At 48.2% G+C, this 57671-nt stretch carries 55 protein-coding genes, 2 tRNA genes and 1 pseudogene (1 of these 58 cut by a window edge); 17 read left to right on the top strand and 41 right to left on the bottom strand.

Translation table 11 applies throughout. The annotated features are described in order from the left end of the window. Nucleotides 1-109: 109 nt before the first annotated feature. Nucleotides 110-568, bottom strand: a complete 459-nt coding sequence (tnpA, locus tag OGY08_RS22230; protein ID WP_057069660.1) for an IS200/IS605 family transposase — start codon at nt 566-568, stop codon at nt 110-112. A 315-nt stretch (nt 569-883) separates the two neighbouring features. Here tnpA and OGY08_RS22235 point away from each other — a divergent pair, with 315 nt between their 5' ends. The 3 genes and pseudogenes from OGY08_RS22235 to OGY08_RS22245 form a co-directional block, all read left to right on the top strand. Beyond that, entirely contained in the window at nt 884-1255 is a 372-nt protein-coding gene (locus OGY08_RS22235; RefSeq protein WP_286566635.1) for an AraC family ligand binding domain-containing protein, read from the top strand. 150 nt (nt 1256-1405) lie between these two features. Next, on the top strand, nt 1406-3616 hold the full coding sequence (locus tag OGY08_RS22240; protein ID WP_125363745.1) for a sulfatase-like hydrolase/transferase: 2211 nt from the start codon (nt 1406-1408) through the stop codon (nt 3614-3616). A gap of 890 nt (nt 3617-4506) precedes the next feature. Then, a pseudogene (locus OGY08_RS22245) lies at nt 4507-4653 on the top strand (transposase); the annotation flags it as partial. A 71-nt stretch (nt 4654-4724) separates the two neighbouring features. On the opposite strand, the gene OGY08_RS22250 reads toward OGY08_RS22245, so the two are convergent. After that, entirely contained in the window at nt 4725-5003 is a 279-nt protein-coding gene (locus OGY08_RS22250; protein WP_125363744.1) for a hypothetical protein, read from the bottom strand. Between the two features lie 242 nt (nt 5004-5245). Here OGY08_RS22250 and OGY08_RS22255 point away from each other — a divergent pair, with 242 nt between their 5' ends. Further along, the gene (locus OGY08_RS22255) at nt 5246-5494 is read left to right on the top strand and encodes a hypothetical protein (RefSeq protein ID WP_125363743.1); all 249 of its coding nucleotides are present in this window, start codon (nt 5246-5248) and stop codon (nt 5492-5494) included. Nucleotides 5495-5520: 26 nt separating this feature from the next. On the opposite strand, the gene OGY08_RS22260 is transcribed toward OGY08_RS22255, so the two are convergent. The 9 genes from OGY08_RS22260 to OGY08_RS22300 form a co-directional block, all read right to left on the bottom strand. Continuing rightward, a complete protein-coding gene (locus OGY08_RS22260) occupies nt 5521-5733 on the bottom strand; it encodes a hypothetical protein (protein ID WP_125363742.1) in 213 nt (70 codons plus the stop codon). A gap of 132 nt (nt 5734-5865) precedes the next feature. Next, nucleotides 5866-6900 (bottom strand): major capsid protein, encoded by a 1035-nt coding sequence (locus OGY08_RS22265; RefSeq protein WP_125363741.1) that lies wholly within the window; start codon nt 6898-6900, stop codon nt 5866-5868. A gap of 15 nt (nt 6901-6915) precedes the next feature. Beyond that, nucleotides 6916-7257 (bottom strand): hypothetical protein, encoded by a 342-nt coding sequence (locus tag OGY08_RS22270; RefSeq protein ID WP_075145111.1) that lies wholly within the window; start codon nt 7255-7257, stop codon nt 6916-6918. A gap of 568 nt (nt 7258-7825) precedes the next feature. Further along, a complete protein-coding gene (locus OGY08_RS22275; RefSeq protein WP_125363740.1) occupies nt 7826-9991 on the bottom strand; it encodes a chemotaxis protein in 2166 nt (721 codons plus the stop codon). Next, nucleotides 9988-10386 carry a phospholipase D-like domain-containing protein gene (locus OGY08_RS22280; protein WP_125363739.1) on the bottom strand — a complete coding sequence of 133 codons (399 nt, stop codon included), beginning with the start codon at nt 10384-10386 and terminating at the stop codon, nt 9988-9990. Before OGY08_RS22280 ends, OGY08_RS22275 begins: the two co-directional genes overlap by 4 nt. Before the next feature lie 259 nt (nt 10387-10645). Next, nucleotides 10646-11122, bottom strand: a complete 477-nt coding sequence (locus OGY08_RS22285) for a hypothetical protein (RefSeq protein ID WP_075145114.1) — start codon at nt 11120-11122, stop codon at nt 10646-10648. 15 nt (nt 11123-11137) lie between these two features. Then, complete coding sequence (locus OGY08_RS22290; protein WP_185757638.1) at nt 11138-11908, bottom strand: hypothetical protein; 771 nt, start codon at nt 11906-11908, stop codon at nt 11138-11140. After that, on the bottom strand, nt 11883-12059 hold the full coding sequence (locus OGY08_RS22295; RefSeq protein WP_185757637.1) for a hypothetical protein: 177 nt from the start codon (nt 12057-12059) through the stop codon (nt 11883-11885). The genes OGY08_RS22290 and OGY08_RS22295 overlap by 26 nt, the downstream gene beginning before the upstream one ends. 132 nt (nt 12060-12191) lie before the next feature. After that, nucleotides 12192-12620 carry a hypothetical protein gene (locus OGY08_RS22300; protein ID WP_075145116.1) on the bottom strand — a complete coding sequence of 143 codons (429 nt, stop codon included), beginning with the start codon at nt 12618-12620 and terminating at the stop codon, nt 12192-12194. A gap of 1811 nt (nt 12621-14431) precedes the next feature. On the opposite strand from OGY08_RS22300, the gene OGY08_RS22305 reads away from it, so the two are divergent. Further along, nucleotides 14432-15058 carry a uracil-DNA glycosylase gene (locus OGY08_RS22305; RefSeq protein WP_125363738.1) on the top strand — a complete coding sequence of 209 codons (627 nt, stop codon included), beginning with the start codon at nt 14432-14434 and terminating at the stop codon, nt 15056-15058. Continuing rightward, a complete protein-coding gene (locus OGY08_RS22310; protein ID WP_339328822.1) occupies nt 15058-15258 on the top strand; it encodes a hypothetical protein in 201 nt (66 codons plus the stop codon). The genes OGY08_RS22305 and OGY08_RS22310 overlap by 1 nt, the downstream gene beginning before the upstream one ends. A 68-nt stretch (nt 15259-15326) precedes the next feature. Here the strand turns inward: OGY08_RS22310 and OGY08_RS22315 are convergent, their stop codons facing one another. The 12 genes from OGY08_RS22315 to proB all read right to left on the bottom strand — a co-directional run bounded on the left by OGY08_RS22315 (nt 15327) and on the right by proB (nt 29820). Beyond that, nucleotides 15327-16199 carry a DUF4393 domain-containing protein gene (locus tag OGY08_RS22315; protein WP_241177068.1) on the bottom strand — a complete coding sequence of 291 codons (873 nt, stop codon included), beginning with the start codon at nt 16197-16199 and terminating at the stop codon, nt 15327-15329. Nucleotides 16200-16748: 549 nt separating this feature from the next. Continuing rightward, a tRNA-Thr gene (locus OGY08_RS22320) sits at nt 16749-16824 on the bottom strand. 165 nt (nt 16825-16989) lie between these two features. Next, nucleotides 16990-17454 (bottom strand): methyltransferase family protein, encoded by a 465-nt coding sequence (locus OGY08_RS22325; protein ID WP_125363554.1) that lies wholly within the window; start codon nt 17452-17454, stop codon nt 16990-16992. 254 nt (nt 17455-17708) lie between these two features. Next, nucleotides 17709-19157, bottom strand: coding sequence for an EAL domain-containing protein (locus OGY08_RS22330; protein WP_057068506.1), 1449 nt, complete (start codon nt 19155-19157; stop codon nt 17709-17711). Between the two features lie 517 nt (nt 19158-19674). Next, nucleotides 19675-20370 (bottom strand): fimbrial biogenesis chaperone, encoded by a 696-nt coding sequence (locus OGY08_RS22335; RefSeq protein WP_057068504.1) that lies wholly within the window; start codon nt 20368-20370, stop codon nt 19675-19677. Further along, nucleotides 20367-21974 (bottom strand): fimbrial adhesin EcpD family protein, encoded by a 1608-nt coding sequence (locus tag OGY08_RS22340; RefSeq protein WP_125363552.1) that lies wholly within the window; start codon nt 21972-21974, stop codon nt 20367-20369. Before OGY08_RS22340 ends, OGY08_RS22335 begins: the two co-directional genes overlap by 4 nt. A 10-nt stretch (nt 21975-21984) precedes the next feature. Next, nucleotides 21985-24477, bottom strand: a complete 2493-nt coding sequence (locus OGY08_RS22345) for a CS1-pili formation C-terminal domain-containing protein (RefSeq protein ID WP_125363551.1) — start codon at nt 24475-24477, stop codon at nt 21985-21987. A gap of 58 nt (nt 24478-24535) precedes the next feature. After that, a complete protein-coding gene (locus tag OGY08_RS22350) occupies nt 24536-25213 on the bottom strand; it encodes an EcpB family pilus assembly chaperone (protein ID WP_048214867.1) in 678 nt (225 codons plus the stop codon). A 52-nt stretch (nt 25214-25265) separates the two neighbouring features. Then, a complete protein-coding gene (gene ecpA / locus OGY08_RS22355) occupies nt 25266-25853 on the bottom strand; it encodes a common pilus major fimbrillin subunit EcpA (protein ID WP_003830835.1) in 588 nt (195 codons plus the stop codon). Between the two features lie 598 nt (nt 25854-26451). Next, the gene (locus OGY08_RS22360; protein WP_125363550.1) at nt 26452-27171 is read right to left on the bottom strand and encodes a Crp/Fnr family transcriptional regulator; all 720 of its coding nucleotides are present in this window, start codon (nt 27169-27171) and stop codon (nt 26452-26454) included. Nucleotides 27172-27454: 283 nt separating this feature from the next. Next, nucleotides 27455-28705 carry a glutamate-5-semialdehyde dehydrogenase gene (proA, locus tag OGY08_RS22365; protein WP_125363549.1) on the bottom strand — a complete coding sequence of 417 codons (1251 nt, stop codon included), beginning with the start codon at nt 28703-28705 and terminating at the stop codon, nt 27455-27457. An 11-nt stretch (nt 28706-28716) separates the two neighbouring features. Continuing rightward, nucleotides 28717-29820, bottom strand: a complete 1104-nt coding sequence (gene proB / locus OGY08_RS22370) for a glutamate 5-kinase (protein ID WP_003031373.1) — start codon at nt 29818-29820, stop codon at nt 28717-28719. 289 nt (nt 29821-30109) lie between these two features. Here proB and phoE point away from each other — a divergent pair, with 289 nt between their 5' ends. Beyond that, nucleotides 30110-31165: a phosphoporin PhoE gene (gene phoE, locus OGY08_RS22375; RefSeq protein ID WP_003830831.1), complete on the top strand. Its 1056-nt coding sequence runs from the start codon at nt 30110-30112 to the stop codon at nt 31163-31165. Nucleotides 31166-31221: 56 nt separating this feature from the next. Here phoE and crl read toward each other — a convergent pair whose 3' ends face one another. The 3 genes from crl to gpt all read right to left on the bottom strand — a co-directional run bounded on the left by crl (nt 31222) and on the right by gpt (nt 33484). Next, nucleotides 31222-31623, bottom strand: coding sequence for a sigma factor-binding protein Crl (crl, locus tag OGY08_RS22380; RefSeq protein ID WP_008783790.1), 402 nt, complete (start codon nt 31621-31623; stop codon nt 31222-31224). A 57-nt stretch (nt 31624-31680) separates the two neighbouring features. Beyond that, nucleotides 31681-32925 carry an esterase FrsA gene (frsA, locus tag OGY08_RS22385; RefSeq protein WP_048214870.1) on the bottom strand — a complete coding sequence of 415 codons (1245 nt, stop codon included), beginning with the start codon at nt 32923-32925 and terminating at the stop codon, nt 31681-31683. 100 nt (nt 32926-33025) lie between these two features. Beyond that, nucleotides 33026-33484 (bottom strand): xanthine phosphoribosyltransferase, encoded by a 459-nt coding sequence (gene gpt, locus OGY08_RS22390; RefSeq protein WP_003031380.1) that lies wholly within the window; start codon nt 33482-33484, stop codon nt 33026-33028. A gap of 261 nt (nt 33485-33745) precedes the next feature. Between gpt and pepD the strand changes: the two genes are divergently transcribed. Further along, the gene (gene pepD / locus OGY08_RS22395) at nt 33746-35203 is read left to right on the top strand and encodes a cytosol nonspecific dipeptidase (protein WP_008783788.1); all 1458 of its coding nucleotides are present in this window, start codon (nt 33746-33748) and stop codon (nt 35201-35203) included. Nucleotides 35204-35354: 151 nt separating this feature from the next. On the opposite strand, the gene dinB is transcribed toward pepD, so the two are convergent. Continuing rightward, nucleotides 35355-36410, bottom strand: coding sequence for a DNA polymerase IV (gene dinB / locus OGY08_RS22400; protein ID WP_003830824.1), 1056 nt, complete (start codon nt 36408-36410; stop codon nt 35355-35357). 331 nt (nt 36411-36741) lie between these two features. Here dinB and dpaA point away from each other — a divergent pair, with 331 nt between their 5' ends. Continuing rightward, complete coding sequence (dpaA, locus tag OGY08_RS22405; RefSeq protein WP_008783787.1) at nt 36742-37482, top strand: peptidoglycan meso-diaminopimelic acid protein amidase; 741 nt, start codon at nt 36742-36744, stop codon at nt 37480-37482. Here the strand turns inward: dpaA and OGY08_RS22410 are convergent. Both OGY08_RS22410 and lpcA read right to left on the bottom strand, forming a co-directional pair. After that, nucleotides 37453-38220 (bottom strand): class II glutamine amidotransferase, encoded by a 768-nt coding sequence (locus OGY08_RS22410; protein WP_125363548.1) that lies wholly within the window; start codon nt 38218-38220, stop codon nt 37453-37455. The two genes, dpaA and OGY08_RS22410, sit on opposite strands and share 30 nt — an antisense overlap. Nucleotides 38221-38331: 111 nt before the next feature. Next, the gene (gene lpcA / locus OGY08_RS22415) at nt 38332-38913 is read right to left on the bottom strand and encodes a D-sedoheptulose 7-phosphate isomerase (protein ID WP_125363547.1); all 582 of its coding nucleotides are present in this window, start codon (nt 38911-38913) and stop codon (nt 38332-38334) included. A gap of 239 nt (nt 38914-39152) precedes the next feature. Here lpcA and fadE point away from each other — a divergent pair, with 239 nt between their 5' ends. From fadE to OGY08_RS22430, 3 genes are all read left to right on the top strand, one after another. After that, nucleotides 39153-41597, top strand: a complete 2445-nt coding sequence (fadE, locus tag OGY08_RS22420) for an acyl-CoA dehydrogenase FadE (protein WP_286566620.1) — start codon at nt 39153-39155, stop codon at nt 41595-41597. 110 nt (nt 41598-41707) lie between these two features. Then, nucleotides 41708-42475: an amidohydrolase gene (locus tag OGY08_RS22425; protein WP_032942424.1), complete on the top strand. Its 768-nt coding sequence runs from the start codon at nt 41708-41710 to the stop codon at nt 42473-42475. Between the two features lie 179 nt (nt 42476-42654). Continuing rightward, nucleotides 42655-43065, top strand: a complete 411-nt coding sequence (locus OGY08_RS22430) for a Spy/CpxP family protein refolding chaperone (RefSeq protein WP_003830819.1) — start codon at nt 42655-42657, stop codon at nt 43063-43065. A gap of 15 nt (nt 43066-43080) precedes the next feature. Here the strand turns inward: OGY08_RS22430 and OGY08_RS22435 are convergent, their stop codons facing one another. The 9 genes from OGY08_RS22435 to OGY08_RS22475 form a co-directional block, all read right to left on the bottom strand. After that, nucleotides 43081-43800: an EAL domain-containing protein gene (locus OGY08_RS22435; protein WP_167820214.1), complete on the bottom strand. Its 720-nt coding sequence runs from the start codon at nt 43798-43800 to the stop codon at nt 43081-43083. Between the two features lies 1 nt (nt 43801). Further along, on the bottom strand, nt 43802-45469 hold the full coding sequence (locus tag OGY08_RS22440; protein ID WP_125363545.1) for an O-antigen ligase family protein: 1668 nt from the start codon (nt 45467-45469) through the stop codon (nt 43802-43804). 1 nt (nt 45470) lies between these two features. Continuing rightward, nucleotides 45471-46013, bottom strand: a complete 543-nt coding sequence (locus OGY08_RS22445) for a fimbrial protein (protein ID WP_003830815.1) — start codon at nt 46011-46013, stop codon at nt 45471-45473. A gap of 9 nt (nt 46014-46022) precedes the next feature. Further along, on the bottom strand, nt 46023-47087 hold the full coding sequence (locus tag OGY08_RS22450) for a fimbrial protein (RefSeq protein WP_125363544.1): 1065 nt from the start codon (nt 47085-47087) through the stop codon (nt 46023-46025). Then, complete coding sequence (locus tag OGY08_RS22455; RefSeq protein WP_048214874.1) at nt 47084-47689, bottom strand: fimbrial protein; 606 nt, start codon at nt 47687-47689, stop codon at nt 47084-47086. Before OGY08_RS22455 ends, OGY08_RS22450 begins: the two co-directional genes overlap by 4 nt. 12 nt (nt 47690-47701) lie before the next feature. Further along, nucleotides 47702-48478 (bottom strand): fimbrial biogenesis chaperone, encoded by a 777-nt coding sequence (locus OGY08_RS22460; RefSeq protein WP_103015302.1) that lies wholly within the window; start codon nt 48476-48478, stop codon nt 47702-47704. Nucleotides 48479-48504: 26 nt separating this feature from the next. Then, nucleotides 48505-50976 carry a fimbria/pilus outer membrane usher protein gene (locus OGY08_RS22465; protein ID WP_048214876.1) on the bottom strand — a complete coding sequence of 824 codons (2472 nt, stop codon included), beginning with the start codon at nt 50974-50976 and terminating at the stop codon, nt 48505-48507. Nucleotides 50977-51017: 41 nt separating this feature from the next. Further along, nucleotides 51018-51566: a fimbrial protein gene (locus OGY08_RS22470; RefSeq protein ID WP_125363543.1), complete on the bottom strand. Its 549-nt coding sequence runs from the start codon at nt 51564-51566 to the stop codon at nt 51018-51020. Nucleotides 51567-51635: 69 nt separating this feature from the next. Next, entirely contained in the window at nt 51636-52184 is a 549-nt protein-coding gene (locus OGY08_RS22475; RefSeq protein WP_003830808.1) for a fimbrial protein, read from the bottom strand. Nucleotides 52185-52934: 750 nt separating this feature from the next. On the opposite strand from OGY08_RS22475, the gene OGY08_RS22480 reads away from it, so the two are divergent. Further along, complete coding sequence (locus OGY08_RS22480; RefSeq protein WP_008783775.1) at nt 52935-53618, top strand: winged helix-turn-helix domain-containing protein; 684 nt, start codon at nt 52935-52937, stop codon at nt 53616-53618. A gap of 1 nt (nt 53619) precedes the next feature. Continuing rightward, the gene (locus tag OGY08_RS22485; RefSeq protein WP_003830806.1) at nt 53620-54138 is read left to right on the top strand and encodes a FidL-like protein; all 519 of its coding nucleotides are present in this window, start codon (nt 53620-53622) and stop codon (nt 54136-54138) included. 156 nt (nt 54139-54294) lie between these two features. On the opposite strand, the gene OGY08_RS22490 is transcribed toward OGY08_RS22485, so the two are convergent. Further along, nucleotides 54295-54371, bottom strand: a tRNA-Asp gene (locus OGY08_RS22490). Nucleotides 54372-54504: 133 nt separating this feature from the next. Continuing rightward, nucleotides 54505-55233: a DNA polymerase III subunit epsilon gene (gene dnaQ, locus OGY08_RS22495; protein ID WP_095533177.1), complete on the bottom strand. Its 729-nt coding sequence runs from the start codon at nt 55231-55233 to the stop codon at nt 54505-54507. Between the two features lie 64 nt (nt 55234-55297). On the opposite strand from dnaQ, the gene rnhA reads away from it, so the two are divergent. After that, nucleotides 55298-55765, top strand: a complete 468-nt coding sequence (gene rnhA, locus OGY08_RS22500; protein ID WP_003838896.1) for a ribonuclease HI — start codon at nt 55298-55300, stop codon at nt 55763-55765. Here the strand turns inward: rnhA and OGY08_RS22505 are convergent. Then, on the bottom strand, nt 55762-56484 hold the full coding sequence (locus tag OGY08_RS22505; protein ID WP_079935334.1) for a class I SAM-dependent methyltransferase: 723 nt from the start codon (nt 56482-56484) through the stop codon (nt 55762-55764). The genes rnhA and OGY08_RS22505 overlap by 4 nt on opposite strands. Before the next feature lie 33 nt (nt 56485-56517). Here OGY08_RS22505 and gloB point away from each other — a divergent pair, with 33 nt between their 5' ends. Both gloB and mltD read left to right on the top strand, forming a co-directional pair. Beyond that, nucleotides 56518-57273: a hydroxyacylglutathione hydrolase gene (gloB, locus tag OGY08_RS22510; RefSeq protein ID WP_286566626.1), complete on the top strand. Its 756-nt coding sequence runs from the start codon at nt 56518-56520 to the stop codon at nt 57271-57273. Between the two features lie 71 nt (nt 57274-57344). Beyond that, nucleotides 57345-57671, top strand: partial view of a murein transglycosylase D gene (gene mltD / locus OGY08_RS22515; protein ID WP_032942416.1) — the 5' end (the start) only. 1032 nt of this gene lie beyond the right edge of the window; only the first 327 of its 1359 coding nucleotides appear in the window; its start codon is at nt 57345-57347; the stop codon falls past the right edge of the window.

A 57671-nucleotide genomic window follows, 5' to 3' on the forward strand; every position in this document is an offset into this window, starting at 1 on the left:
AATAAATATCCTCCGGCATAGCCGGAGGTTTTTCTGATGCGCCTATAAGGCTCTGTTACCAGCCGCGCCCTAACAGGCGCATACGATCTGACATTTGCATCAGACTTCGTTACTTACGGCCCGTAAACGGGCTACCCGGATAAGGGATCGATAACTGCTCGCCCATTTTATCCTCTGCAAGCTGGTGCTTTATGTATTCCTGTATCCTTGCTGTGTTCTTACCCACCGTATCTACGTAATACCCACGACACCAGAACTCCCTGTTCCTGTATTTAAACTTCATATCACCAAACTGCTCATACAACATCAGACTGCTTTTACCTTTCAGATAACCCATAAAACCGGATACGCTCATTTTGGGCGGGATTTCCACAAGCATATGGATATGATCTGCACAGCATTCCGCTTCCAGGATCCGCACGTTTTTCCACTCACACAGCTTTCTTAAGATGCTGCCTATCGCCCTACGTTTCTCCCCGTAGAATGCTTGTCTTCGGTATTTGGGCGCAAAAACTATGTGATATTTACAGTTCCATCGGGTGTGCGCTAAGCTCTTTTCGTCCCCCATTGGGACCCCCTTTTGATTTCTTGTTTAACCCTTGCAGTTGCCAGACCGCAAGGTGTTTTAACAAATCAAAAGGGGTTTTAATAACTGGCCCAAAGCTGAAAGCTTTCCGGAACCCCCAGCCTAGCTGGGGGTTTTCTGTGCACAATAAGCCTCTGAGTAGATATACTCAGAGGATGTATCGATAACCCATCACCCCGACCTTTAGTCGATGCAGAAAGAACGTTTCGCCACCTTCGATGTGGGATGACAGGTGTCCATGCAGTATCTGCCGATACATCCTTCCGGTTTGGGCGTCATACTCATGATTAGTTCGGCATTGGCTTAATCGATCGTGGTGCTCAGGTGTCTATGAGTGGGTGCGGTAGGGTTGAAGGGGATGTGGGGAATGCCATTACCGTTAATCCTGGTGAAGTCCATAATGGTTCCCCTTTGGGAACAGAAAGCAGGCCGGGGCGAATGCTTTATTTCGACCCCACCGTTTTGTCTGGAGCGATGTATGTTTTGACAGAAAGTCGCTCAGGCTGCGTTGAACTATCCAGTCCCGTATTTCGCAATCATGAGCCTGCGACCCATTTATCGACACTCTTTCGAATTCTGATGGATTCCCGCGGCGGAGACAGTGATAGCTGCTCGTTATCAGCAAGCGCTATGCGCTGCATAGTGGGAGGATATTGCTGGAATCTTTAGGCTCTTTCTAATTAGAATAACTCCCAATAGGTTGTAAACATCACAAACCACATCCTTTTTCGAGCAAGTTACGCTTTTTGTGATGAGTTGCTTTACGCAATACTGTATAATCATAAGATACATTTTCTATAATTTTACAACAGAGTATATATGTTTATTTTTAGTTTAATGTGCGCAATATCATCCATATTATTTTCCATCTTCCTGACAAGAGATGTTAAAGCAACGATATTTTCATTTATTGCCTCGACTCTCCTTTTATTTTGGTTTATATGCAATGCTATATCTGGTGATGGTTTTGGCTTCTCTGCCATTTATTTTTTCAAGACCAGTATGAGCGGTGTAAGTCTAGGGCAATTCTCCTCTTATTTTTCCTACATAGTAGTATATCTGGCTACATGGGGAGTTGCATTTTACATTCAACGTAAAATAAAAAGAAATATAAACTCAGCCACAACATATATTCTGTGCTTTCTATGTATTGTCTCCAACCCATTAATGAGTGACTTAAAAAACACATATAAGATATTACATACAAAAAGTGAAAATAACTACCAACATGCTAATAAAGAAATCAACAATAAAAAGAACGTTGTCCTTCTTTACATCGAAAGCTTTGAAAGAGCATATTCCAATGATTCCGCATTTCCAGGTATGACTCCCAATATCAATAAACTTAGAGAACATTCTGTAGACTTTTCTAATATAAAGACTATTACCGGAGGGAATTGGACGGTGGCAGGAATGGTGAGTTCACAATGTGGAACACCACTCATTGTAAACTATTCATTTAACGATAATGGTTTAAAAAGTGATCATGGAAAAGATTTTGCAGGATTGAACTTTATTCCAGGTGCTTATTGCCTTGGTGATTTATTGAAGGACAATGGGTACCAGGTAGTATATATGGGTGGCGCTGATTCAAAATTTGGAGGAAAAAGTGATTTTCTTCTAAGTCATGGCTATGCTGATATATATGACTATTCTTATTTTAATGATAAGTTTACATCTAATGATATGTCAGGCTGGGGAGTGAAAGACGATATATTATTAGACGAATTTTTTAAAAAATATATCAGTCTTTCAGAATCAGGTAAGCATTTTATGCTTTCAGGTTTAACTCTTGATACCCATGGTCCAGATGGTTCTTTATCCAACTCATGTTCTAATTTAGACTTCCCTCTGATGGCGTTAAAACATCCTTATCTTAAATCAGTATATTGTGATGATCATCTCATATCAAAACTGGCAAAAAAGATAATGGAAAGCAAGTACTATAAAGATACGATCTTGGTTATTATGTCTGATCACACAGCATTTATATCCAATGATATCAGTTCTTACTTAGAAAAAGTAAGCAGAGAAAATAATGTTATGTTTTTTAGCCCTGATTTAAACCCAGAGCAAATTGATACCTTAGGTTCAACTGTAGATATTGGTGCCACATTACTTCATTTGCTTGGCGGAGATGACACATTAGGATATGGTGTAAGTCTATTCAATAACAGTGAAAACAGATTAGTTAACTTCAGCAAAGATGAGATGTCCAGCGTCTTATCATCAGTTCAAGACCTCTGGTTTGAAAAAGATAATGATGTTATTTATTTCGATAAGGACTACTACAGCATATATGGGAATAGAATATCTATAAATAGCAACAAGAAAACACTTCTATCTAAAGAAGGAAATGTCAAATATATAGGAGATTTCTCTGCTGACTTTAGTTCAAGCACTACTGAAGGTGACAACATAATCTACATTAGCAAATGTAATTATTTTAGGGATTATCAAAATGATAATAACAACATGTTATGCTTATGGGTTGGTGATAATTCAAACGTTGGACATATTTATAAATTTAAAAGTGGAGAGAGCATTAAACTTAAAGACTTACAAATCAGTCACGGTGTGAAATCGAATCTTGATGAAGATATTGTGGTTAACTTGCTGCCATTAAACTCAATGCAAATGAAGGGCGCAACATTAAAAGCAGGTATGATAAAAATTAAAAAAAGCGAACCCACGATAATATATGGTCCATACATCAACCTTCCTAAAGGGGAATATTGTATTAGTGCCAATGGTTCAATAAGCAGCAATTTTCACTTAGAAGTAACTTCAAACAATGGAACTAACAGATTCATTTCTAATGATATAAAAAATGCAGGTGATGGTGTCATTTTCCATGACCAGTGCTTTAACTCAAACACCCCGATTAATAACTTTGAAGTTGTATTTAACATTACACCTGGAGTAGATGGTTTCATATCTAATATATCGATAAAAGAAACCACGCCTGTGAATGATGATGAACATCAATCTAGTGGAAACGAAAAAATAGCGAATAAGAATATTTTTTAATAGAGAAATGGAAAGTGGACATAAAGGATAAACCGTTTCCACTTCTATGAACCAATGAGGCGTAACATATTAGTTACGCCTCATAAACATTTAGTTGAAAACAAACTAAAGATAATACGCTCAGACGTCTATGTACTCAAAGCCCTGTTCTTTTCGAAATCCGTTAAAGCTATAATAGAAAATCTATATAAGTTATATGTTTATACAACCTTAATAAGATTAAAAAACTGTTAATGTTTCTACTCACAAAATATATAAAGCATTGGGAAGCAGATGGCCATTCAGTAGTAACATCTTCTGTAGCAACGTTTTCTCCTTCATATCAATATTCTACCTGGCCAACATACTACAACCCCTAATGGAGTCTTTTCATTCGAGGAGATAAGATACAAGTTACAAACCGCAGTGTACGGGCTTTGAGTTGATTTCGGTAAACTTGGAAAAATTTGAGATGGTGCGTTAATAGGAGTTAAACATAATTAATTTATACATCGAAAATATACATATTTATTATTTCCATCTAGATAAATGCCCCTTTTGTGCCCCCAGATGATTTTAGCTGCACATACTTTCGTGACGGCAATACATCATACCGGACATGAATACCTGCTTCTAACCAGGTCAGCGCTTTTAGTTTGCCATAAACAGTTTGTAATCCGGGTGAACTTTAAGATGTCCATGTTCAGGTTGCTGTGCATGACAGGCAATACAAAGCACGGCAAGATTTGAGCTTCTGTTGTCATTCTTCAGACCATTGCGATGGTGGACTTGCAAAAATCGGATATCATCCTGGCTGAAAGACTCCTCGCATTGTAAGTATCCCGCATAATCGTGCCATTCACATTTAGAGATCCGCCGGCATAATCACTCTGCCAACAAAGGAGATCGCTATGCGTAAAGCCCGTTTTACTGAGCATCAGATCATTGCCGTAATTAAATCGGTTGAAGCCGGACGAACCGTTAAAGATGTCTGCCGGGAGGCCGGTATCTCTGAAGCCACCTACTACAACTGGAAGTCCAGATACGGCGGCATGGAGGAGTTAGCGAGGTATGTTGAATTAGTTACTTATGACATTTAGTGTATTGGGGGAGTTCCTCCCCCATTATCTCACTTACGCCATTGATCTTTAATAAAATTAGCGACCTCTGGTGACAAGTTGTACCAATTTGCGACATTATTGCTTGCATCCACCACTATTAATTTATCGTCCGCATCCATGGCTTTTCGCACAATATCTATAGCTTGTGAGGAGGTATAGGTTGAATTCACATACCAATTTGATTCAGTAACTTTTGCCCATCCACCTAATGATTGGATGGCTTTATGCACTGCCGGATAATCTTTTGTCTTGATCAGGTCGTAAGTGATAAAGAGGTTATTTGCCATTTCGCTTCTCCGTGAACACCATAACAGCGAGTTTGTAACTACCTTAGCGTTATAACGGCTTCCAGTGACTTACGTAAATGGTCGTTAATCAAACAATTGACACTGGTCATAAAACCAGTAAAAACATTTTTCTGACCTTGCTTATCTTGCCGCTTCGCCTCTATCATACACACTACATATTGTGTTTATTGATGCATAAAATACAATATATGCAATCATCCATACTGTGAATAGGTGTTTAAATGGCAGCTAATAGTAAACAGTCGTCTAAAGATGTATCTCATCTGGCAGCAGAGATCCTTAACAATCCAAACGCCTCGGCGATTCAGAAAAGTTTAGCGGGTTCTGTACTGTCCCAAGCAGGGACAAAAAACCAGACTGGTGCAGATATGGAAGCCAAAGCATCAGCGGCATTGAAAAATCCGCGCTCAAGTGAGACCACCAAAACGCTAGCTGGTTCAGTTGTTTCTCAATCGAACAAAAAGCGTTAATGAAAAAAGCCGGGAAATCCCGGCTTTTATACTTGTAGCGTCTTATTTCTTTTTAGGTTCAGATAATGCTTCACTGCACTGTCAAAACCATGTGTGCTGATTCGGTCAAGAAAGCTGGAGCGGCTACAACCAAGCCGACGCGCCAGCGCTGACATGTTGATGATTGCGTCATCATTCGTACCGTCTAAAATCCACTGCATCAGCGGTAGATTGCCAGTACCGATCAAAGCTAATTTCATATATATCTCCTTTGGAGATTTGCCACAGGCAAACCCGGTAACGGGTATCCGTGTATCTCCTCTTCTTTGCCTCGCCCCTGTTGGGCTATTTTTCACGGTGGGGCAGAATGGTCAGCCCCAAAATCCGCTGTCTTACACTGCGTCGTTCGTCAGTTTGGTCACAAAGTCTGGACGGTACACCACAGGCAAAATTGAACTTTCCGCGAATAGCTCAACGTTCTTAAACTTGTCCTGCACACTCCAGATACGGAAATCAACCGGATCAGCAAAGGCCAGATCAAGATTTCGGCTGGTTGCTGTTGCTACATAACCGAAAGGTAATGCGATTTCAGAGGACAGTGGGCGGCTGAAACGTGGAACCAGGAAGGACTCATCCGGGCCAATTCCATAAAGTGCCTGATCAGTGACTTCCACTACGCGAACATTCTCGATGATGAATGTTGAGAATGCCGGAAGCACTTCTTTGTTAAATAGTACATCGCGATCAAGCACACCAAATTGAACATTCTGACGGATATCAGGGTGATATTTGATGCCACGATAAACATTGCTACCAGCAAACAGGATAAAACCATCAAGCTGACCAGCCAGACCACCCATCCGCACTTTAGCAGCGGTCACAGCGTCATCCAGGCTGCGAAGCGGGTCACCAGAGCTAACGTTGGTTTTGATAGTTCCGGTCGCCTGTTGGTAACCAAATTCATCTTCCCACGAAATAATCGGTTGCTGGGTGTAAGTTGCTTCAACAGTATTTCGGAAAAGTGCGTCAGCGAAAATCTTTTCCCTGGTACGCATGTACTTATCATGCATTGCGAGAGCAGAGGCTGTCACAGCGTCCATCACAGACATTTGCAGGTTTGAACCTGGTTTTCGGTAAGGTTGCACGTCAGCAGCAGTAATACGGTCCTGATAAGCATAAAGCGGCGCTTCAATCAGGTGATTGCTGGCACTACGCTTGGGAATAGCTGACCACTCGGAACCATAACGATTGACAGAGCTTGCCACCTTCTGGGCAACTTCATCAATGATATCAAGGCTCACCTTTGGACTCATGGAAGTCTGGCGGTCACTGAAAACGTTAAGCGTTGAGAGCAGTGTATTCTTTGCTTCCACGTTTACAAAAGTGTTGGTGTAATCAGCAAAGCTGAAATTGGTTGATAATCCCATTTGTTTTTCTCCTTATTATTCTGTGTCCGGTGCGCTGGTACGGATTGCGCCTGTTTTAGTTAGTGCTGCAACAGCATTAGCGCCAGCGGTCGCACCCATAACAGCAATGATGGTGTCCTGTTTGATGTACACACCGCGATCAGCAACGATGACATGAGCATCATCTGCCGCCCTGTGGTGGCTAAGAACCAGCAGGCAATCATCCCCAGAGACATATGCAGCCCCAGCACTGGTAATGCAGCTACCCGGCTGAACTTCTACTGCCAAATCGACAGTAATTGTCTTGCGGTCAAAGTTTGGATCGACTGCATACGCGATCACCGAATTGTAAGAACGTTCTGTTGTTCCCATTTTCATATAATTAACTCCCGTTAAATTTCACATAGCTATGTAAACAAAAGGCCAGCGCCTGCTTGAGCCGTAAACGGCGACAGGGCCAGCCTTTCGAATAAGGTTTTAGCACCCGCTAATTGCGGGCAGGAATGAGGAGGTGGCAACGCTCCAAAGATGGGCAAGGAGACCCAAAAACGTTGCCACCTGATGTTGTTTAGTGTCCAACGTGACAGCCCGACGAGGAGGACGGGACTTTGGCAAACCCCGATCCGGGATCGGAGAAATCTGGATGCTGATACTTCTTGCTTTTCTGCAATACAACCAGCGGCTGGCTAAAACCTTCCCGTGAGAGTCGATCATCCGGCGGTGAATCATGGATTCATCACATAGTGACCAGAGGTTGCGGATTATTGGCTGTATTTAGAAAAGGGCCGCGTGGTGAACGCAGCCGCTTTGATATAACAAGGAGAGGGAAAACAATTGGCAGTAGTAATTCCTCATGTAACTATTTTACCATCAATAATCACCTTTAGCAACAAAGACTTGGCGATATTGACGGAAAATCAGATGGTTGCCGTTAAATCTGACAACGTTATTTGGGAACCCCGAGAATGAGGTTTGTGTTATAAACATTATTCTCTCGGATTTTTGCATCAATAAGACCTTTCACAGCCCCATCATTGATATTGATGTCAACATCCTGGTGCAGGCTGAGGTCTGCTGTCCCCGTAACACTAACCGGAATCGGGCCGCGTGTTGCAGTATCCGCAATTGTGGGGATTGAGAATGTCGGTTTTAGTAATGGTTGCGATTGCTGGCCCTGATAGTTCAGGCCTGGAACATTCAACGCTAACCCGTCCCAGGCAGTGCCTGTGCCAATATTGTTAGGCGAAGAGCTGTCAAGCCACGGGTAAATCTGCTTAAGGGTCTGGCCTATGGTGCGAGGGTCGAAACCCAGATTATCTTTTACCCACTCGGCGGCTGCATTGCCTCCCTCGTCTACTGTGGTGTTGTAAACGGCATCCGGTAACGTTGACCCCTTCCTTAGCTCTTCACCAATGCTGCTGGCCCAGGCTAAGATGTTGGTGGTCAACTCACCTAACGACTGTCCAAGATTGTCAGCGATAGGGATAAGGCCCGTCATGCTCTGTCGTAGAGTGTCCGTATTGGTAGCATATTGTCCCAGCCCCTCAACGAATGAGGCGCTGAAGTGGTCAGCGAGGCTGGTTTGCACTCGGTTGTACTCAGCACCTAATTCTGCCAGTTTGTCGAGATTGGACTGCTGTGCATCAGACAAGGTCCAACCCTCAGAGGCCAGTTGACGCATGCGGTCAATAACCCCATGCCCTTCATCATTGAATACTTCGAGGAAGACCGAACCATCATTAACTGCCTCAGAGAGGTGACGAACTGCGTTATCAGTCCATTTGAATGTTTTCTGCAACTGTTTCAGGTACAGTATGAATTCAGGAAAGTTCATGGTCTGAATCTCGCCAATCACTTTCTGGGCTACCTTCTGGTTCCCGTTAGTGGATTTCAACACGTTATTAATGATATCGGCAAACTCACCACCGCCAGAGAAAGTTACTTCACCTGTCTTCTTGTTGCGTTTGAAAGAACCGGTATTCAGCAATTCTCCGGCTTTTTCTGTCGTATCCTTGTTCAGATCAGCCAGTTTATCAGCGCGTAGCGAATAACCCGCCCTGCTCATAGCTAAATCCTGGATAGCTGCGAACTCTAATTGCCCCAGACCATATTGCTCTAGTTTTTTAATATCACGAGAGCGCTCAAGGCTTCCCTGAAGCGTCTGACCAACACGGGCAACCCCCATGCTGCCGATCAGTGTTGCTCCACCTATTGCACCTCCGGCAACAATCCCACCACCAATACCACGCCCTGTCAGCCCCTCAGTACGAACACGACCAGCACGAATGCCAGCGGCTTTCTGTTCTTTGGTGATACGCTGTTGCAGTCGAGCCTGCTTGCGTAATTCTGAGGTTATACGGGCCATTTCGAAGCGGGTCTCTTCTACCGTGTAGCGCTCTTCTTTCTGGGCTTTTAGAGCTTCTTTTGCAGCACTGATCGCCTTATACCGTGTTGCTATATCAGCCCCGTTTACATTAGCCAGGGTTAAGGCCGATTTGCGAAGAGCATTGTAATAAACGACCTCCCGCTTTAATGCCGCTTCGCGTTTCTCTTCAACAGCAATAAGGCGTTTCGCGGCTACAATATCATCGGAGATCCGTTTATGGCCCCGGTTCATGGCTGCTGTCTGTGCTGTTGCTAATCCCGGCTCTGGTGCTGCGCCTCCTATATTGGGGTTGTACATTACCGCACGACTGGCTGCCGCTGCCCGAATCCTCTCACTGATACGGCTCAGACGGAGGTCCTGACGTGCACGGGCCTCATCCTGAGTCAGCGTCTGGTGGGCTGCATTCTTCGCAGACAATGCCGCCATTTTTTTATTGTGGGCCAGTTCCTGATTGGCAATTTTTGCCTGCACTTGTGCCTGTTTTTGTTGCTCTGCAACCAGACGCTGTTGCTGCTTTATTCTTGTTGTATGGGCTTTAGCCGCTCCTAAAGCAGCCTTGCCTTCACTCTGGGCAGTACGTTTCTTCGCTGCCTCCAGCGCTTTAGCAGGCTTTTCATAAGCAGCCTTAAGAGAAATTATCTTCTTTTTGGCCTTTTGATATGATGCCTCGTCTGTAACCCATGAGATTTCATTAACGGTGCTGGTAACAATCTTATTCGCAGTCATTCCACCCCCAGTGGTTTAATAATATGCCCGTAACGTTCCGGATCATCAGCGACCAGTCTTCGACAAGCGACCTTTGCTCTTTCGAGCGCATCAGGATCGATATCATGAGGTTTGAAAACTCCAGCATCAGCCCCCAACATCTTGATAATTTTTGTTTTGTTGCTTTTTTTATCAGTCGCTTTATTAACTGGTGAGTTTGTAGGAGCTTTAAGTTGTTCCAACCCGTTATCGGGTTTGCCTTCGGCAAATCTCCCTCGGAGATATTCAGGATTTTTCCTCAGAAATTCAGAGGTGACGCTTGCGAGGTTTTCCCGCGCCTTCTGTAGGGTATACTCTTCCGGTGTCATACCGTGAATCGCTGCAAACAGAGCATTTTTAATACTGTCCAGTGTCATTGGTGGTGTCTCCAAAGCAAATTATGAAACAAGCCAATCCCGGACAACAGACAATGGGCGATGGCGATGGGCGACCATTGCCAACACGGGGATCAGCTGTAGGTATTCGAGATAGGGTATTGCGTGTTAATAATCCGATCACTTAGTGATGAATCCATGATTCACCGCTAAGTGTCATGGTGCGAAGCACTCTCGCAAATGCGAGACACCTTCGGTGCTATAGCGGCCTAATTCATCGCAGGGCGATTAACGGCAACCGTTAACCCGCTTTCTGCTTGCGATGTGCGTGACGGCTGAGAGTTTTTCTGTACTCAATAACCAACGGATCAGTTTCCTCCGGGAAACGAGCCATAATCTCAGCGCGTGGGATACTTTCATTAGACAGGTAACGCACAACTGTAAACAGCGGCAATTGCAGATCAACACAGATGTTTTCGAGCATCGCGCCGGATTCGAAATACTGACGTACAGTGACCCCGGTTGCGTGCTGGCTGGTATGTTTCACTCTTCGGAAACGTGGATTCCAGGTCTTAGCTAATTCACCAACAAATTCAGGATCGAGTCTGAGGATTAGGGCAACTCTACCGGGAGCATATCCGTGCACAAGAAGAGTCTTTGCGGTTTTAACAACTGATTCATCGCGTCGACGGTTTTTGAAAAGACGTTTTAGGTTATCGTTTTGTTCGGTCTGAAAACAGTTAGCGGTCTGGCTGTCACCAGTTACTTGCTCACACAATTCAATCCTCCAGAATCAGAATGGTATAGGTTCCTCTGAGAAATCATCTTGCACAAGTCCAGATTTCGGCATAGGCATCTGATAACGTTGGATGAACAGCTTCATATTGTCAGTATTGTCCTCTATACCATATGACAAACAGAATGCCCGTGCCTCGTCATCAAGTTCCCAGTTGCGCCATTTTCTCAGCTTGGTCCGTAGTTGTTCATCGGTGTACTGAGTAGAAGCGTTCACCGCATCATCATTGGCAGGTACATCAGCATCGACAGGAATATCCACAACAGGTACGCCGTTTGATTTTCCAGCAGCAGGCGCGGCAGGTTCCTCCACGAAAGGTTTTTGTTCATTCTTACCGCTCTCCCCGGTAGTTGAATATTTAGATGCATTTGGATGGGGTGGGGTAATACCACGCGCAACTACTTCAGAGGGTTTCAGCACAACATAATTGTTTGACTTAAACCCGCTGCCAACCTGAACTTGATCTTTTATCAACACCCCGGCTCGCATTAGATCATCTACCGCTTTCTGCGCAGTAGGTTTCGTAATGCCGTTTTCCCATGCGATTATTTCCATATTGGGATGGATTGGCTCAGGGTAGTTTCTGCGCTCTTTGTTCGTCTGGAAGGTGTAGAGGTATGCATAGACTACTTTCATGTTCGCGCTGAACGGGATTTTAGTTCCATCGTCGGCAATCAATACTTTCAGGCGCTTAACCTCGGTGTAATTGCGATCAAAAGTGCCGTCCTGTTCGTCTGGCTGATTAGTTACTACTGTCTCGGTTGTCATTGTATCCTCGCTGGTTATCTGTTTTATTCTTTTCAATGATTTTTGCCGCTGTTTGCAGCAGTTCACTACATAATTTTGCCATTGGCATGTCGCGGTGGTTCGCCTCTTTCAGCAATGTGCGGTAGGTGTCATCCGGGAATGAAATGTTCATGCATCTTTTCTCCTGTACGTCAGATATGCGGGTACGCCCCTGCGATCATGATGGCGATCAGGGGGTAAGGAGCCGTGTTTACGGCGATTTCGTTTGGTGGCGTTGCTGCCAACGGAGTAAAGCAGAGAATGGTTATTCGGTTGTGGTCAGTTCGGGAATGGCTTTTCCGATAATGCCTTCGAGTTCACCGCCAGATTCAATCATCTTAAGCAGAAGGATCTGCTCATTCATTAGACCGATGCCATGAGAGGCGTAATAGACACGCCAGGCAGAAAGCACTGGTTCAATGATTTCCATAACATCACGGCCTTTTGCCAACTCTGCTGAGTATGGTTTAAGAATATCCCGGATGATTTTTGCATTCTTAGCCTGCTGGCGCAGACTTTTGATGATATTCATAGCTTCACGAGTTGCCGGGTATAGTTTATCTGCTTTCTTGGAGCCGCCAACGCGGGTTCTGAAACTGCGAAGATTTACTAACGAAGTGATTTTGTTGTCGATTGCAGAGACAATCTCTGAGGCGGTAGCGTTCGAAAAGTCGAACAGGACTGGTTTTGTCATCTAATCTCCTATGTTGTTTTAATGTTTCCTTTTCTCAAGGTATGAATATATTATGTCATAAATCACACTTTTTGTCAAGTTTTTTGTTGCATCACATATAAAAATGTGCTAGCAACATTTTGGCTGGGCCGCATAATTCCATAAAGCAACATACAATATCATTAGCAATTCGTGCTGAATTTAATTATATATATTGCATTCTTATTTTAGGTGGGAAATAATTGATGGTTACACAAATCGCCCATGACGCGTTCTAAGCGATTCCAAGCCGTAGGCAGTACCTATGGGTTATCTCTACCGTTTAAATACCGTGTAGCGTGTCTGATGCGCTCTGTGAGCCTCCTGTGAAGTCTGAGGGGGAGCACTGCCCCTCCAAGGGGGGAGTTACGTCGCGTTTAAAGCTCCTCTGCGCCGTGCTCGATCCACATTGACTGACGCGCCTCGCGGCTTGTCTCCCACACATGTGTAAACAGGCGAAGCCTGTCTACATACATCAACACCACCAACAAAATAGACGCATGTCTATTCCAGACTTTGACCTTAATGTCTTTACTGATATAGGTAGTGATCTAGAGATGATCTAGTAAGTGATATAGTACGGTTAAGAGTCTTTGCTAATGGTTGGCTAAGAACCTTTACTAATGGCTAGCTAAGAGTCTTTACTAACGTTAGTTAAAAACCTTTACTAATGGCCTCTCCTCTGACAGAAGACACCTCGCAACGGTTTCCCGCTGGTGACCACGGGCGCGGAGTGCTCAATCGCAAAGAGCCGTCACTTACCGCAGGAGAAATCCTTACCTTCCCCGCCCATTCTCCTTACAGGCCGAAGATTGGCAACCTCATACTGGTTTGCTGTCAAAATTTGGTGGATGATCTCCAATCTTGACTATCAAGCAAACAAATTAAATCAAATACACCTTAAATACCCATTAATAGTAGTTAATTGCTCTGTTTTGGTCTCTATGCGTAGAAATCAAGGGTCTGCATCTATGGTGCGCTACAGCGTTGAATACTCAACAAAGCCAGTAATGGCACGGCCTCGTCAAATCTGTCACTCAGGGTGTGGCTAAACACAATCACCGATCCACCCTTCCATACCGAAAAAATAAAGTTTCTTCGTAAAAACAACTGAAAACCCTCCATTTATAGGCCTGTGATAGCCTCTCAGTGGGGCGCTGTTCTATCGGTGAGCCAAGTCACGATTGTGTGGAGATAACGCCGCTACAGGCTTCTGTTAAAGCATACGGGGCTATTGGTGAGCCTGTTTCCGATTGTATGGGGAAAGTACTTCATGATGGCGACGGCACCAGGAGGATATCGCCTGTTGGTGGTGGGTTGTCTGGTGGTGAAACCGGGTGAATACATCCATTATTGTGGCTCAGGCTGCACTTCACAAGCATGAAATAATGCTGAGCCTATCCAACCCCTTTCTTGTGGGAAAACATCAAAAAACAGACGTCAGAGGCAGTAAAAATCCTATGCAAAAACAGGCCTCTTTTATGCAGTGTTTATGCACTCGGTTTTATCGCCTTTTCACAAGAAAACTTCACTAAATAAGGCTTACAGCCTAATTAGGTCATGAGTGCTGATCACCTGGTGTATATAACGTACATTATGTTAAATAGGCCCGTTTTTTAACAAATTATCGATCTGAACAAATGCGGCAGGGATGTCTGATATTTCAGCAAGAAGACAAGGAATTATTGACGGGTGAGATTGTCGGTCTAGCAGATCAAATAGAGCGACAGCGATATTTTAAGCAGGAGGATATAAACTGGAACGACTAGAGACGGATACCTGCGGGGGCGCTTGTGCTTAATGAATTAATTTTTCCGACAGAACCTAAATCGCTAGGATATGCGCCAAATGTACTCGCCAGGAAAAGCTTACTGACGGCTCCTCATATGCTGCCGCTGACCGCGTATGCTGAAAGCCTACGTGAAAGGCTGGGTAATGGTGTATTCGTCCCTGACTTCGATCCTCTGGATGGAGGTATCAACGCCGAATTCATTTTTCTCTTAGAGAAACCAGGCCCTAAAACTGACTATAGAAATGGTGGTTCCGGTTTTATCTCACGTGATAATAACGATGACACAGCCAAAGCAATCTTCTGCGTTATGCAGAGTATAGGTCTGGATAGAAAGCGAACGCTGTTATGGAATACTATTCCTGCATGGGATAACAAGAGAGCATTTAAGGGCTTCCATGTCCTCGACGGCATCGAACTGTTGGATGGACTACTTCCATTGTTACCCAATCTAAAAACCATAGTATTAGTAGGCAAACAGGCCCAGAAAGCAAAAAAAGGTTTAAAGGCTCGTGGTTTTGATGTTGCACAATCAGATCATCCCTCTCCACTTGTTAAAGCAAAGTATCGTCAGCGATGGGAGCAAATCCCGGCTGCGTGGAAAAATGCGACTTCAGCCAACAAGAGATAATGATGAAGAGAACCTTACTTAGTGTGCTGACTCTGCTGCCGCTGGCGGCTCATGCAGGAAAAATCACCATGCAATTGACTGAACAGACTGAGACCACCACCGGGATGCTGTGCCGCTATTCCAATTCCATCTACGATTTTGTTTACAGAACGAGCAGCAAGCATTGCCCCAGTGTGAGGACGTTTGATAACGAAAAGTAAAGAGGCCTATCAATAAGGCCCCATAGTTTTAAACGAGAGTGTGTCGTCTGGACATTAATTATTATTTTTCAAGATGTGGCAGCCTGCATACTGACAACTATTGGAGGACAACACGCTAATGCAAATTGATGCCCAAAATCGGTAACATGTAACGCCAATTCTCTACATTCTGTCTCTCGCCCCGCTCTCTTGCACGCATCACGTAAAGCAATAATTTGGGGGTGTTCGATAAGAGGTGAGTACAATTCTTTATCTGTAAATGACCAGCCACTCGGTATCTCACATAATCCCATTCTGATTAAATTATCTAAATAAGCCGGTACAAGCTGCAAATGTTCACAACCAGCCCTTTCTCCAATTTGGGAAAAATGCCTAAATATAGTTGTATGCCCATTAGCCATTGGAGTGCCTGGCTGGCTGGCTAAAATAGAAAGAATTGGATTTGGTGTCCCCCTAGCAGCAAACCCACGAACAATTTTTGCTTCATCGGGAGTCAATTGTTTGATGATATCGACAAATGCAGGGTGAGCTTTTTCTATTGTATCCTTATTCATTGCAGTGGCTAGCAACGAAGCATACATTTCACTCAATGATTCCTCATGTCCTGTATATCGCAATGCCTCAATCGCAGGTCCCGCAACATTTGGGGAAGGTGTGACAATTTTTTCAGGGGGAACACCCTTGAGTTTTTCAGCTACCTTAGTCGCAGTAAACTCACGAATTTGATCGTATCCCCAAACCAAAGCACTGACCGGGGCTAAGGCAACATTTACGAGTTTAGCAACAGTCCCAAGCGCTTTTCCAACCTCCTGAGCTGCTGGCTGAAGGGCATCTTGATAAACTGGCACTTCTTTAGCTACTGCTGCCACAGCGTTAGCAATATCAGCGACGTTGCTACTTTTAGATCCATCATCAGACATTTCAATCACCAGTGAACTCATTAATTTCCAAAGGATTATACATTTGTCGTTGAATCATTGGTAATTTGAAAGTTTCTAAATTTGATCAATAGCAACCATTTAGCGCCGTGTTGAGCATACCAACATTAAGCGCCGAAGGCGTATCATCAGTTTGTCAGTTAACCGCTCTCTTATCGAGTACCGATCATTTATGGCTCGGTGAACACCACGGCAGAGCCAGCCCCTTTCCCGGACTGGTTAGGCTTCCCAACATTCGCTCATTTATCCGTGGCGTGTCATCACGACAGGCTGTAACGGGACACCGCGCTAAGTGTGGAACGGTTAAAAGTGTTGGGATTGATTAGAGACGTTGGCAGCGTCATTAGCTTCGAGTTGATAGCGGTTCATAGGGACTGTTCACGCTTTGTACCTGTTCGAGCTTTACAACTACAGGCCGCTACGTGCTAACATCCCTGAATAGCCACTGTTAACCATAGCGGCAACTGTTGGTCATTGAATCCCTTAAAAAAAGATCGTAGCTTGAGAGCAGCATTCTCTGCAAGTAATTGTTTTTAATGGGATTTGTTGTGTTGGTGCCGATAATAGGAGTCGAACCTACGACCTTCGCATTACGAATGCGCTGCTCTACCAACTGAGCTATATCGGCCCTGATAAGGACATGCCCACGAATGTGAACACGGGGTAGAAGGTTAAAACTAACCGGGCGATGCGTCAATGGCCTTGCGAATCAAACGCCTAATTTTGCATCATCCGGTTTCAATAACGCACGAATCGTGTCGTCACAGGTGTCCTGGTACGCGGCAAGGGAATTCTATAACCAGCGGCGAACACGCTGCTCATAACGTATCCATTCCGGCCCGAAATGTTTTCGCAGTTGTTCCTCTTCAAAATCAATATGTAATCTGGCAACCACCAGTATAAACAGCGGTGCAGCCAATATTCCAATCAGGCTACCAACGTAGAGAGAAAAAGCTAACTGGAGTCCACTCATTCCAAGATAGATTGGATTGCGGCTCCAGGCATAACATCCGCCAGTAACAAGCGTGGTCGATTTCTCTGCATGCAGTGGGTTTAGCGTCGTACGTTTCTTCCGCATCTGCCACGCGGTATGCAGTATCATCGCCAGACTGACGCTAGCCAACAATGCACTTATTACGATAGTCACCGCGCCAAATGTGAAACGCGGGATCGCCGTAAACGCATCCGCGATGAGGAATAATACCAGGATGAGTGGTGGTGGAAGCCAGACTCTTAATTTTGTCAGGAAATGACGCATGGCTACGGGCACCTGTTTGATTAACGCTGATATCACTATAAATACCCCGTTTAAGATACATAAACAAACGGTGCACACCTCACTATAGGACTTTTTACTTAACCAGGCAGACAGGCAGCGATGCAAAGACGCCCATACCAGAGGCGTCTGCCCCTGGTGTTCAGGAAAAAATCATGCTACAGGCCATGTCAGCTCAGAGCACATACTCGTTTAAAGGTTTACCCTTCAAATGTAAAAACCGTGTCAAAAATGAATTACGTAGATAAAGGTGAATCCGACGCTGATTCAAACAAATCTACAGACTGCTGGTAATACCGGATAAAATCATTAAATGTCACTGGCGGTAGAAACTGATACCCCTGCAGATAGTCAACATTATTTTTTCCCAGCCATTGTTGCTGATAGTCATTTTCAACGCCCTCGGCCACCGTACGTAACCCCAGAAGTCCTGAAAGGTGAGTAATTGACTCGAGCATAGGGATATATTGATCAACCTCTTTAATTTCCTTAATGAAGCTTTTATCAATTTTGATTACATCCAGGTCTAACTCATTGAGATAGCAGAGATTAGCGTATCCAGTACCAAAATCATCCAAAGCGAACAAAACACCTTTATTTCGTAACGAACGAATAAGTTCTTTGATTGCAGGAGTGATCGTGAACGTCTGGTTCTCTGTTATCTCTATCATCAATTTTATCGGCAGACCTTGCGTTATCTCCATAAAATTAAGACATTCCCAATAGAATACGGGATTATTTAAACCTGACGGACTGACATTAAAAGAAACGAACAGTGTTTTATTAATGCTCGCGCCTCCAGAGACAAGATTGCTCGCAACAGCGGTCATTAAATAGCTAGTTAACTCATTGATTAAGCCACTTTTTTCAGCCAATGGAATAAACTCTCGCTGAGAAATAGCATAGTTATGTCCCTGTGGCCAACGAGCCAAGACCTCAACGCCACAAACATCGCCCCTGATATTCACGATGGGTTGAAAATAAGGAATGATCTCCTCATTCCTTATTGCCATACTCAGTCTACTAGTATCCGAAACATCATATGCGTCAGTGTAAACTGTATCCCCACTCACATTATTATTGATTATAGAACCTTCATTTAATAAATTATTTCGGGTTAAAAAGATAACAGTTTCATTAAAATTGGAAAAGCCGAGGCGAGCAGTAATTTTATCTCGATATCGATACACTGACTTAATTGTTAGTGAATTAGCAATACAGAAATCATGCAGTTTTTCTTTTGTGAATGATGAATACAGCATTTCTTCTTCAAATTCAGTCAAGTTAAAAGTAAACATCGGTGAGTCTTTATTGACTTCCACAACTTTGTTAGGTGCCAATAAACTCTCTTTTAATTGAGCGATCAACTGCTCCGACAATTCCCCCCCATTGATAAAGGAATATTCTTCATATCCCCGATTAACAGACAGGGTTTCGCACATCCGCAGAACAATACAGTGTATGTTGATGAACTGTGTACTGTTTCTCTGAAGCCATTTTTTGACCAATAATAATGGCAACCGGTTATCGATCACCAGCAAGCAGGACGGATATTGCGACATAACTGACTGCGTGCCAGAAATAAATGTCCGTGCATCGATCAATACCAGATTTGGTAACCATGCTTTTATTCCTGAAAAAAGGAATGTATCATAACTGAGCAGAAAAATTTTTTTCGTATTCATAGTTATCACCAACTTAAATTTATGGCATAGCAGGTCCCTCGCTCTATTCACGAGAGAATATACAACACCTTCGACCTCCAATAATCATAAGGCGATTCGTGATATAACTTTATCCATAAGCCATATCACGTAAATTCAGAATTTATAATCACAGTTATCCATATGAGTATTCTCATCACACCGTAAGTTCCATTTAAAAATTGAAAAAGAAAAAGCTCCATTTCTTAATCAGTACAAATCCCTTTACTCACTTTCACTTCATTACAAAACAAAAAACTATAAATACAAAATTTACAAAACATATAACTACAGTGACCAACAGAATAACATATTACCGTAGTTTATGCTGACCGACAAACTCAGAGAGGATGTCGTAGATCTTGTATTCATAAACATTTCCGGCAATATGCACGACATATTGTTTCATCGACTCTAAATTTATTGCTACATTTTCTATAGCGAGTGACAGTATAGGTTCAATATATAATCAGGGCATATTGGTTCAGACCCAACACCTCTAATGATTAATTTTTGAGCAACCCTGACCCACGGGTAGGTATTTCTGCAACGCTACGATAAATTTCCGGTTTTTTGTTTTCAACTCACTACTATGCCAGGTTTCCCCCGGTAACACATAACGCATGGTGGCTTCATCATCAGTTGAGTGACACCCCTGGTGTACGATAATTTTGAAAAAAGTATTCCCTGTGTTTTTCAACGTCCCGTTTATCTCATCAATGGTGTAGGCCAGGTTCATTTTCCTCGGACGAACGACCAATATGGTATCCATAGCGATCACCGGGAGAGCCTGTCCGCCTTTCCCTTGATTACGCTCGGTAAACAGCGTTATCGGCATTTCACGAAACAGTATTCGGTAATAGCGTTCTTTATCATCCTGCGGGCCACGATAGAAAATCTTAAAAAACTCACTTGCCTGCGGTGCCAGTGAAAAACGGAGCGGAGTAAACAAAAGTTCGCCTTCGGCAATAGCACTTCTGTTTTCACCTCCCGGTCCCGGTTTATCTATTTTAACTGCGCTAATACTGTACACGTTCTGTTTCTGGCTATCGTTATAGATTCGTTTACTGATAAATGATTTATCCGATGGCATCTCATAAATAGTCGACTCCAGATAGACTGCCTGTGCGGAGAACACCGCCAGCCCGGAAAGCAAGGCCAATATCCATCTTAGCGCCAAACGGCAGTGGCTCATGGCGTCACTCCCACCCAGTTCGCCGTCACTTTGATCTCTCCGCTGGCACTGACAACACCTTCCCAATCCGCCCCAGAAACGGTCAACATCGAACGCGAATCATTCATTGGGAAAAGCAATTTCAAATCAGTCGCAAAGTAGCTTCCATCATCTGTATTATTTGCGTCCCAGGGCGTCTGTTGCCATTGCGCATCTCTCATGCTGATTGCCGCTTCACTGCAGCTATTTCGTTTTTGCACCACGCCCCCCGACTCACTGTTGTATTGCAGAAAGGCGGGAATTGGGACGGATAACCCGCCTTGCGCAGACGTAAACAGGCAGTAAGGCACATTGTTTATCGTCGTACTTTCCCCAATAACTTGTGCGGTAATGCTATCAGCCTGACGAGGCCCCGAGACCGTCACGGTGTAATCCATTTCAATCGGAGCGGTCTCGCCAATTGTGCCGCTGCCGCTTGCCGAGGTGCTGTTATCCGATGAGATAATACTGATCCCATATTCCTTTGGCACAATATTGAGCTGTAGCGAAGGAGTAAACTGGTAATACCCCGACTCTGGCGTCACGCTATTTGTAAAAGCAAATGTAAATGGTTGGCTGTTGGTGATACTGACGCCACTGTCCACCATATTTTTCAGGAATGTTTTCGACAAAAAAACATAGACATACTCGCCACCATTACTAAAAACATTATAATAAATCGACGTCGAGCTAAAATTAGTCCAGGATTGACCATCACCAGAATATTTAATTGTGGCAGCTGCCGGTGTAAAACCAAGCAAACCGCTATCCGCATACATGCGAATACGTAGTGAAGCCGTCAAGTTGCTGGTTTGATTTAAATTGTATGAAATCATCTTACAGATAACGCCATCTTCACGACTGACCACACCCAGCTCACAATAACCACTGTCTTTAGTGATGCTCGGCGTACCATCACTGGCAACCCATAACTCCTGAAATGCATTGGTAGAAACCAAAGATAAATGACCTATTTTATTTAATGTATAAGGTCTGATATACCAATTACCGCTGCTCTGGTCTTTACAACGTTGCCCAGCCGCATAATCATAGTCAATCGTGGTTCGACAAAAATTAAGGTTATATGTCTCTGCGCTTCCGACCGACATATTGCGAAAGTATTCATACGCCGAGTCTGTCAGCGATGCAAAACCATAATATCCACCGGCTATCCCGGATCCGGTTGCTTTGGTGTGATAAAAACCAAATTGATCGGTTAGCTCGGCAGCAATATAGCCAGATGCAGGGCAATTAGCACCAGTGGTGCAACGAATACCCCGGAATGGTTCACTGATTGGCGAATTATCAATCCACATATCTTTATAATATGAGGTATTGGCTATCCAACCAACGATACCCATATATCCCAGGCTATCCTGGTCGTTTCCATATTTTACCCAGGTGTTCGACCCACTAATGCGAGGATCGAGAGAGGACGGGGTAATAAAGTATTCGTTATCAACATTGTTTTCTATAAACAAATAGTTGTTGTTGACCGCCGCCTGAGTGGAAGCCGAGAGCGCCCAGGCGGATGGAGATAACGCGGCAAAGACACAGCCGAGAATAAGGGAAAGAGATTTATTCATTATTAATACCTTATCGTTGTGCCATCGTGGTTTGCGTTGCACATTTCACATCGCCAACCCACGCAGCGCCGCGTGCTTTTTCCAGATCCAGATCGGCTTCACATACCCTGCCATTGGCAGAAATTAACGTAATAACCGGATACTTTTTATCAATATCGATAGCAAACTCACCTTTTGCATCCGTACGTGTTTTACCGATGTGGTTATGAATATCGGTATTTGCAGCCAACTGTCCATCGGGATAACGAATGCGACCGAATACGGTGACCATGCTTTTCACTTCAGGGTTGATAACTCCCACGTTACCCGGATATAGCGTCAGCTCCTGTTTGCGTCCTGAAACAATATCGAAGCTGTCCTCAGAGTTTTTATCATTAAGGATTTCCAGCTTGTACTGAGCATAGGGCGGCAGTGCAATGAAATTTGATTTACCGCTGAGAAGATAATTGCGGTTATTAATCTTCGCAGCCAGTTTCCCTTCGCCGGTGAAATCTGTTTTCACAATGATGCCAGAACGCTGCCTCTCTTTACTCAGACCGAAGTCTTTACCTGCCCATGCCAAAGAGCCTTGAGAAGAAAAGTTCATATTGGTGGAGTTATCAGCAGAACGTGTTACCGATACGGTGCCAGCGTTATATTTCGTGTCATAACTTAGATTGCCGTTTACCGAATAATTATTGTCATAATGCTGTTCACCGCTCAGACGCGTTGATGCAGATAATCCGACCGATTTAATCGGTCCTTCAGCATACTGTTTTCGTGCACTGAGGTTACCCTGGGTGCTGCCATAGCGATCTCGGGAGACGCCCATGCTCAACCAGGTCGCCAACGGCAACGATAAGTCCAGGCTGACATAACGTTCCTGTCGCCCATCGTCATTTCGGTTGTTGTAGTAATAACGCTGAATTCCTGCACGTAACCCAATAGTGGCATACCTGCCTGAATAAAGGGTCGTGTTGTAATCCAGATTACGGTATTTATTGCCTGAGTAACGATTCTCCGTCTGACTAACGGTGAGTGAACCACCATGAGGAATAAACTTTCCGAGGTTAAGAGTTCCGCCTATGGAATAGTTATCACGCTCCTGCATAGGCAAGCGATCGCCAATTTTACTGTCTTCACGAGATGCCCAAAGGGAACCATATCCCTCAGGGACATTGAGATTAATGTTACTGATGTTTCGCCATGATGAATCGTTCGCTACCAACATCTGATTGCCAATACTGACGTATTCATTCACATTCAGCGTGACATCCGTTTCATTAACCGCATTGTTGTCAAAACCGTAGATCGTTGATTTCAGGCCCAGCCCCGACAATATCGTCAGAGTCGCCGATGCGGCCCCCCCGGCAATCCAGGTCTGCTCATTACCCAAATCCTGATAATGATTTCGCTTATAACTCACACGGTCATAATCCAGTGAGCCCCCAAACAGTTGCCACGAGAGCTGATCAATCCCGGCAACTTGTTGGCGGGCAAAGATTTTATTAACCCTGCTGATACGACTATTAATTGTCCGGCCATTGACCACGATATCTACCGTGACGTCATAAACACCATACGGAAAACGACTGGTATCAATTTCATAACTGCCCATATTAAAGTTCTGGACGCTGAGCAAACGCCCATCACGGAAGACATGAACCTCGCCTGCGGCTGGCAAAAATACGGTAATCGGCGTGAGTGAAAGCGCGGTATTCTCAACAACCGTACTTCCTTTGTTTCCGTAGCTCACACCGTAAATTTTCCCGCCATTCAGCGCATTCAGGCTGGCGATAGACTGGACATTCCAGGTGTCGAGCATCCCGAGCGCCAGTCGATAACCGTCATAATCACGCTCATACATCGCACGATAGAGTTTACTGGTGCCGTTGCTGTCGCCGATGCCGTAAAACGAACCGTTAATGTTGATATGGTGCTCACGCAGCGATATTGTGTTGTCCACCGTCAGATAGCTGCGGGTACTGCTGCCATTATGATAATCGTTGTAGTAGGTACCAAAGTTATAGTTCAGGACGTTAGAGAGAGACTCCACGCTGGAAGGTCCAAGCAGGCTACTGCGTGCGACAATCGCCTCAGTTAACGCATCTTTGCTGACAATCATCTCCAGGTGAAATGAAGAAACGTTGAGCTGCAGGCGTGCATTGTCCGATAGCTCGATACTGGTGTTATCGTGAAATTTCACATCACGAATTTTTTCTACCAACGCACGAGTTTTTCCTGATAACACGGCATTATTGGGCAATTCAGCAAGAGTCAGTGCTTTAACTGTAATATTGCCATCAACAAGCGAAATCACCGCATCGGCAATTTTTTGCTGACTTTTCTCATCAGTCTCGTTGTAACGTATATATACCGGCACCGTCATTCCCTGCTCCAGTGAACGGGCGAAAGCGCTGGGAATAACGTAATTACCCACTTTTACTGGGGCTGCATGTGAAGTTCCTGGTGTCAGCGCAAGAAAAAGACAAATGCTACCGCCAACAATATATGTTGTTGTCATATGCATCCTTACAATCCGGTATTTTTATTTATCCCGTACAGATGGCTGCTATTGACCATCACTTCACTGTAATAAACTGCTTACCGTGCCAGATACCGATGCGTGAGCGGCTATTACTAATGTCGGTGAACTGCAGTTTTATTTTTGTACCTGGCATAATGTAATAACGTTCACGACAGCCCCGTCCCTGATCGCGAGCATTATCTTTGCAAGCTCCATAGGCGATTACTCGAAATGAAACATTGCCAGTATTGCTAATAACATCACCATTACGGTTATATTCAAAACGCTCTTTTCGCGGCGCAACGACCAAAATCGTGCCAATTTCTGCTGACGCTGTCGCAACAGCCAATTTATTGGCCCTGGTTTCCGCGCTCTCGGTGACCGGCTCATCTATCCATTGCAGACGATAATAACGCTCGATATCATCAATTGGCCCTTTATAAAAGAAGCGAAAAACATCCTTTGCCTGACCAGGCAGAATTAGATTGGCAGGCGTAGAGAGTAATTCCCCGGAATTAACGGGTTTTATTTCGACTCCGCCCGCTAAAGGTGATGACAGTTTTTTTACCGATACGCTGACATAACGAGCCGAGTCTGTCGTATTAGTAATTTCTTTCGATAATGAACTCTCAGCAGAAGTCATTATCGACGTGATATCACCAACGTTAATTGCCCAGCTGGAAAAAGAGATTACCAACCCTACCAACATTGCTGCCGGTAAATATTTATTCATGACACCATTCCTGATAAATTCGGGAGAATTTCTCCTCCCGAAATTTTATTTCTTAGGCGGACGGAGTCGTCCAGGTTGCATTGAACTGTACTTTTACATCACCAGTCCAATAGCCGTCTGGCAGTGCAGAGTAATCCGTTACCGGCGTGCTACCATCAGAAGTCGCAGACGCAATGGTGAATTTGAAGTTGGATTGATCGCTGACGCGGTCAGCACCGTTGTAAGCGCCATCAGCCATCAGGCTTTCAAGACCAGAAGTCGAGCTGGAATTTACCAGGACAGTATCTGATGAATTAGTCAACGCGGTGCCATTCCATGCCACCCCTACGTTCAGGGTAGACGCATCGCCACTGGCGTTGGTCAGAGTATTGCTAATAATCTGAGCGGTCAGTTCAAAATCAGTTGCCGTTTCCTGGCCCTGAATAGTCACATCAAACGCGCCATCCTGGGAGTTGAAGCCATTCAGACCTTCCGCATACTGGAAAGTCAAAGAGTTCAGCGGAGTGACGACCAACATGCTGGTGGTATCTTTTGTTGCCGTCGCGTCCCACGAGGCCGTTGCAGAAGCAGTGACATCTGCCATTGCATTTGCCGCAACAAATACAGACGCCAGAGAGGTCACTAATAATAATTTTTTCATTTTTATCTTCTCCTAAGAACAAACTCACCACCGAGTCTTATTATTAAGTCACTCCAGCGGTTCCATTAATTGCGAGCCAGAATTGCCGCGCCCAAAAATTATCATTTGAATTAAGTAACATCTCAACAAACCCTGAAACGCAAAAATTACAAAAAGACTAAGAATTTTCCCACTAAAACGATAATCTAAGAAGTTTCCTAAGTTTAATTTACTTAAATAACACCATGAACCAGAACTATCACCCAAATAAATAAGACAAATCAAACAATTCATCTTTTTTATGTTTTTGATAAATATCAAAAAGATCATACAAATACCACGAGAGCAAAACCCTTACAAAACATAAAGATAATTAACACCTCCATAGTTTCTCTATAATGCTTATTATTTGTTGCAATTATGCTAAATTTTTAACGCCGCAAGAAAATTCTCATGATATATCCATTTGCGAGGGAATATTCTTATAAAAAAATCATTCACCTACAGAAACTACATTCTAATTGATAATTATTTGACAAAATTAAAACCAGGAATTTTCCATATAAAATGAATATTCCTGGCTTATCAGGAGAGATAATGATTATCGTTAAATAGAAAATTAGATAAAACGTTTTAAACCAAGATAACTATTAATAGTTACGGTACGTACCCTATGTAAGGTAATCAAATTCTGCTGTTCAAGTGATTTTAATGAGCGGCTAACGGTTTCAATTTTAAGATCGAGATAACTGGCAATTTCCTCCCGAGAAAATGGCAAGTGAAGCGTCGTTTCTGGCCTGCCAATACGTAAATGCATCTCGTAAAACTCTACCAGAAAAGCAGCGATCCTGGCCTCAGCATGTTTATTCGCATAGCGCCGCAGTTTTTCAACAATGAATCCATTGTCCCTGCAGAGAAACTTGATGACTGCGGCAGCAACCGATGGATCCTTTTCTGCTACTTTGAACAACCGCGCAATATCGATATGACATACCTCCGCAGCCGTTGCCGCCTTAATCGTTGTCAGGTACTTCCCCCCTTCGACAGCATCCAGCGCCATGATATCTCCCGGAACATAAAAGCGGCTGATAAAAACGTTATCGCCACATTCCACGCTGGACTTGCAGTACCCCTCATGGATAACAAAAAGCATATCCGCGGTTTCATCCTGCCGAGCGAGTATCTCCCCAGCTTTAAACCGCCTTCTTTTGTCTATTAATTTGTATTGATTATCACGGTCAATCGCCGCTCCCTTTGGGCACAGCGAACAATGACGGGGAGGAAACGGGTTGCCAAGCGGCACAACAGGAATGCTAAGTTTGTGAATATCCGATTTCACGCAACAACTCCTCATAAAAAATGAGACTGATTCTAATAGATCGAACCATAGGAACAATACGTGAACGGCAGACCAGGAAAATTCATGCTGGCAGGGAAAATTCTGTGATACGTCGCCTTTCGGGCGCTGGTGAGAGCATAGGTCAAAAACAGACTGATGCGGATGATGTTAAAACGCAGGATAGAAAAATAAATGCGGCAGCGAAGTGAAGGTTAGAATTAAGCGGGAGATGCCTTAATAGCTTTAAAATTAAGAGCGCTATTATGGCATCGCCCGTTTTCAATTACGCCCGGACCGTGTCGTCACCGAAGCCAATCCACTTATATGTGGTCAGTGCTTCCAGCCCCATTGGGCCACGCGCGTGCAGTTTTTGCGTGCTCACCGCCACTTCCGCACCCAATCCGAACTGGCCGCCATCGGTAAAACGAGTAGAGGCGTTTACATACACGGCAGAAGAGTCCACTTCATTCACGAAACGGTTGGCGTTGCTGAGCGTGCGCGTCAGTATGGCGTCCGAGTGCTGGGTACCGTGTTCGCGAATATGGGCGATAGCACCATCCATATTTTCGACCACCACAACGTTCAGATCCAGAGACAGAAACTCGTTATCCAGCTCTTCCGGTTTTAGTGGCACCAGTTTGGCAGGGCCATGCAGAACTTGCATCACGATTTCATCACCGTGCAGCGTAACACCGCTATCCGCCATCTTTTGGCTTAACGCAGGCAGGAAACACTCAGCAATATCCTGATGCACCAGCAGAGTTTCTACAGTGTTACAGGTGCTTGGACGCTGGGTTTTGGCGTTAACGATAATCTTCAGGGCCGGGGCGATCTCCGCGGTATCATCAACATAAATATGGCATACGCCAATACCGCCGGTGATGACCGGGATGGTCGACTGCTCACGGCACAGCTTATGCAGACCCGCGCCACCGCGAGGGATCAGCATATCGATGTACTTATCCATCCGCAGCATTTCAGCGACCAACGCGCGGTCCGGGTTATCAATTGACTGTACGGCAGCCGCGGGTAAACCGCAGGCTTTCAGCGCCTTTTGGATAACAGCCACGGTGGCGGCGTTGGTCCGGTAGGTCTCTTTCCCACCGCGCAGAATCACCGCATTGCCGGTTTTCAGGCACAGGGAGGCAACGTCAACGGTGACGTTTGGACGCGCTTCATAAATCACGCCAATCACGCCCAGCGGGACGCGACGACGCTCCAGACGCAGACCGCTATCCAGCAGGCCGCCGTCAATCACCTGCCCTACCGGGTCGGCAAGATTACAGACCTGGCGCACATCGTCAGCAATCGCTTTCAGACGCGCCGGCGTCAGCGCCAGGCGGTCGAGCATCGCTTCGCTCAGGCCGTTGGCTCGCGCCTGCTCAACATCTTGTATGTTCGCGCTGAGGATGCTTTCCGTTTGCGCTTCCAGCTCATCAGCAATGGTTTCCAGTACGCGATTTTTTTCGCGACTGGAGAGCAGCGCCAGCTTGTATGACGCGGCTTTGGCAGCAATGCCCATTTGTTCCAGCATATGCCTGTTCCTTAACGGGTGATCATGTCGTCGCGATGGACAGCAACCGGACCGTATTCATAGCCCAGGATGGTGTCGATCTGTTGTGAGTGATGTCCGGCAATACGGCGCAGCGCGTCGCTGTTATAGCGGGTGACGCCATGGGCAATATCGCGCCCTTCGAGATTGCAGATGCGGATCACTTCACCACGAGAAAAGTTACCTGTCACGCTTTTAATGCCTTTTGGCAGTAATGAGCTGCCGCGTTCCAGAATTGCTGCGGTCGCGCCCTCATCGACGGTAATCTCCCCGGCAGGCGGCGCGCCAAAGATCCAGCGTTTACGGTTCTCCAGCGGAGAGGCCTGAGCATGAAAACGCGTCCCAACGGAAACGCCTTCCATCACGTCGCCAATCACGCCCGGCTTGCTGCCTGCGGCAATAATGGTGTCGATCCCGGCGCGGCACGCGACATCGGCTGCCTGCAGTTTTGTTCCCATCCCGCCGGTTCCCAGACCCGAGACGCTATCCCCGGCAATGGCGCGCAGCGCATCATCAATACCGTGCACGTCTTTAATCAGCTCAGCCTGCGGGTTGGTGCGTGGATCGGCGGTGAACAGCCCCTGCTGATCGGTCAACAGCAGCAGCTTATCGGCTCCAGCCAGAATTGCCGCCAGCGCGGAGAGGTTGTCGTTATCGCCGACTTTAATCTCGGCGGTCGCTACGGCGTCATTCTCATTAATGACAGGAACAATGTTGTTATCCAGCAGCGCGCGGAGCGTATCGCGGGCATTGAGGAAGCGCTCTCTGTCTTCCATATCTGCACGCGTCAGCAGCATCTGCCCGATATGAATACCGTAAATCGAGAATAGCTGTTCCCACAGTTGAATCAGTCGGCTCTGCCCGACCGCCGCCAACAGCTGTTTCGAAGCTATCGTTGCCGGGAGCTCCGGGTAACCAAGATGCTCACGTCCGGCGGCAATTGCACCAGAGGTAACGATAACAATACGATGCCCTGCGGCATGGAGCTGCGCGCACTGGCGAACCAGTTCTACGATGTGGGCGCGGTTCAGGCGGCGGGATCCGCCCGTTAACACACTGGTGCCAAGTTTTACCACCAGCGTCTGGCTGTCACTCATGATTCTCTGCCATTCAAAATTGGGGAAAATGATATCAAACGAACGTTTTAGCAGGACTGGCCCCGGTTGCCAACAGCCAACGCACAAAGCATGAAATTTTATTGCGCAGGATCAGCAAGCGTAGCGGCAGATTTTGACGCATTTATTACAGAAACATAAAAACACTCTTTTTTAAAAATATTCTTACTTTGTCATAAAACGTTCATTGCCAGACGTTAAAAACCCTCCTGTCTTTTAACGGGGATCACACCCAGTGAATATTAGCGCGTACTTTTAATCAGGAATGAAAATGAAAAAGAGCACTCTGGCATTAGTGGTGATGGGAATTGTTGCGTCGGCATCCGTACAGGCAGCGGAAGTGTATAACAAGAACGGTAATAAACTGGATCTGTACGGCAAAGTAAAAGCCATGCATTACATGACAGATTATGACAGCAAAGATGGCGACCAAAGCTATATCCGTTTAGGTTTTAAAGGCGAAACGCAAATTAACGATCAACTAACCGGTTATGGTCGTTGGGAAGCAGAGTTTGCCGGCAATAAAGCTGAAAGCGACTCAAACCAACAAAAAACACGTCTGGCCTTCGCCGGTGTGAAATTAAAAGATTTTGGCTCGTTTGATTATGGTCGTAACCTGGGCGCGCTGTATGACGTGGAAGCCTGGACCGATATGTTCCCGGAATTTGGTGGCGACTCCTCCGCACAGACCGATAACTTTATGACCAAACGCGCCAGCGGTCTGGCAACTTACCGTAACACCGACTTCTTCGGCGTCGTGGATGGCCTGGATCTGACCCTGCAATACCAGGGTAAAAACCAGGATCGCGATGTGAAAAAACAGAACGGCGACGGTTTTGGTACTTCTGTTACCTATGACTTTGGCGGCAGCGATTTCGCGGTGAGCGGCGCTTATACCAACTCCGATCGTACCAACCAGCAAAATCTGCAAACTCGCGGTACGGGTGATAAAGCTGAAGCCTGGGCAACCGGCTTAAAATATGATGCTAACGATATTTATATTGCGACGTTCTATTCTGAAACACGCAACATGACGCCAATTTCCGGCGGCTTCGCCAATAAAACACAGAACTTCGAAGCGGTTGTTCAGTACCAGTTTGACTTTGGTCTGCGTCCGTCACTGGGTTATGTGCTTTCTAAAGGGAAAGATATTGAAGGCGTCGGCAATGAAGACCTGGTGAATTATATCGACGTGGGCGCAACGTATTATTTCAACAAAAATATGTCCGCGTTTGTTGATTATAAAATCAACCAGTTGGATAGCGATAATAAACTGGGCATCAACGATGATGACATCGTTGCTGTCGGTATGGTCTACCAGTTCTGATATAGCATAAAAAATGCCGGATGGGGTTGCGCCGCCATCCGGCATTTTACTGTTCATTATGCCGTTAACTTAACCGGTTCATCCTTAAAGTCGTCAGCAGGTTCCAGCGCCAGATTCAGCGTCGTCAACAAGCCACGTAATTTTTCATGGAATTCACGTAAGGTGTATTCCAGTCGCTCTACCACTTCAGTCTCTTTCACCGGCACCGCCGTCCAGTTACCGTCTTTATCAAACAAACCAAACTGATAGCTGTACGTGAAACGTTTTTCCTGCGCCTCCAGTTCCATCCACCAGCCCCAGAACTCGCGTTTCTCAGGGGCGGGTTTCACGTTGACGCAAACAGCCAGACAATCGAAAAAAAATCGATTATCTTCGCACTGCCCTTCCCGGATATACGGGCCAAGCGCGGTGAATTTCTTGATCAATCTACTTTTCGGATGCCCACTCGGTAACGTCATTACGATCTCCTTAGGTGAAGCACCTGTTTTACCAAATCGCTAAAATTTAGCAAACTTTTAACACAATCTCTGATTGATCCAACCGGTTATTTCCTGCAGCCCTTTGTCAAAATTGCGATACACCGGGTTGAAGGGGATCTCCAGTAGCTTACCGTCTGAAGATGAAGATGTGATTAAACGTGACTCTTCTTCCGGGCTAAACGGATCGTTCTTCCAGAAGCCCGAAAGCATTGGCGTCGGGCAGCGTCGACCCAGCAGGCCCTGCACTTTTAATGAATAGCGATTAAGCTCAACGCGCAGCGCTTCATCGGAAGCGTCATGCATCCCCAGGCGGCTGGCCAGAACGTCAAGATACATTTCCGGGACGCTTGCCTGACGCTGCGGATCGCTCAGCAGCGCATGCACGACCGGCCCCAGACAGGCCACCGCCTTCAGCCGTGATGATTCCAGATACGCCAGGCGTACCGCCACGTTAGCGCCAAAGCGGAAACCGAAGGCCGCCACGCGGGTGTGATCCACCCAGGGAACATTAGGCAGCGCTTTTAATACATGCTGATGCAGCAGGCTGGAATCCTGAGTCAGTTTCCATTTTGACGAGAAACCAACCGACGGCATATCCAGCGTCAGCATGGCTATACCCCGTGGGGCAAAATAGCGCTCATACAGGGTGTAGTAATCCGTTTGCATGGAATCGAGGCCACCACACATCAGCACCGTCGGGAACGGACCGTCACCTTTTGGCATATGTAAGAAGCCGGTGATCGGCGCGCCGCCAGCGACGGGAAACTCCATCTCACGCAGCGTGCCCGGCAATCGCTGTGCGGCCTCTTCATAGGCACGATTCGCCAAAGCCTGTGCCTGCTCTGCCAGCTCATCGCCTTTCAGGTGTGGGTAAGCGGCAATGTTGTACAACGTAGACGCATGCAGCCAGTGGCGTCCGCTCACCTGCGGATCCTCTTCCATAGACGCTTTCTGTTGCCAGTCCATCGCCTGCTTCGCCCACTCATAGATCCAGTTCCCACCGCGATAGCCGATAACCGTATCGTAGAGTTCTTTATCTGTACGCTCGGCTTCGCTCATCACGATACGTGCCTGCACCTCAAGGATTTCGCGCGGGTCGACGCCGCGCCAGATCCACATCAGGCGATTCACCATGCGATACCAGTGCGGAATGGTTTTGCCATCCAGGGCAGATTGTACGGACGGCTGCGCGCCGTGATTAAAACGACGAACCAGTGTTGACGTTTCAGGGTGTTTGAAGCGGGGTTTAAACAGGACTTCGCTGAGGTTAGCCTGTGACATGATTGCAGCCTCCATGAGTACTCACTAAGGCATAGTGTAACCTGACACAGCACAAAAAGAACAACGCCCGGCAGTTGCCAGGCGTTGAAAACTTTTTAGATTAGCGACCAGAGATCGGCGGGACGAACACTACGCCCATATCCCACGGCTGCTCAATCCAGGTATCCTGAGGGATATCAACAACATAATCATTCACCAGCGGGCGACCAGCCGGCTTAGCGAAGATAGTGACGAAATGCGCTTTAGGATACATTTCGCGGATCGCAACGGCGGTACCACCGGTGTCAACCAGGTCATCGATTACGATGAAACCTTCACCGTCGCCTTCGGCACGCTTCAGCACTTTCAGTTCGCGCTGGTTGTCGTGATCGTAGCTGGAGATGCATACGGTATCGACATGACGAATACCCAATTCACGCGCCAGCAATGCGCCCGGCACCAGACCACCACGGCTAACGGCAATAATGCCTTTCCATTGTTCAGAAGGCATCAGGCGGCTTGCCAGTTTACGTGCATGGATCTGCAACATGTCCCAGGTGACGACGTATTTTTCGCTCATGTGAAGTGTCCCAGCCTGTTTATCTACGGCTTAAAAAGTGTTCGAGGGGGAAATAGGTTGCGCGAGATTATAGAGATCTGACGCACTAAAAACCAGTGTTTCGCGGAATCCGCGCCTCTTTTTGCATGCTTTATGCTAGCCGTCAGCGGAGAAAGTGGTATTCTCAATCGCATCGCGCAAGCCTGACTTGTGGTGTTTTTAATTCTGCTAACCCCGTGGCCTGCAAGCAAGTTTTGTAGGACATCGCCAAGGAGACTCAACGTGTCTGAACTGTCTCAATTATCCCCGCAACCGCTATGGGATATTTTTGCCAAAATCTGTTCTATTCCTCATCCGTCCTATCATGAAGAGCAGCTCGCTGAACACATTCTGAGCTGGGCCCAAGAGAAAGGTTTCCACGTCGAGCGCGATCAAGTCGGTAATATCCTGATTCGCAAACCCGCTACCGCAGGCATGGAAAACCGCAAGCCGGTCGTTCTGCAGGCGCACCTGGATATGGTCCCGCAGAAAAACAACGACACCGTGCATGACTTCACTAAAGATCCTATCCAGCCTTATATTGACGGCGAATGGGTGAAAGCCCGTGGCACCACGCTGGGTGCGGATAACGGCATCGGTATGGCGTCTGCGCTGGCCGTTCTGGCTGATGACAGCGTGGTACACGGTCCGCTGGAAGTTCTGCTGACCATGACTGAAGAAGCGGGTATGGATGGCGCGTTTGGTCTGCAGGCTAACTGGCTGCAGGCAGATATCCTGATCAACACCGACTCTGAAGAAGAAGGTGAGATCTACATGGGTTGCGCAGGCGGTATCGACTTTACCTCTAACCTGCCGCTGTCCCGTGAAGCAATCCCGGCTGGCTTCCAGAGCTTTAAGCTGACGTTAAAAGGCCTGAAAGGTGGTCACTCCGGCGGCGAAATCCACGTGGGTCTCGGTAACGCGAACAAACTGCTGGTACGCTTCCTGGCGGGCCACGCTGAAGAGCTGGATCTGCGTCTGGTTGATTTCAACGGCGGTACGCTGCGTAACGCGATTCCGCGTGAAGCCTTTGCCACCCTCGCCGTGGCTGCAGATAAAGTTGATGCGTTAAAAGCGCTGGTCAACACCTATCAGGAAATCCTGAAAAACGAACTGGAAGCCAAAGAGAAGAACCTGGCTCTGCTGCTGGATGCCGTAACTCAAGACAAAGCCGCGCTGACCGCTCAGTCTCGCGACAGCTTTGTGCGTCTGCTGAACGCCACCCCGAACGGCGTAATCCGCAACTCTGACGTCGCCAAAGGCGTGGTTGAGACCTCTCTGAACGTCGGCGTTGTCACCATGACTGACGACAACGTTGAAATTCACTGCCTGATCCGTTCCCTGATCGACAGCGGTAAAGACTACGTGGTGAGCATGCTGGATTCACTGGGTAAACTGGCTGGCGCGAAAACCCAGGCAAAAGGCGGATACCCAGGCTGGCAGCCGGATGCTAACTCTCCGGTTATGCACCTGGTTCGTGAAACCTATCAGCGTCTGTTCAACAAAACGCCGAATATCCAGATCATCCACGCTGGTCTGGAATGTGGTCTGTTCAAGAAACCGTATCCAGATATGGACATGGTTTCCATCGGGCCAACTATCACCGGTCCGCACTCCCCGGATGAGCAGGTTCATATAGAAAGCGTCGGCCATTACTGGACGCTGCTGACTGAACTGCTGAAGTCTATTCCGGCGAAGTAAGATTCTGCGCTAAATGCCGGATGACGCTACGTTTATCTGGCCTACATGCTGATTTGTAGGCCGGATAAAGTTGTTACGTAGCCATCTGGCCTGCACGCTGGTTTGTAGGCCGGATAAGGCGTTTACGCCGACATCCGGCAATTGTTCTGAGTCACAGCCCCAACAGTAGCTGTCTTTCCATTTGTGGATCCAGCAGCGTGACGTGTAACCCCACCAGCCTGACACCTCGCCCTCCCCTACGCTCGTCCCAGGTCTTGCGCGCTGTCGTAATTAAGTCATCTTTATTTAAGCGCGGCCAGACGTGCTCCTGCGTAGTCTGCTGAAAATCATTAAACTTGAGTTTTATCCCCTGGCGAGCGATCAGCAGATCCGGCTTTACCTTTGCCAGACGCCGTTCCAGTTCAGGATAGAGCCGTTCAATTATCGCCTCACACTCCGACCACTCGTGAATATCTTCCGCCAGCGTACGCTCCACGCCGACGGATTTACGCAGCCTGTCGTTGTTGACGTCCCGTTCGTCAATCCCTTGACTGCGCTCCCACAGCACGCGACCAAACTTGCCGAAGCGTTTGAGCAGCATTGCCAGGTCGTATTTTTGAACATCTTCGCAGGTACGTAATCCCATTGATTCCAGCTTAGCGGCGGAGACTTTGCCAACGCCGGGAATTTTGCCTAACGGCAATGTTCTGAGAAATTCAGGAACATCGGCAGGGGTAATCACATATTGCCCATTGGGTTTGTTGAGATCGGAAGCTATTTTTGCCAGAAATTTTACCGGCGCAATTCCGGCAGAGGCGGTTAACTGTAACTCGTTAAAAATTGTCTGGCGGATTTCCTGAGCGATCAGCGTAGCTGAGCCGTGGCAGTGGGTGCTGTCGGTCACATCCAGATAGGCTTCATCCAGCGAAAGTGGTTCTATCAGCGAGGTATAGCGGGAGAAAATAGCCTGAATCTGGCGGGAGGCTTCTTTATAGGCCTCGTAACGACCAGGTAATAAAGTGAGATGCGGACACAGCTTTAATGCCATTCCCGTTGGCATTGCGCTACGCACGCCAAATTTGCGCGCCGGGTAATTGGCCGTGCTGATGACCCCCCGACGTTCTCGACTGCCGCCAATAGCAATGGGAATATCACGCAGGGCGGGGTTGTCGCGCATTTCCACCGCCGCGAAAAAGCAGTCCATATCGACATGTATGATTTTACGCATCGTTTGTCTCCCACATCACTGTTTAAGTATACAGTATTTTTATGTTGTGAGAAGTCTGGTTGTACCTAATGCTGGGCCGTTCCAGACCCATTATCCATCCAGCACGAATAAGACCCAATGAAGCGCAGTAACCAGCAAAATACGCCAGTGTCTGACTGCCTTTAAGCGCAATTTTCCGTATAAAGAAAAACTAAAGTGTAAACGCCGCACGAGAGACTTGCGAAAAACTCTCTTGGTGCTAATGTGAGCGCTCCAGATCCAGATTTATCCGATTTGGGGATTCTTTTTGCCGTCCTGGCGTGTGTGATCGTTTTATCAAGGAATAAGCAGTATGCGTAAAATCGCATTTTTTCTTGCGATGCTTTTATTGCCGTGCGTTTCATTTGCCGGTTTGCTGAGCAGCAGCAGCCCGACTACGCCTGTCAGCAAAGAATATAAGCAGCAATTAATGGGCTCCCCCGTTTATATCCAGATCTTCAAAGAAGAGCGAACCTTGGATCTGTACGTCAAGATGGGCGAACAGTATCAATTGCTCGACAGTTATAAGATCTGTAATTATTCCGGTGGCTTAGGTCCGAAGCAGCGTCAGGGTGATTTCAAAAGTCCGGAAGGGTTTTACAGCGTTCAGCGTGGACAGCTGAAACCAGATAGTCGCTTCTATAAAGCGATTAACATTGGTTTCCCTAATGCCTATGACCGCGCACACGGTTATGAAGGTAAGTACCTGATGATCCACGGTGCCTGTGTTTCCGTCGGCTGCTACGCAATGACCGACAACGGCATTGATGAGATTTTCCAGTTTGTGACCGGTGCTCTGGTGTTCGGGCAGTCCAGCGTACAGGTTAGCATTTACCCGTTCCGCATGACCGATGCCAACATGCAACGCCATAAGTTCTCGTATTACAAAGATTTCTGGGCCCAGTTAAAGCCGGGATACGATTACTTTGAACAAACACGTAAACCACCGACCGTTTCTGTCGTCAATGGTCGTTACGTCGTCAGCAAGCCGTTGAGTCACGAAGTGGTTCAGCCGCAACTGGCATCAAACTACACGCTCCCCGAGACAAAATAATGCCCACTCGCCTGGCATAATCTTTTGCCAGGTTTCATTGCCGGTTAACGGTTGAGTGGCAATCACGGTGACCACATCATTGGGTGTGGTCTCTGAACTAAAATCGATTTCCACATCCTGATCCAGCAATGTCGCCACGCCAAACGGCGCACGACGCGTGATCCAAAACAGGTTGGTCGAACAAAAGGCCATCACATAGCGTCCGTCAGACAACAGCATGTTGAAGACGCCCTTCTCCCGCAGCTGTCCTGCCAGCATTGCGATATATTTAAACACTGCCGTCATATTGCCCGGCGTGCGCGGATAACGCTCCGTCAGCTTGTGGAGCAGCCAGCAGAAAGCTTTTTCGCTGTCGGTTTCCCCGACCGGGCGGAAATTTCCGGTTTCCAGCGATTTATAGCCACTGAGCTGTCCATTATGAGCATAGGTCCAGTTGCGTCCCCACAATTCGCGGGTAAAGGGATGGGTATTTTCCAACGCCACTTCGCCACGGTTCGCCTGACGAATATGGGCAATCACGGAACAGGATTTGATGGGGTAGTCTTGTACCAGTTTGGCGATAGGCGAATTAAAGCTGGGTTGCGGATCTTTAAATGTACGGCAGCCCTTACCTTCATAAAACGTAATACCCCAGCCGTCTTTGTGCGGCCCAGTCCCTCCGCCGCGCTGAACCAGCCCGGTGAAGCTAAAGCAGATATCGGTTGGCACATTGGCGCTCATCCCGAGCAGTTCGCACATACATCACCTACCTTAAAACCGTGAACTGCCTGATGGCGCTGCGCTTATCAGGCCTACGTGGCGCTCATGTAGGCCGGATAAGGCTTTAGCCACCATCCGGCAATCGTCTTCTTATGGTTTAACCATCTCTTTTTCGATCAGCTGGATCAGGATATGGATCACTTTGATATGAATTTCCTGAATACGGTCAGCGTAGCCAAAGTGCGGCACGCGAATTTCGATATCCGCGCTGCCCGCCATTTTTCCGCCATCTTTACCGGTCAGGGTGATCACTTTCATCCCTTTCTCACGCGCTGCGGAAATCGCTTTAATTACGTTACCGGAATTACCCGAAGTCGAGATACCTAACAGGACATCACCTTCACGACCCACGGCTTCTACGTAGCGAGAGAACACATAATCGTAACCGAAATCGTTGCTGACGCAGGAGATATGGCTGACGTCAGAGATAGCGATCGCCGGATAACCAGGACGGTTTTCACGATAGCGTCCGGTCAGCTCTTCGGCAAAGTGCATCGCGTCACAATGGGAACCGCCGTTACCGCAAGAAAGCACCTTACCGCCCGCTTTAAAGCTGTCTGCCAACAGAACCGCCGCGCGCTGAATGGCGTGAATATTGGCGTCATCTTTAAGAAAATTAGCCAGCGTTTCCGCCGCTTCGCTCAGTTCGTTACGAATAAGATCCTGGTACATGAGGATATCCTTCAGCATGAATGTAAATGACAAGACGCAGTGTACCGGATAGCGCTACCAGCGAGAAGTCCAAGCCACAGGAATGGCTGTCGCTTTTGATTTTTTGTGCCGGTTAAAACAGCAACAATGTGAGCTTTGTTGTAATTATTTTGTAAACACATTGCTAAAAGAATTTACATCCACTACAAACATATCATCACAAGTGGTCAGACCTCCTACAAGCAAGGGAGCTTTTCGTTATGATGATTTTGAGTATTATCGCTACGGTTGTTCTGCTCAGCGTTCTGTTTTATCACCGCGTGAGCTTATTCCTCAGCAGTTTAATTTTGCTCGCCTGGACGGCTGCGCTTGGCGTGGCTGGCCTGTGGTCAGTCTGGCTGCTGGTTCCTCTGGCCATTATCCTCGTGCCGTTTAACTTTACGCCGATGCGCAAATCCATGATCTCTGCGCTGGTGTTCCGCGGCTTCCGTAAAGTCATGCCACCGATGTCGCGTACTGAGAAAGAAGCGATTGATGCCGGTACAACCTGGTGGGAAGGTGACCTGTTCCAGGGCAAGCCTGACTGGAAAAAACTGCATAACTATCCTCAACCGCATCTGACCGCTGAAGAACAAGCGTTTATTGATGGTCCAGTGGAAGAAGCGTGCCGCATGGCGAACGACTTCCAGATCACTCACGAACTCGCGGATCTGCCGCCGGAACTGTGGGCATATCTGAAAGAACACCGCTTCTTCGCGATGATCATTAAGAAAGAGTACGGCGGGCTGGAATTCTCAGCATATGCTCAGGCTCGCGTTCTGCAGAAACTCTCCGGCGTTTCCGGGATCCTGGCGATCACCGTTGGCGTACCTAACTCATTAGGCCCAGGCGAACTGCTGCAACATTACGGCACCGAAGAGCAGAAAAATCATTACCTGCCGCGTCTGGCTCGCGGTCAGGAGATCCCATGCTTTGCTCTGACCAGCCCGGAAGCAGGCTCCGACGCAGGGGCGATCCCTGATACCGGCGTGGTTTGTATGGGTGACTGGCAGGGCCAACAGGTGCTGGGTATGCGCCTGACCTGGAACAAACGTTATATTACGCTGGCCCCTATCGCCACGGTACTGGGTCTGGCATTTAAACTCTCTGATCCGGAAAAACTGCTGGGTGGTGAAGAAGATCTCGGTATAACCTGTGCGCTGATCCCAACCTCAACGCCGGGTGTACAAATTGGGCGTCGTCACTTCCCGCTGAACGTGCCGTTCCAGAACGGTCCGACCCTCGGTAAAGATGTGTTTGTACCGATTGATTACATCATCGGTGGTCCGAAAATGGCCGGTCAGGGCTGGCGCATGCTGGTGGAATGTCTGTCTGTAGGACGTGGTATTACCCTGCCGTCTAACTCGACGGGCGGCGTGAAATCGGTCGCAATGGCCACCGGCGCGTATGCGCACATTCGTCGCCAGTTCAAAATCTCCATCGGCAAGATGGAAGGTATTGAAGAGCCGTTGGCACGTATTGCCGGTAACGCATACGTGATGGACGCTGCGGCATCACTGATTACCTACGGCATTATGCTGGGTGAAAAACCGGCGGTGCTGTCGGCTATCGTGAAATATCACTGTACCCACCGCGGGCAGCAGTCAATCATCGATGCTATGGATATCACTGGCGGTAAAGGCATTATGCTTGGCGAAAGCAACTTCCTCGCCCGCGCTTATCAAGGTGCGCCAATCGCCATTACCGTTGAAGGTGCCAACATTCTGACCCGTAGCATGATGATCTTCGGTCAGGGTGCGATTCGCTGCCATCCGTATGTTCTGGAAGAGATGGCTGCGGCACAGAGTAACGATGTGAATGCGTTCGACAAGCTGCTGTTCAAACACATCGGTCACGTTGGCAGTAACAAAGTGCGCAGCTTCTGGCTTGGTCTGACGCGTGGCTTAACCAGCAGCACGCCAACCGGCGATGCGACCAAACGTTACTACCAGCACCTGAACCGCTTGAGCGCCAACCTGGCCCTGCTTTCAGATGTGTCCATGGCCGTACTGGGCGGTAGCCTGAAGCGCCGCGAACGTATCTCCGCGCGTCTGGGCGATGTGTTAAGTCAGCTGTATCTGGCCTCTGCGGTACTGAAACGTTATGACGATGAAGGCCGTAATGAAGCGGACCTGCCGTTGGTTCACTGGGGAGTTCAGGATGCGTTGTACAAAGCGGAACAGGCGATGGACGATCTGCTGAAAAACTTCCCGAACCGTCTGGTCGCGGGCTTGCTGAACGTGGTTATCTTCCCGACCGGTCGCCACTACGACGCACCGTCTGACAAGCTGGACCATAAAGTCGCGAAGATTTTGCAGGTTCCAAGTGCTACTCGTTCTCGTATTGGTCGCGGTCAATATCTGACGCCAAGCGAGCATAACCCGGTTGGTTTGCTGGAAGAGGCGCTGCTGGATGTCATTGCAGCCGACCCTATCCACCAGCGGATCTGTAAAGAGTTGGGTAAAAACCTGCCATTTACCCGTCTCGACGAACTGGCGCACAATGCGCTGGCGAAAGGGCTGATTGATAAAGATGAAGCCGCGATTCTGGTGAAAGCCGAAGCGAGCCGCCTGCGCAGTATCAACGTGGATGACTTTGAACCCGAGGAGCTGGCGACTCAGCCGGTAAAGCTGCCAGAGAAAGTGCGTAAAGTCGAAGCCGCATAACGATATACGCACAACGTTTAGCCCCGCTTAATGCGGGGCTTTTTATTGCCACATTTTCATTAATGCTCATGCTACAGTGTCAAAATGTTGTTCAACGAGGAGCCTCGATCGTGCCTGGTTTGAAAATTACTCTGCTGCAACAACCCTTGATCTGGATGGATGGCCCGGCCAACCTGCGCCATTTTGACCGACAACTGGAAACCGTCGCCGGACGTGATGTCATCGTGTTGCCCGAGATGTTTACCAGCGGATTTGCCATGGAAGCGGCAAATAAATCGTTGCCGCAAGAAGAAGTCGTAAGCTGGATGCGCGTCAAGGCGCAACAGACCAACGCCCTGATCGCGGGCAGCGCTGCTATCCAGTCTGAACGCGGCCCGGTAAACCGCTTTTTTCTGGTTGAGCCAGAAGGTAATGTGCATTTCTACGACAAGCGCCATCTGTTCCGCATGGCGGATGAGCATCAGCATTACCAGGCGGGTGACGCGCGCGTTATTGTTGAATGGCGCGGCTGGCGCATTCTGCCGTTGGTCTGTTATGACCTGCGTTTTCCGGTATGGTCGCGCAATCGCAACGATTACGACCTGGCGTTGTATGTTGCCAATTGGCCTGCGCCGCGTTCGCTGCACTGGCAGCTTCTGCTTGCCGCACGGGCGATTGAGAACCAGGCTTATGTAGCAGGATGTAACCGCGTGGGCACAGACGGTAACGGGCATCATTATCGCGGTGACAGCCGGGTGATTAATCCGCAGGGTGAGATTATTGCCACCGCCGAGCCGCATCAGGCCACACGCATTGACGCCGAACTGTCACTCTCAGCGCTGCGCGAGTATCGCGAGAAGTTTCCCGCCTGGCAGGACGCCGACCCGTTCACGCTATAACTATCGCCTTCACTCCCGCTGCACTACGTTTCTTGTGGCGGGATTGTTTCACTCCGTAACCAACCGCAAAACAAATTCGCGTGGCGACATGCGGCGGGCATCGTATTCTGCAAAGGATAATCACTCGTAACCAGCGAGTGGCAGACAATGTCGATAATTTCCTTATCAGGATTTCAATAATGAAGAACTTCTTACGCATGACTTTGCTGGCGGCTACCTTAGCGGGCGCTTCTTTTAGTACGCTTGCAGCAAACGTATCCAATGTTCCTGCTCCAGCTCAGGACCCGGTCGTTCAGCATCTTAAGCTGACCAACGACCAGGTGGCGCAGATTAAAAAACTGCACCAGCAGCTTGAAACCAACGTAAGCCAGATTTCGGTGAAAGATGTTAAAGACGGCGCGTTGATTGACGTCATCAAGTCCGGGAAATGGGATGAAGCTGCCGTTCAGAAACAGCTTTCAGCGTTCAGCAACATCGAACAGCAGGCGCGTTATTATCGCGTAAAATACTATTTTGACCTGAACAAAGTGCTGACCCCAGAACAGCGCCAGCAGGTGCAAAAAGATATCGCACAGACGCTGAGCGAGTAATTGTCAGAGCCTGAGTCAGCAATGATTCAGGCTTTTCGGTAAAATTTCCTGCTCAAACAGAAAGCCCTGTACAGCATCTGCGCCGCTCATACGGCAAATGGCATAATCCTGTGGCGTTTCTACTCCCTCAATGACAACCCGTTCACCCAGCCCACGAAATTGATTGACCAGAACCCTCAACTGCCACTCCGATGTTCTGAACTGATGAAACATTCCACTTTCAATTTTGATGGCATCGAAACGGATGCCCGACAGCCGCCAGACAAAAAATAGCTCAGGCGAAACATCATCCAGCCACACGCGAAACCCGTGACGTACCAGCGTTTTTACGGCAATGCATACGGCCTGCTGCTCTGCCTTATCCAGGCGCATCATGGAGCCCGGATCCTGAATTTCAATAACAATCCTCCCCTGATGCACCTGCTTTGTGAGACGTGTGATCCATGACAGACTGGTCAGCATCCTGACGGATAAATTCAGCGAATAGCTTCCAGAGAGGGCCAGCACCCGCTGCATTTGCCATAGAAAAAGCTGCTGTTTTGCCGCAATGGAAAGGTGCTTGAAAAACAGATCCAGTGGGAGCGGTGTGCGTACCTGGCTTAACACCTCACAGACATCCAGCGATGCGTCATCAAAAAAATGAATGCGCTGCAAACGGATCCCGGTGATCCGCAGCAGCTCGGCGTTGCGGGGAAGTTCTGGCACATAACGGGCCTGTTCGCTGAAACTGTTCATATCATTCCATTATTTTATTAAAAGGACGTCGTGCATCCTGCAGCCACGGGATACGGCGATCGTTTGGGTATATCAGGCAAAAGCGCGTCGCCAGACGATGCGCCTCGACCAGGTCGCGCTGTTGCAACGCCAGTATGATTTGCGTGAAGGAGACATTAGGGTCTGGGTGAACGCGCACATAGTCAGGCGCCCAGCGGCGAACCGCCTCCAGCCAACGTGCGTCCCGGGTACGCTGATACCGTTGCAGATACCCCATCTGGACATCAAACCGATAGCGACTGGTAAGAAGCCAGCCTCCTACAGGGAGCTGTTCGGCAAGATGCCACTGCGTTGACTGCCTCTCCGCCAGCGTCAATTGCTGTTGCGTGTGCAGCGTGAGAAGCAGCAATGGCGCGATGGTCAGTAACGAGATAAACCCTGCCGCGCGAATCAGCGACGTTGACGTAAGCGCCAGGCGTATTCCCGTTCGCGCGCTGTCTGCACATCGAAGCAGCAGGATCAACAGCAGCCAGTGTGGCGTTGACTGCCGGACGGGGTATTCCGTCAACATATGAATAACCACCGGCAGTGCCGCCACCAGGCTGGCGCGACGCCAGCAATTACCGTGCAGCCAGAGCCATAAACCACCCGCTATAAAACAGAGTGCCCCCGCCAGCCCAACCAGACCACCCTCCACCAACCACAGCACCAGTTCGTTGTGCGGATGCGAAATGCTGCCCAGCCCCAATGGCCCCGCGCGTTCGAGAAACACGGCAGCAAAACTGCCCACGCCCCACCCCATCCACGGGCGTTCGGCAAATAATGCCAGCGACGTTTTCAACACCGTCCAGCGCACTTGAGAAGTCGTCAGATGATCGACCGTGACCACAGACAAAAAATGGCGGGCCGTGGCCCCTATCGCCACGCCTAACGCCAGCGGCAGTAGAAGCAGCAGTAGCGTGCGCCATTGCGCCGGGAAAACCGCCAGCAGCAGCACTTCACCGACTACCAGAGACAGGTAGCCGGTTTGCGACTGAGATTCATGCAGCACAAATCCCATCATTACCAGGCCTATCCCAATGGCAATTCGATACCCGCGGTGCAGACGTAAAAAGAGCGGCGCTGACAGCAGCACACCGCATGCCGTGAAGCTGGCCATCAGGTTGACCTGCTGAAATATCCCGTAGGGTCGCGTACCGCGCCGCCAGGCAAACTCCCAGTATTCAACGCCCGGCAAATGCCAGTACTGATAGACAAACGCCAGACATTCAATGACGCACGCTCCCCATAGCAGAGCCAGCAGTGCCGTTAAGGTGTTTGCCGTGAGCGGAATTTGTAATGTGACCAGATAGACGCTCACACCGCCCAGTAACGCCCCCGCCACCAGCAGTGCCTCGGCCTGCCAGACATCAGGCGTTAGCAGGCAAAGCAACGTCAGGATAAACGCCCCGACTGTAAAACCCGCAGCGGGCACAGTGATGCGCCAGCGTTGACGAGGCACCAGCATCAATACGCTTGCAGACAGTACAACTGCGTAGATCCAGCTCGTAATATTAAGCGGCAACGACAGACCGCTGCCGCCGTTGTTCGGCCAGTAGAGATGCATGGCCCCACACCAGAAAAACAGACTAATACCGAGCAATAATTTCTGCGCAGGCAGCGGCGCAATGCGATTCAGTACGTTCATCATGCTACTGGTAGTTCAACGTCCAGGTCCCGCTGGCGCTGAACGGACCGTATTCGAGAGACTGATTTTTTATCGCCGATGGCTCCGCTGCGACCCACGCCAAGAAATTCAGCGTCATCGAACCTTCTGTTATCTCTTTGACTGACGTGCTCTCATCAAGGCGGATTGCCGTGCCGTCCTCTTCGCTCATCCCAATCCCGATCCCTGACGCACCGCCTTGTTCACTGCTATCCAGCGCCAGATGATCGGTCAGCTCCGCATCCTCACGACCGCTGAAGGTAACCGAGATCCCACGGAAAACCTCCGGGTTGCAGTCGCGTAACTGGATGCTGAATTTTTCCGGCTTACTGCGCCCCGAGAGATAGAGATCCTGTGTCGCGATTTGCTTGAAATCGACCTCGATTTTGTCGCCTCCCGGTGCAAGGCTGCAGGCCAGGGCTCTGATGGTGCCGTGAAAATACATATCGCCGCCGACCAGTTTGGTGTCGGCCTGCGCCATGCCACCTAGCAGTAACATACTGGTCGCGAATAACGCCGAGAATCTCATGACATCCCCCTACTGAAACTGCGCGACAACGGTGGCAGAGGCTTCAAATTCACCTTCTTTCACGCTTCCCACGCCCGGCTTTGCCACCGGCGCGGCGGTGAGATTCCAGTCGCCCTGATTCTGGTAAAACCCCTTCACGTTGTAGAATTGATTGGGCACGACGGTGCCACCACTTTCGTCTTTAAGCATAATGCCGAGATCGTCGCGCTTTTGTCCGCCGCTCAGCGTGCCAAGGAGATTACCGTTAAACCCCGCCGTGCCTGACGCCGTGGTCGTTTGTATACCAAGATTAATGTTCAGCGCGCCCTGATCGAAGCTCCCGCCTTCACAGACCACATGTATAGGGACCGACTTGCTGTAGTTAGTGCCGTTGAGCCGGGCAGCGGATCCAGGCAGATCGCCAAACTCAATGCTGATTTTGTCTCCCCGGTTGAAGGTGCATTTGTCCGGGACGGTAATCAGCCCGGATTTAATCACCACGCGAGAAATCGCCGTGGTTGGCGTAGGTCCCGCGCTTCCCATACGCCCGGCCACCTCCACCAGCGACTGGGAAGTGATATTGATGCCATTGATAATGGGTTTAGTGACAATAAACGTCACTTTCCCTTTTGAACCACTTTCAACGTTAGTCGCTCGCGTGTAGCCCTTACGCTTTTTACAGCTGTTGTTGCTGTTGCGGTTTGAAACGTTGGTAAAAGGCGCCTGCACATATTTTTTATAGCCCCCTGCAACCCACACCTGAACTTCCACATCCAGATACTCGTTTAGCCGAAAACGGTTCGCCCCCTGATTTGAAGGCGGCATCGTGGTTGTGGTGGTGTAGTAAATTGGTGCTCGGGAGATGTCAGCCTGTTCGCAATAGAAATTCACCACATACCAACCGCCCAGATTCCATGGGAACGGCTCCGTTCTGCCCCCCACGTGGTTTTTGCTGACATCCAGCGAGCTCAGTTCAATATCGTACTGATGCGGCGACCCACCTTCCGGCTCACCTTCTCCCTGTGTAAATGCCTGCCCGGCCAACGGACAGCCTGCCAGCACCACCCACAACAGCGTGTTACGTAATACACTCATAGATACTCCAGCTTGAGTCTGACCAGACCGTTAAATTCTCCGGCGGTCACCTCTCGCCCAAAAGATTCCAGCGCGGCAAGAAAATGAATGGCGTTATCGCCCGGTTTGAGGATCCACATGCGTTGCGGTTGGTTCAGGTGGATTAACTGGTTACGTTCAGTCAGTAGCCGGATGCCCGCGCCGCGAACATCGCCACGAATGCGCCCCAAATCGCTGTTTTCCGGTGCGCCTTCAGCCATTAGCGTCATCGAAACACCACGCTCCACCGTGCTGTGCGCAAGCTCAGGCATCTCACTGGTCTGCCCGGGGAAATCCCTTAAGGTATGACCGGAGCCCTTTAAACAGCCATTCAGATATAGCGTGACCAATACCGGATCGCTGCGATCGCCGCCCTGGCGAAATCGGCTGGCGGAAATATCACCAAGATCGATAGTCTGATCGCGGGAGGCCATATCCAGCACGCACGGCGAAACGAACACCCGACCATGAAAGCGGACGTTGCCATACTCGCCGGACACGTTGCTCATATCCTGGCGACCGCTTGTGGCCTGAACCGAGCAGGCCATGCCCGCCATCAGCAGAGCGCAAAGCATCTTTTTCATTTATGAATCCTGTTACCGGGGCTGTTGCTCCATCGGCAATGCTTTACACACATTGCCTGTGCAGCTGAATTTCAATTCGGGATGACCGCCAAAATCGTTCACGTACATCATGCTGAACTGGCTAACGCTGCCGTCGGTCACGCTGAAATCGAGAGAGGACTTTGGTGAAACCATAATCCCAGGGAAGTCAGTCAGCCTGTCGCCGCCCTGCGCTTCAGGCTTGCGGCTTAAGCCGATTAAGGTAACGAAGTACGGCGTTGGGTTATCCACACTCCAGCGCTGCCCCTGCTTATGAAAGACCAGTTGGTTTTGCCACACGGCGCCCGGTGTTTCCGGCACGATGGCGGTCGGACGGTAGAACAGTTTGATTCGCGACTGCATCGCCAGTTGCAGTACGTTCGGCTTATCCGGCTTGGGCGGAATTTCACGCACATTCAGGTAGAACAGACTTTCGCGATCCTGCGGCAGAGCGTTAATACCGCTGGTTTTTGTCACACGCGCAATGCCCTTTTGCCCGCCGTTAATCCGTTGTAGCGGCGGTAAAACCATCAACGGCGAGGTAATTTTTGTTCCATTGGCGTCTTCCACCCACGACTGAGCTAGAAACGGAATGCTCGGACTGGTGTTGGTTAAGTTCGCACTGACAGATCGCGCATCACCGGTGATAATCAGACGGGTACGGTCAAGTGCAATGCCCGCCCATGAGGCGTTGATCTCTGCAATAAAAAGCAGACCGCAGACCACGGGTTTGAGCCAACGCTGCACGGAGTAAAATGCTTGATTTTTCATGACAAAATTCATTCAGGTTATTGATATTATTCACAAGGCAACAGCACGTTACCTTCCGGGTTGATTTGTTGCGGCACCTGTAAGTGACACTGCGCGCGACCGCCCCAGGCAACAGAAAGACGCTCGGCTGGATTCACACCCGCAATCCAGGCCATGCCGTTTTCCATCACCATGGCGACGCTGACACCGTTGGCGTTAAACACTTCGGCACCAAACGGCGGTACCGAACCATCTTTCAGGCGCAGCAGCGCCATCATTTTTTGCCCCTGCGCCACGGCGAAGCGCTGATAACCAATCGCGCCTTCCGTCAGAGTGTTGGTGACAATGGCTTTAGTCGCGGAAATGTCCTCGTCCATTGCGTCCACATCGATACGGGTATCAAAGCTGTGATAGCTGACGACGTCCGGTACGACGGCAATACCGAAGCGGTTTGAGTGCGCCTGTTCGCCGTTCAGCGGTACATTCGCCACACCGTCGGTATCAACCATCACCCTGGCGGTATTCATCGACGCCTGGCTGTTGTGTAGTGCCGCACCATGACGCGTTGCGGTAAAGCCGCCGCGCATCGTGCCGCCAACGGAGAAATAGCGTGATTGCTGCCAGCTGACGTTAGATTCCAGTTCCGCCATCATGCTGCGATGCTTGTAGTAGCCATCAAACGCGGTGTGCCCTTCACCGGAAACCCCTGCGCGCAGTCGCCATGGATTGTTACGGTCGCGGTTATCGGAATACGAAACCATCTGACTGGTCTGGCTGCCGCTGTTTTGCACTTCATAATCCATTGAGCGGCCATCGCTCCATGGCACCGAAATGGACAGCGAAAGGCTGTCGTCCCGTTTGCCCTGATACTCAGAGCGGTAAGCGGCAAGGTTGGCGCTGATCCCCTGAATGCCTGCGAACGAAAAGCTGTGCCCCATCGACATCCCGTAACGATCCTGAGAGCCACGATCCCAGTAATTCTGGTGGGTATAGGTCAGGTACAGCGTGGTCGCTAATTGCGGGTCGTCAGCAAAAAAGGTCTTGTTACCGGTGATGGTGTACATCTCTTTTTCGTTGCCGGCGCTGTTGTTATTTTCATACTGCTCGTCGAGGAACTGCGAGAAGGTGCGGAAGTTACGCTGTGAAAAACGGTAACCGGCAAAGGTGATGGCGCTGTTATATTCATCAAAGGTTTTGGCATAACTGAGCTTAAAGGACATCCCTTTTTGTTCAGCCTGATGCTTCACCCGGCTCACGGATTGCGTCGCATCAGCCGACAGCGCGCCCAGCCAGCTCAAATCCCGCCCAATCCCCATCGACCAGGCGTTATAGCGATCGCCAGTCAGTAACGCGCCACCGTACAGTGACCACGCATTGCTGACCCCCCATGAAAAATCACCGCTATAAAATGCAGGTCCCTGGACGTCGTGGTTATAACGCGATGGCTTACCGACGGCGGCGTTATAACGAACATAGCCCGGGCGCGTCAGGTAAGGGATATCGGCCGTATTGACCTGAAAGGTTTGTACGCTGCCATCCTGCTCTTCGACGCGAACATCCAGCGTGCCGCGTACCGAGCCGTGTAGATCCTGAATATTAAATGGCCCCGCAGGAACGGTGGTTTGATAGATAACACGCCCCTGCTGACTGACGGTGACCTTCGCATTACTGCGGGCGATGCCGTGCACTTCGGGCGCGTAGCCCTGCAAATTCGGTGGTAGCATGCGCTCGTCGCTGGCGAGGTTAGCCCCGGTAAATCGGACTGAATCAAACACCTGGGAATTCAGATATATTTCACCGACCGTCAGTTTTGCAGCCTGCATCGGTAACGGGCGATAGGCATAGATCTGATCCCAGTCGATACGCCCACGATTTTCATCCGAAGCATAATTGGCCTGATACTGGCCACGAAAGCGCCACGCGCCGAGGTTAAAGCCCGTCTGTCCATAACCAGACAGTGAGCGGTAATGATCGCCACCTTGTTCGTAATGTGTGGCCTGGCCCGAAACGCTGTAGTCGAAAATCAGTCCCGCGACGCCGTTATCCCAGCGCTCCGGCGGCGTCCAGTCTGGATCGGTATATTTCATCCATGCCTGAGGCACGGTAATGTCCAGTACGCCTGCGCTATTATTCAGCACCACACCCGGCAGGCGGGAAATGTCATAGCAGGTCGCGCTAATCGGATGAATATAGGTCAGCGCCTCTTCTTTGAGCGCCAGTAATTCGAGCTGTTGCGGCGTCAGGCACGCCATGGATTTATGCGAGTTGGCAGGATCAACGATATAACGGATCGACTGCTGAGGGATCTCCTGGCTGTTAATACGAACATCCAACAGATATTCTCCGGGAGTCACAAAGTTGCCTTCGGAAAAACGCTGTAAATCGACATTTTGTCTGTCACTGGCATCCAGGACGTCAGTATTAAATTCAATAGACTCATCCGCTTCAGCCCATGAAGAGGCACAGACCAGAGCAATTAAAAGCGCCAGACGTTTTTTATCTGTTTTCAGCGTGATCATTTTCGTTCGCAAACCTTCAGATACCCGAATTGCTGTGCAGCTCAGAGATAATTCACAACAAAATGCGTGACTGCAGTAAATTCACCAGACGTCATTCTTCCGTCGCGGGAGATCAAATAAGCCGTAAAATTGAGCGTGTTTTTCCCGGGGTTAAGCGCATAATCCGGTGATGGCTCACCTAAATGAATTTGCTTGCCTTTGCCGTCATATATTTCTATCGCTAAATTTTCAGTTTCCGATTGCACGCTCAGATAATCAGGATTGTCACTATCCGGTGCGCCGGAAAAGGTAATATTGGCGCGTTGGAACAGATTCCCAGGGTGTTGAGAATCCCCTAATGAACATCCCAGCAAATGAATGCTGAAATCATGCGCAGATACTTTTTCAGGTTTTCCGGAAATATCTCTGGCTGAGAGGTCATCAAATTCAACCAGCAGCGACCGGTCGCGTGGATCGACATAACAGGCAGCCTCAATAATATTTCCCCGCATGCGCATTTTGCCGGGCGTACTGACAAGACGATGGGTGTCAGCCAAAACCCATGCAGGCGATATGAAGATAAAAAGCAGTAAAATACGCCATCTAGGCATCACCGCATTTCCTTTCAGTTATTCGCAGGAAGGGTTAAGCAGGCGCATAATTGCGCCCGCAGCAGATCGTTACTGATAATCGATCTGGAAATTAACGGTAGATTCGAAGTCACCCGGGGTTACGGCTGCGGATGCGTTGTTGGCCTGCAGATAAGCAACGAAATCAATGTCGGTTTCGCCATCGGTAATGTTGACCTGAGATGCGGCTTCGCCCCATTTCACATCCTGATTACCACTGTCAATCATACCGATGCCCGCGCCCTTTGCTGTACCCGAGGTAAATGCAGCCAGCGCATTGTTGTCGGTATCAATCGTTGCCGGGGTGTAGGTTACTGTGGCGGTTTTCGCAACAGTTGTATCGCAGCCCTGCAGAACGATTTTGGCATGCTTAACACCAGCACGTTGGTTGTCTTTTAACTGAGAAGTTGGGATCTCACCAAAATTAACCTGCACCGGGCTGGATTCTGGGGCCAGACCGCATGCGGAATTAACCAGAGAACCAGTGAAGTGAATTTTACCGTTAGTCGGTTCAACATTTTTTGCAGCGAAAGCAGAAGATGCAGTAAAAGTCATTCCCGCCATCAGCGCACAAGCCACAGCCACGTTTTTCATTTTCATATTACTACTTAACCTTATATCTGTTTTTTGGTTATTCCGACGATCTATTTCCACAGACAATTTATGCAAGGGAAACCCTGATCTGCAGGTGGCGGAAGTGCATTTCCTTGCAAACAATCCATCTCAAGCCACCCTGTATTTTGAACTTCATTGGTATTCCATCCGAAATACCGCCCACAGTTGTTTACGCTGTTTCGGGGCTTATATTAAGTCGACGAAAAAATGACACAATGCAAAAATCCGGTATTAATCAAACTCAGGGAATCGTGTTGTAACACTGTCTTTAGAGCGATCGTTTACCTAAAAAATAGCCAAAAAACACGCCAATACCAGTGTTAATGTCTATTATTTATAATTTTTATAGAGTTTTTATCTATCAACTATTTTTTTATTTAGCCAGAAGAACAGGCAAAATGTATTTATGAATGTTTTGTAAAAATGAAATTGGGCATCAAAAGCGAGTAATGACAATAAGATAGTGAAAGAGAGGAAGGAGATTGGAGGATTCTATTAGATATATTAAGAGATTGTTATATAAATATTAATAAAGCGATCTATGGTGCAATCATTTTTTATAAATGAATTATGTTATGCTATTGCTTCCCCCACTCGAATGCGAGATATCCTGCTTTAAAGGAGACATCAGTGATTTCTCATATACCAATAAACAAAATTAAATCCGTAATTATTGGTGAAGGCTTAGTTTTCAGACCACATAAAAATACCCTAAAAGACCTGGCATCTGGTGAAATGGCCACATTGAATAATGTGGCAACACAATTACTGCTCTATCTGTTGCAAAATGGTAAAGAGATATCCTCGCGCGATGAAATTCTGCGGAATGTTTTCCAGCATAATGGCGCCAGAGCGACGGATGCTAATCTCAATCAGCACATTTCATTTCTGCGCAAAGCAATAACGTCTACGGGCCATCCTGCAGAACTGATCGTCACCATTCCGCGAATAGGATTTCGGATGAGCGACGCCAGTATCAATATTCAGCAACTGGAGGAATCGCAAGCGCCCACCAGAATAGTCAATGTTGCATTGACGCCCAGGAAAAAGAAACGAAACCTGTGGCCTGTCACGATAACAACGTTAATTACCGGCATCGCCGTGCTGGCGACAGCGTGGTTAACATGGATACCCAATGAAATCGCGATGACGGACGCGGCGATCCTGCGAACTATCGACTACGAGCAATGCCGTGTGCATATATTAGGAAACGCCCTCACCGACACCATAACCGAAAAAAAAGCGCTGGATATTTTCAAGTCCGTGGGTATTAACCCCAACTGTTCGTACCCAAAAGATCTGTATCTCAATACCTGGGCAAGCAACCATAATCTGGTTGAGTGGTCGTTTGCCGCTGAATGCGGGCTAAACCTCGGCTATTACCATTGCATCAGCCAGTATCGCCATCATGAGGAATGATATGAAGCAGGAAAGCGATCACTCTCCTTTACTATGGTCAGTCGTGATTGCCATTTTTGGGCTAGCGGCTATCGCTTTTTTTATTATCGCCGGGAATGCGAAAAAACAAGAAATCAGTTTTTCCTGCTCCTCGGAATTCACGTCGATACTCGACATCCAGAATACAAAAAAGGAACTCCACGGAATAATGCTGATAACCAGCTACAACTCCGGACACCTTTCATTGTCAGTCCAGGGGAAACTCAAAAGTGACGACGGCGAGTTCGCTGTTAACCGAAAACTGTTCTTTCGCTATGCCCGTCCACTCGGCCATACCGCAGGCGTTTTTATGCTCACTCCCGATGGTCGGGAAAAATCCCCCGATGATGACGCAACGGACGCTGTCGACTATCTCTTCTTCGACGCTTACGAACGTGCCGACAAGCTGTATATGCTAAAGCACCTGAATGAGGAAACGGTTCTTATTGGCGATAACTTCTCACCCCGCTTCGCCTGCGTGATGAATCACTTCGCGAGTTAATCGCCTTCTGGATATGCGTCGGGTTAAGGATGACCTGATGTGTTGCCCACCCGAAAGCTCGGGCGCGGTCGATAAAGTATGGTAATGAGATTATTATTTTTGGCGGGCTAAAACGACGAAAGCCTGAATCATTTCTGATTCAGGCTTTCTGAATAGTGGCGGAATGGACGGGACTCGAACCCGCGACCCCCTGCGTGACAGGCAGGTATTCTAACCAACTGAACTACCACTCCGCGTTGTGTTCCGCTTGGGAACGAAGCGAATATTACGGATTGCCTCGCGCCTCGTCAACGCTTTTTCTCACGTTTTTAATCGTTTGCTGCAAAAATCACCCGAATGGCCATTTTCATACGGTAAACGTACAAACTATGCCCGCCAGAGGCAACTTCCGCCTTTCTTCTGCACCAGGTCAAGGCGTGACTCATGGGCCGCTAACTCTTCATCAGTAGCGAAAACAACGCGTAGTTTGCTGGACTGTCGCACAATACGCTGGATCCCCGTGTCATTCTGCTGCTGGCTGTCGCCTTCCATTGAGAACGCCATCGTGGTCTGCCCGCCGGTCATCATCAGATAAACGTCGGCCAGAATCTGGGCATCGAGCAATGCGCCGTGCAGGGTTCGTTTACTGTTGTCTATCTCATAGCGCGAGCATAACGCATCAAGGCTGTTTCGCTTGCCAGGAAACATTTTCCTCGCCAGCGCCAGGCTATCGGTTATTTTGCAAAATTCATTCGTCTTCGGAATATCACGCTTGAGCTTCGCGAATTCGTAATCCATAAAGCCGATATCGAACGATGCGTTATGGATGACCAGCTCCGCGCCGCGAATGTAGTCGAGAAACTCGTCGGCTACATCGGCAAACGTAGGTTTATCGAGCAGGAATTCGTCTGCGATTCCGTGTACGCCGAACGCTTCCGGGTCCACCAGCCGATCCGGCTTCAGGTAAACGTGGAAGTTATTACCGGTCAGGCGGCGGTTCACCACTTCAACCGCACCGATCTCAATGATCTTGTGGCCTTCATAGTGGGCGCCAATCTGGTTCATACCGGTGGTTTCGGTATCGAGGACGATCTGTCGTGTAATTCCAGTGCTCATAACGGTCATTTATGTCAGACTTATCGTTTGATTTCGATTTGCTAAAACAGGAAGTCTACCAGAGATGCTTAAACAGGTAGAAATTTTCACCGATGGTTCTTGCCTGGGAAATCCAGGGCCTGGTGGTTATGGGGCGATTTTACGCTATCGCGGGCGCGAAAAAACCTTTAGCGAGGGCTACAACCTCACCACTAATAATCGCATGGAGCTGATGGCGGCAATCGTTGCGCTGGAAGCCCTGAAAGAACAGTGTGAAGTAATACTCAGCACGGACAGCCAGTATGTGCGCCAGGGCATTACGCAGTGGATCCACAACTGGAAGAAGCGCGGCTGGAAAACAGCAGATAAAAAACCGGTGAAGAACGTCGATCTGTGGAAACGTCTCGATGCCGCGCTGGGGCCGCATCAAATCAAATGGGAATGGGTTAAAGGCCATGCGGGCCATCCGGAAAACGAACGCTGCGATGAGCTTGCGCGCACCGCGGCCATGAGCCCGACTCAGGATGATATTGGGTATCAGACTGAGGCTTAAGCGTCCGGTTTACGGTATTGCCGGGTCGCGCCAACGGCATGACGGATAGGCGTTTTGCTTTTATTTTGTTTCATCGGGTTGAGCGTAAGCGGAATGGTTCGCTTGCGCGCAACCACCAGCTGTAAACAGCCCAGCGCGGGAATATGGGCGCTTAACATTTTCCCGCCCTTCTTGTTCCAGGGCAGAACATGAAAACGACTATAGTGCAGCACTTCAAAATTCAGTAATGATAGCCAGTCCAGTTGACGCATGAGGGTAAACATCCGACTGTTATAGGGCGATGTCTTGCGCAATACGGGCACCAGTTTACGCAATCCCATCAAGCTTACCGGGTTAAAGCCGCTCAGAATCAACCAGCCGTCATCAATCAACACGCGATCGGCTTCACGCAGTAGGCGATGCGGATCGGAGCACCACGGTAACGTATGGGCCAATAAACAGACATCCACGGACTTATCGGCAAAGGGAAGATGCAAAGGATCGGCCGTCACCTGCATGGGAGATCCCTGCAAAGAAACATTTACCTGATGAGAAACCGCGCACGCTTCAGAATCGATTTCTGCGCTTAAATTACCAACCTTAAGCAGATGAAAACCGTACATTTTTGCAAACCACGGGTTAAGCTGATACTCCAGCGCCTCACGATAGTGTTCGCCCCAGGGCAAATCATCCCAGCTAACGGGCGCTACGACAGTTTGAGGGATCCTTGCCGGTTTCATCACAACCTTCCGTTACGCATTGAGAGGTAATCTATGAATCTTAACAGTATTCCTGCATTTCAGGACAATTACATCTGGGTCCTGTCAAATAATGACCAGCATTGTCTGATTGTGGACCCAGGTGAAGCGGCTCCTGTTTTGAAAGCCATTGCAGAGCATAACTGGGTGCCGGAAGCCATTCTGCTAACCCACCATCATCAGGATCACGTGGGTGGAGTGAAAGAACTCCTGCAACATTTCCCACAAATAGTGGTATACGGACCGGCTGAAACGCAAGATAAGGGAACGACACACGTAGTCGAAGATGGCGATATTGCACTCGTTTTGGGGCATGAATTTAGGGTAATTGCTACTCCTGGTCACACTTTAGGACATATCTGTTACTTTAGTCATCCTTACTTATTTTGTGGTGACACGCTCTTTTCTGGCGGTTGCGGTCGACTTTTCGAAGGTACAGCAACTCAAATGTATCAATCACTTAAAAAAATAAACGAACTTCCTGACGATACATTAATTTGTTGCGCACATGAGTACACATTAGCAAACATGAAGTTTTCCTTAAGCATTCTCCCGCACGATTCGTTCATAAATGAATATTATCGTAAAGTTAATGAGTTACGCGTAAAAAAACAAATGACACTACCCGTAATTCTGAAAAATGAGCGGCGAAATAATCTTTTTTTGAGAACGGAAGATATTGATTTAATTAATGAAATAAACAAAGAAACAATATTGCAACAACCTGAAGAGCGTTTTGCCTGGTTAAGGTCAAAGAAAGATACGTTCTGACAATTCCGGGTTGCCTTTTGAAAACTTCGCCGTTATGATCGGTCGTCTTTTAAGCAACTATTGACACACACATGAAGGCAAAAGCGATATTACTCGCCTCTGTCCTGCTTGTTGGGTGCCAGAATACTGGTAACGTCCAACAACACGCACAGAGCCTTTCTGCAGCTGGTCAAGGGGAAGCAGGAAAGTTTACAAGTCAGGCGCGATGGATGGACGACGGAACATCTATCGCTGCTGATCAAGATTTGTGGGCTTTCATTGGTGACGAGCTAAAGATGGGAATTCCGGAAAACAGCCGGATTCGCGAACAGAAACAGAAGTATTTACGCAATAAGAGCTATCTCCACGATGTAACTTTACGGGCAGAGCCGTATATGTACTGGATAGCCGGGCAGGTT

The sequence above is a fragment of the Citrobacter sp. Cpo069 genome, from assembly GCF_030332785.1.
Lineage (GTDB): Bacteria > Pseudomonadota > Gammaproteobacteria > Enterobacterales > Enterobacteriaceae > Citrobacter > Citrobacter portucalensis.

What these genes read in the sequence shown, in the direction of transcription:
- OGY08_RS22325 (WP_125363554.1), bottom strand. Translation starts at nt 17,454, where the DNA reads ATGCGTCATTTCCTGACAAAATTAAGAGTCTGGCTTCCACCACCACTC.
- OGY08_RS22255 (WP_125363743.1), top strand. Translation starts at nt 5,246, where the DNA reads ATGGCAGCTAATAGTAAACAGTCGTCTAAAGATGTATCTCATCTGGCA.
- fadE (WP_286566620.1), top strand. Translation starts at nt 39,153, where the DNA reads ATGATGATTTTGAGTATTATCGCTACGGTTGTTCTGCTCAGCGTTCTG.
- OGY08_RS22445 (WP_003830815.1), bottom strand. Translation starts at nt 46,013, where the DNA reads ATGAGATTCTCGGCGTTATTCGCGACCAGTATGTTACTGCTAGGTGGC.
- OGY08_RS22290 (WP_185757638.1), bottom strand. Translation starts at nt 11,908, where the DNA reads ATGACAACCGAGACAGTAGTAACTAATCAGCCAGACGAACAGGACGGC.
- OGY08_RS22470 (WP_125363543.1), bottom strand. Translation starts at nt 51,566, where the DNA reads ATGCCTAGATGGCGTATTTTACTGCTTTTTATCTTCATATCGCCTGCA.
- OGY08_RS22265 (WP_125363741.1), bottom strand. Translation starts at nt 6,900, where the DNA reads ATGGGATTATCAACCAATTTCAGCTTTGCTGATTACACCAACACTTTT.
- dnaQ (WP_095533177.1), bottom strand. Translation starts at nt 55,233, where the DNA reads ATGAGCACTGGAATTACACGACAGATCGTCCTCGATACCGAAACCACC.
- OGY08_RS22340 (WP_125363552.1), bottom strand. Translation starts at nt 21,974, where the DNA reads ATGAATAAATCTCTTTCCCTTATTCTCGGCTGTGTCTTTGCCGCGTTA.
- rnhA (WP_003838896.1), top strand. Translation starts at nt 55,298, where the DNA reads ATGCTTAAACAGGTAGAAATTTTCACCGATGGTTCTTGCCTGGGAAAT.
- OGY08_RS22330 (WP_057068506.1), bottom strand. Translation starts at nt 19,157, where the DNA reads ATGAATACGAAAAAAATTTTTCTGCTCAGTTATGATACATTCCTTTTT.
- OGY08_RS22345 (WP_125363551.1), bottom strand. Translation starts at nt 24,477, where the DNA reads ATGACAACAACATATATTGTTGGCGGTAGCATTTGTCTTTTTCTTGCG.
- OGY08_RS22260 (WP_125363742.1), bottom strand. Translation starts at nt 5,733, where the DNA reads ATGAAATTAGCTTTGATCGGTACTGGCAATCTACCGCTGATGCAGTGG.
- OGY08_RS22465 (WP_048214876.1), bottom strand. Translation starts at nt 50,976, where the DNA reads ATGATCACGCTGAAAACAGATAAAAAACGTCTGGCGCTTTTAATTGCT.
- OGY08_RS22280 (WP_125363739.1), bottom strand. Translation starts at nt 10,386, where the DNA reads ATGACACTGGACAGTATTAAAAATGCTCTGTTTGCAGCGATTCACGGT.
- tnpA (WP_057069660.1), bottom strand. Translation starts at nt 568, where the DNA reads ATGGGGGACGAAAAGAGCTTAGCGCACACCCGATGGAACTGTAAATAT.
- OGY08_RS22295 (WP_185757637.1), bottom strand. Translation starts at nt 12,059, where the DNA reads ATGAACATTTCATTCCCGGATGACACCTACCGCACATTGCTGAAAGAG.
- OGY08_RS22455 (WP_048214874.1), bottom strand. Translation starts at nt 47,689, where the DNA reads ATGAAAAAGATGCTTTGCGCTCTGCTGATGGCGGGCATGGCCTGCTCG.
- OGY08_RS22480 (WP_008783775.1), top strand. Translation starts at nt 52,935, where the DNA reads ATGGCCACATTGAATAATGTGGCAACACAATTACTGCTCTATCTGTTG.
- OGY08_RS22450 (WP_125363544.1), bottom strand. Translation starts at nt 47,087, where the DNA reads ATGAGTGTATTACGTAACACGCTGTTGTGGGTGGTGCTGGCAGGCTGT.
- lpcA (WP_125363547.1), bottom strand. Translation starts at nt 38,913, where the DNA reads ATGTACCAGGATCTTATTCGTAACGAACTGAGCGAAGCGGCGGAAACG.
- frsA (WP_048214870.1), bottom strand. Translation starts at nt 32,925, where the DNA reads ATGTCACAGGCTAACCTCAGCGAAGTCCTGTTTAAACCCCGCTTCAAA.
- OGY08_RS22430 (WP_003830819.1), top strand. Translation starts at nt 42,655, where the DNA reads ATGAAGAACTTCTTACGCATGACTTTGCTGGCGGCTACCTTAGCGGGC.
- OGY08_RS22485 (WP_003830806.1), top strand. Translation starts at nt 53,620, where the DNA reads ATGAAGCAGGAAAGCGATCACTCTCCTTTACTATGGTCAGTCGTGATT.
- OGY08_RS22440 (WP_125363545.1), bottom strand. Translation starts at nt 45,469, where the DNA reads ATGATGAACGTACTGAATCGCATTGCGCCGCTGCCTGCGCAGAAATTA.
- OGY08_RS22410 (WP_125363548.1), bottom strand. Translation starts at nt 38,220, where the DNA reads ATGTGCGAACTGCTCGGGATGAGCGCCAATGTGCCAACCGATATCTGC.
- dinB (WP_003830824.1), bottom strand. Translation starts at nt 36,410, where the DNA reads ATGCGTAAAATCATACATGTCGATATGGACTGCTTTTTCGCGGCGGTG.
- OGY08_RS22310 (WP_339328822.1), top strand. Translation starts at nt 15,058, where the DNA reads ATGATGAAGAGAACCTTACTTAGTGTGCTGACTCTGCTGCCGCTGGCG.
- OGY08_RS22335 (WP_057068504.1), bottom strand. Translation starts at nt 20,370, where the DNA reads ATGAGCCACTGCCGTTTGGCGCTAAGATGGATATTGGCCTTGCTTTCC.
- OGY08_RS22270 (WP_075145111.1), bottom strand. Translation starts at nt 7,257, where the DNA reads ATGAAAATGGGAACAACAGAACGTTCTTACAATTCGGTGATCGCGTAT.
- OGY08_RS22240 (WP_125363745.1), top strand. Translation starts at nt 1,406, where the DNA reads ATGTTTATTTTTAGTTTAATGTGCGCAATATCATCCATATTATTTTCC.
- phoE (WP_003830831.1), top strand. Translation starts at nt 30,110, where the DNA reads ATGAAAAAGAGCACTCTGGCATTAGTGGTGATGGGAATTGTTGCGTCG.
- proB (WP_003031373.1), bottom strand. Translation starts at nt 29,820, where the DNA reads ATGAGTGACAGCCAGACGCTGGTGGTAAAACTTGGCACCAGTGTGTTA.
- OGY08_RS22315 (WP_241177068.1), bottom strand. Translation starts at nt 16,199, where the DNA reads ATGAGTTCACTGGTGATTGAAATGTCTGATGATGGATCTAAAAGTAGC.
- gloB (WP_286566626.1), top strand. Translation starts at nt 56,518, where the DNA reads ATGAATCTTAACAGTATTCCTGCATTTCAGGACAATTACATCTGGGTC.
- dpaA (WP_008783787.1), top strand. Translation starts at nt 36,742, where the DNA reads ATGCGTAAAATCGCATTTTTTCTTGCGATGCTTTTATTGCCGTGCGTT.
- gpt (WP_003031380.1), bottom strand. Translation starts at nt 33,484, where the DNA reads ATGAGCGAAAAATACGTCGTCACCTGGGACATGTTGCAGATCCATGCA.
- crl (WP_008783790.1), bottom strand. Translation starts at nt 31,623, where the DNA reads ATGACGTTACCGAGTGGGCATCCGAAAAGTAGATTGATCAAGAAATTC.
- OGY08_RS22505 (WP_079935334.1), bottom strand. Translation starts at nt 56,484, where the DNA reads ATGAAACCGGCAAGGATCCCTCAAACTGTCGTAGCGCCCGTTAGCTGG.
- ecpA (WP_003830835.1), bottom strand. Translation starts at nt 25,853, where the DNA reads ATGAAAAAATTATTATTAGTGACCTCTCTGGCGTCTGTATTTGTTGCG.
- OGY08_RS22475 (WP_003830808.1), bottom strand. Translation starts at nt 52,184, where the DNA reads ATGAAAATGAAAAACGTGGCTGTGGCTTGTGCGCTGATGGCGGGAATG.
- OGY08_RS22435 (WP_167820214.1), bottom strand. Translation starts at nt 43,800, where the DNA reads ATGAACAGTTTCAGCGAACAGGCCCGTTATGTGCCAGAACTTCCCCGC.
- OGY08_RS22350 (WP_048214867.1), bottom strand. Translation starts at nt 25,213, where the DNA reads ATGAATAAATATTTACCGGCAGCAATGTTGGTAGGGTTGGTAATCTCT.
- OGY08_RS22300 (WP_075145116.1), bottom strand. Translation starts at nt 12,620, where the DNA reads ATGACAAAACCAGTCCTGTTCGACTTTTCGAACGCTACCGCCTCAGAG.
- OGY08_RS22275 (WP_125363740.1), bottom strand. Translation starts at nt 9,991, where the DNA reads ATGACTGCGAATAAGATTGTTACCAGCACCGTTAATGAAATCTCATGG.
- proA (WP_125363549.1), bottom strand. Translation starts at nt 28,705, where the DNA reads ATGCTGGAACAAATGGGCATTGCTGCCAAAGCCGCGTCATACAAGCTG.
- OGY08_RS22250 (WP_125363744.1), bottom strand. Translation starts at nt 5,003, where the DNA reads ATGGCAAATAACCTCTTTATCACTTACGACCTGATCAAGACAAAAGAT.
- OGY08_RS22460 (WP_103015302.1), bottom strand. Translation starts at nt 48,478, where the DNA reads ATGAAAAATCAAGCATTTTACTCCGTGCAGCGTTGGCTCAAACCCGTG.